Raw genomic sequence first — 57,671 nt, 5'->3', positions numbered from 1 at the left:
ACAGATTTTATTTTCCATCGCAGTTTGTTGTTCTGCTGTCATGGTCAAAGCGATCGCACGCCATGCGTTATTGCTATTCAGCTCGGTACGGCATTGATTATCCACCGCCACTTTAAAAATATTCGCACCAATATTTACTGCTGTACCCGTTGTCGATGTATTTCCTGAAGTTGAAGTGCCAGTCGTTGTCGTACAAGCCGCTAAGCTCATTGATAATGCTACTACTGCAATGAAGGCCTTTTTCATCTCTATTTCCTTAATTTGTCATGAAATTTTTAAAAACAATTTCAAAATGTTTTTACGCTAGCAATTATGCCGACTTTTTAGTCATGGCATTTTTACGAATTGTAATCATCACCAATTGTACTGCCGCAGGCGTAACACCCGGAATACGACCCGCTTGAGCTAAGGTTTCAGGACGTACCGTATTGAGCTTTTGCGTGATCTCACGAGATAGACCTGACACGATGTCATAATCAAAATCACTTGGAATTTGCGTTTCTTCCAAGCGTTTCATCTGCGCCACATCTTCATGCTGACGATTGATATAACCTTGATATTTCACGGCAATTTCGATCTGATCACCAACTTGTGCAGACACTTCTGAATCTGTAAGCTCGGCAATTTGGGCAAAGTTAATATTTGGACGTTTCAGCAAATCTATCGCAGAACATTCTTTAGATAAATCTGCACCTGTCATTTCGACAAATTTCTTCCCCATTGGATTGTTTGGCGCAGCCCATAGATGTTGTAAACGTGCTGTTTCACTTTCTACAGCTTCCATTTTTTCACAGTAGGCATTCCAACGTGCATCATCAACTAAGCCAAGCTCACGACCAATTGGTGTGAGGCGTTGATCAGCATTATCTTCACGGAGCATCAAGCGATATTCAGCACGTGAAGTAAACATACGGTACGGTTCCTTTGTACCCAATGTAATTAAGTCATCGACCAATACACCAATATAGGCTTCGTCACGTTTTGGTGTCCATTGTTCTTGATCCCATGCACGTCGTGCGGCGTTCAAACCTGCAAGTAGACCTTGTGCACCCGCCTCTTCATAACCTGTAGTGCCGTTGATCTGACCTGCAAAGTAAAGATTATTGATGGCTTTGGTTTCTAAGGTGAATTTTAAGGCTTGCGGATTGAAGTAATCATATTCGATAGCATAGCCTGGGCGCAGAATATGCGCATTTTCCATACCTTTGATCGAACGTACCAATTCAAATTGCACATCAAAAGGCAGTGAAGTCGAAATGCCATTTGGATACAACTCATGGGTATCCAAGCCTTCGGGCTCGATAAAGACTTGATGTGAATCTTTATCGGCAAAACGATGAATCTTATCTTCAATCGACGGACAGTAGCGAGGTCCAACCCCTTCAATCACCCCTGTGTACATCGGCGAGCGGTCTAAGCCAGTGCGAATAATGTCATGGGTTTTTTCATTGGTATGGGTGATATAGCAATTGACCTGTTCAGGGTGCATCGACACATCACCCATGAATGACATGGTCGGCGAAGGAAAATCACCCGGCTGTGCCGTCATCACTGAGAAATCAACTGAGCGTGCATCAATACGTGGTGGTGTACCTGTTTTTAAGCGACCAACGGGAAGATTTAATTCACGTAAACGATTAGCCAGCGCAATCGACGGCGGATCACCTGCACGACCACCGCTAGATTTTTCCAGTCCAATATGAATTACACCACCCAAGAATGTGCCTGTAGTCAGCACCACCGTTTTACATACAAAGCGCACGCCCATCTGCGTGACGACGCCTTTGACGGTATCGCCTTCAACAATCAGATCATCAGCGGCTTGTTGAAAGATATCAAGATTCGCTTGATTTTCTAGAGTATGACGAATGGCAGCTTTATAGCGCACACGATCGGCTTGCGCACGTGTTGCACGTACCGCAGCACCTTTACGAGAGTTTAAGATACGGAATTGAATGCCGCCTTTATCCGCCGCCAACGCCATTGCACCGCCAAGCGCATCAATCTCACGAACAAGGTGTGACTTGCCAATACCACCAATCGCTGGATTACAGCTCATCTGCCCCAAAGTTTCGATATTGTGCGTCAGCAACAAAGTCTGTCGCCCCATACGTGCCGCAGCAAGCGCCGCTTCAGTACCTGCGTGACCGCCACCGATAACAATGACATCGTAAACTTTAGGATAGTGCATGGCTAGAACATACCAAGAAAATAGGACGCAATATTATAACAAAAAAACCGAAGCAAAAAAATGCACAACCGACGTCTACTTTTCTCAACATTTTTGTGCGTTTCTTCACGAGCACATTACATATTTTGACAAACTGTTGCACGAAGCTTCATAAAAACCAATTAACAATGAAACGCTTAGCAGTAATATGGTTGAAGTAAATCAACTTTAAGATGATTTGGCAGTTTCACTGCATTAAAAAGAGGAAGTGAATAATGAATAATTTAATGAAAGCATTATCTGTATCAGCTTTGTGTATGTCAGCTTTTGGCGTCGTCCATGCAGCAGATGCACACGAGAAAAAACAAATTTCTGTCTGTAAGAGCAAATCTGAAGGTACACCTGTGACTTATGCTTACAAAGGTGTGATTTATAATGGTACATGTCAGCCTGCGGATGATGGTAAGTTAAAATTTCAACCACCAATGCCACCTGCGAACGCGCCTGCACCAGTGAGTACGCCATTACAAATGCAGGAAAATCAGTCTGCACCGCAACCAATCTCTGCACCACCTGTAGAAGTAGCGCCACCAATCCTGCAATCTGCACCGCCAGCAATGCCAGCTGTTGCACCACAAGCAACACCTGCTGATATGGAACAACCTGATGCCGAAGCAGTAGAAGATGTAGATGCACCAAACATCGAGTCTTAATTTGAAAAATTCTTCGGATAGAAAGCACAGCGCAATTGCTGTGCTTTTTTTATATGTGGTGCATAATCGTGTTCTATCAAAATTTCATTTTGCAAATTTAATGATTAAGCCAAGCGTTAGAACAGCTAGGCATTAGAACAGCTTGGCACTAGAACCACTCAAAAACGCTATACCCTGTTTGCACAATTGGTTAGAATACGCATGTAGCTATATTCTGATTTATCATGCCTAAGTCCAAACACCCAACACCGATCAAAAACCAACAACTCGAACAGAAAATTTTCCGTCATCGCATCTTTTTTGCTGTGGCTGTTGTGGCTTTCTTTTTTATGGTGTTGATGGCACGTTATGGCTATTTGCAATTACAACAGCATGAGCATTTTCAAACTGAATCCGACAATAACCGTATCCGTTTGCAAGCTCTTCCGCCTGCTCGTGGCTTTATTTACGATCGTAATGGGATTTTGCTCGCTGATAATTATCCAGTATTTTCTGCCGTGATTAGTCGTGCTGACATTGAAGATGTGGATGCAACGATCCGTCGCCTTACTCCTGTATTAAGCTTAAGCCCTGAAGATATTGAGCAATTTGGAAAACGTGCCAAAACAGCTCGCAAAACAGAAGTCTTAACACTCAAACTCAATCTGACCGAAACAGACATTGCCAAGTTTAGTGAGTTAAAACAAGAATTCCCCGGTGTGCGTATCGAAACCCAAATGACTCGCTACTATCCACATGGCGACTTGTTTGCACATGTGATTGGCTATGTTGGTCGCATTAACGATCGTGAACTAAAAAGCATCGACAAAGAGCTCTATGCAGGGACAAACTTAATCGGCAAAATCGGCGTAGAAAAATCTTATGAAGATTTGCTACACGGTTTACCCGGTCATGAGTCGGTCGAAGCTGATGCGCACAGCAATGTACTACGTCATCTCGGACGTACTGAAGCGACTCGTGGTAATGACTTATATCTGTCTTTGGATTATGGCTTGCAAATGGTTGCCGCTGAGCAGATGCTCGATAAACGTGGTGCAATCGTTGCGATGGATCCAAATACTGGGGAAATCCTCGCACTAGTGTCGAGCCCAAGCTTTAACCCAAATCTATTCGTGACTGGGATTAGCCATACAGATTACCGAGCGCTGAGCGACAATCCAGATCAACCGCTGTATAACCGTGCTGTGCAAGGTGTCTACCCACCCGGATCGACCATCAAACCGATGGCTGCGATGGGCGGATTACACTACAAAATCATTGATTGGAACACACGAATTTCTGATCCGGGATACTTCCATCTACCGGGTGATAGCCATCGCTTTCGTGACTGGAGAAAGTCAGGTCATGGCGTCGTAGATATCACCAAATCTATTGCGATCTCTTGTGACACTTTCTTCTACATCCTTGCCTATCAAATGGGTATCAATCGTATGCACGACTGGATGACCCAATTTGGCTTTGGCGCAAAGACAGGTATCGACCTGCCAAGTGAAAATTCAGGACTCTACCCTTCACCTGAGTGGAAAATGCGAACTCGTGGCAAAGCATGGTCACGTGGTGAAACTATCTCGGTAAGTATCGGACAAGGTGCATTTACCGCTTCACCACTACAGCTTGCGATGGCAACGGCAATCACCGCAAACTACGGACAGCATGTCAAACCGCATGTGTTGCGTGAAACCAAAGGTGAAAAAGTCCTGGAAATACACAATGGTACCAATGGCAAAATTAACTTTAGTGGTACACGCGAAGACTGGGAAAAAATGCACCATGCGATGGAAGCAGTGATCCAAAGTGGTACTGGTCGTGGTATCAAAAGCTATAACTACAGCATCGCAGGGAAAACTGGAACAGCTCAAGTTGTCAGTATTGCACAAGGTAAAAGCTACAATGAAGCCGCTTTAAAAGAGCGTCAACGTGATCACGGACTCTTCGTCGGCTTCGCACCTGCGGATGATCCAAAAATCGCTGTAGCAGTAGTATGGGAAAATGGTAAACACGGTGGTTCAGCAGCACAGCTTGCTCGTCCGTTGATGGATTATTGGCTTTTAAAACGTGAGAAAGAGCCGATTATTCCTGCTAATGTCCATATTAATGCTGGACTGATGACTGCAGGTATCAAACCAGGTGAGCTACCAACCGATAGTACACAAGAGAATACAAACACAGTAGTGGCTCAATCGGCGGGCACTTCCAACGCGACGCAACCGATACCTCGTACCATCACGGCACACTAGATAAAAGATTAGATGAAAATTCAGATGAAAAATCAGCTTCGTATCATTGGTGGTGTACACAAGCGTCGTCAGCTCGCTTTTGCAAATATTGAGGGCTTACGTCCGACACCCGATCGTTTACGTGAAACATTATTCAACTGGTTAATGTGGGATATCGAAGGCGCAAATGTACTTGACCTCTGTGCTGGCTCTGGTGCGTTATCTTTTGAAGCATTATCACGTGGTGCAAAGTCTGTACACATGATCGAGCCAAACTTAGAACAAGTAAAATTTCTAAAGCAGAATCTTACTTTACTCAATATCGAGAATGCCAAAGTCTATGCTTCAACGGCGCAACAGGCTTTAGCAAAAATCAATGAATCATTTGATGTGTTGTTTCTTGATCCGCCCTATTCCCTAGATCTTTGGGAAGAACTCTCACAACTTGCAAATGAAAAGCTGAATGAAAATGCTTTGATCTATGTAGAGGCAGATCGACCGCTTGAAAATTTAAATCTACCAAAGACTTGGCAACAGATTAAAGATAGTAAGATGGGGATTATCTATGCAGGTTTGTATCGGAAGTCTGAGAATTGATTCCGCCTAATACTAAACTAAATGCAGGGATTACTCACAGAAATACAGCTTCAAAATGTTAAAACGATTTAAAATCTAAACCACCTCATAGCTTATACACATATAATTTTCACACCATTTAATTAAGGCATTTAAGGTTTCACGCACATCAGCCATAGTTACACTTTGAATATTTACACCTTTCAGCTCATTCTCAGGATACTCAAAAAAATGATTTTTATGGATATACCATAAAAAATACTCTCTGATCATTTCTGATTATTCGTTTCACATAATCATAAAATGTTTCTTCAAAAGTAATCATAAAATTATCACCTGTATCGATAGATCTTTTTAGATTCTCGAAAAAGTCTTCTTCATTTAAGATTTTTCGAAAATAATAAGAAACTATTAATAAAGATATTAGGCTATTTTTAAAGCTTGGCATGTATGTTGAAGAATCCAAAGTAACGATAATTTTTTCATTTACAAATATTCTTAAAGGTACTAGTTTTCCATGTATTTCATTTGATGCAATTTCAAAATAAAGTTTTTATTTCCGAGATTGATGATACTTCCTCCTTACCTCTATTCAATCTCGTAGATCACATTACTCCTCTTGCGTTACTCGCAAGACTTCTTCCACCGTGGTCTTCCCTGCCAATACTTTTTGCAAACCATCTTGACGGATCGACTGCGCTTGCTTTCGAGCATATTGCTCAAGCTCAAACTCAGGCGCATTACCATGAATCAAACGGCGCATTTGCTCATCGACAGGTACGACCTCATAGATCGCTGTACGCCCTGTAAATCCTGACTGATTACATTGATCACAACCGACTGGATGCGGAAGTTTCAACTCGCTATCGGTAGTTACACCTGAGAATAGCTGACGTTCAAACTCATCGGCAGGCGCCCAAGTCACGCATTGCGAACATAAAGTACGCACCAAACGCTGTGCCACCACACCGATTAACGAGCTAGACAATAGAAATGGCTCAATGCCCATATCTTTCAATCGAGTGACCGCACCGATCGCTGTATTGGTATGTAGTGTGGAAAGGACTAAGTGACCTGTGAGTGATGCTTGCACGGCAATTTCAGCCGTTTCTAAATCACGAATCTCACCGACCATCACCACATCAGGATCTTGGCGGAGCATCGCTTTCAGCGCACGTGCAAAGGTCATGTCAACCTTTGTATTCACCTGAGTTTGTCCAATCCCTTCAAGCTGATATTCGATCGGGTCTTCGGCAGTGAGGATATTTCGAGTATTGTCATTCAAGTCTGAAAGTGCTGCGTATAAAGTCGTGGTTTTCCCCGAACCTGTAGGACCAGTGACCAGGATAATGCCATGTGGACGATGCACCAAATAGCTCAGACGTTCATAGTCGCTTGGCATCAAGCCCAGATGGGTCATATTCAAACGCCCTGCTTGCTTGTCCAAAAGACGCATCACCACACGCTCACCATGTGACGATGGCAAAGTCGATACACGCACATCGACTTCACGCCCTGCAAGACGTAGCGAGATACGACCATCTTGCGGAACACGTTTTTCTGCAATATCCAGTTTTGCCATGACTTTAATACGAGAAACAAGTAACGGTGCAAGCTCACGCCGTGGCTGGACGATTTCACGAAGTTGTCCATCAACACGCAAACGCACGGAGAGACGTTTTTCAAAGACTTCAATGTGAATATCCGACGCATTAACACGAATCGCTTCGGACAATAAGGCATTAATCAAGCGAATGATTGGCGCATCATCTTCTTGATCCATCAAATCTTCTGTTTCAGGCACTTGATCGGCTAGGCTGAGCAAATCAGGATGATCTTCTAAACCTGCTGCGACTTGTTGCGATTCGCCAGTATCGCCTGCGAATGCGGCACTGAGCATTTTTTGGAAATCTTGTGCGGTGACGATCTGATGTGTAGCCGATTGCCCTAAATAGCGACGGGCTTCTTGCAACGCCTCTATCGGCGTATTTTGGCAACGGATAATCTGCGCATGATCACCATCATATTTCAACAACACACCATGTCGTTTGGCAAAGCTATAGGGTATTTGTATTTGTCTTAGCATCTTGCTCGTCTCAAAATTTCTATTTTTCAAAAATCATATGAATACAAACAGCAGTTTACTTCAAGTATGATATAAGATGAAAGGCTATCCTTGATATTGTGACAAGTTTGTACAATCAATCTTTGTGTAATTTGAATAGCATTGTGAATGTAACTATTTTGATATGACTGAAGACGCAGAAAATACTGCTCTCTATCCTGAGTCGAAGACATGGTGGGGAGAATATAAATTCCAACTCAATCAATCGCATGCGTGGCGACTTGGACCACTGTATTTTCGTCTATTTCGCCGTGAAAAAGATTGGCTTGTGGAATATCATCGCCTGCACAAACATACCGAAATGCGAAAAGATTGGGTAAGGCTAGACGAAGAAACGCAACTACCTCAACCAAGTAAGTTTGAGCGTTTTATGTTTAATCGCAGTAAGGAAAAATTCTTTCTGATGCCTCGCCTTGCCGATCGTGGCGTGGTGATTAAACCTGTTCAGCCGATCCACATTCCTGCGGGACAGCGTGCAACTTTATTTATCAGTACACCATTATGGCTGGCAGGTATTGTTGAAAATCAAAAAGCGCCGATTTTCGATTTCCCTGTTTTTCAAACCAAAGACACTTGGTTCGGGATGAACTATCAAGAAGGTCAAATGTGCTACGCCACGCAAGTTGACGGTACGACCAATCTCGCAGAAATGAGCATTAATCCATTTCGTGCCGTGACACCAATTCACTTCTATAATGATAGTCATCAACAGATGCGTCTTGAACGAATTAATGTTCCTGCACCATCGCTTCCTCTGCTCTATAGTGAAAGTACAGGACGGCTATGGACTTCGGAAATCAAAGTCTATCAAAATGAAGTGGATAAACCGCCACGCATTCGCATCGAATCACGTACACCGCCAATGGCTGAACAAGTTTCATTTATTCAACCTGCACGTTCAGATAGTGCAAGCTTTATTAGCAATATGTTTGAATCCATGTTTTAACAGCCAAGATCTGTATGGCTTTGCTAAACTTTAGAAACAGAATTTGGGAATAAGAGAATTTAGGAATTTTGCATGGCAGAACTTCAAATCGTCGAAGAACTTAATAATACGCTCAAAGGCTTTCTCTCTGGGCTGAGTTCAGATCGCTTCCAAGATATGATTTTTGCCTTGATCTTTATCGTACTCGGTTTTTTTGTCGCACGTATCATTAGTAATGGCTTTACTGCAACTATTGGTAAGCGATTGAATCAACATCAAAAATTGATTTGGCGACGTGGGATTTTCTATTTTATTTTCTTGCTATTTATGATCGCAAGCTTGCGTGAAGCAGGCTTTAAACTGAGCGTATTCTTGGGTGCAGCGGGGATTTTAACGGTTGCATTGGGTTTCGCCTCACAGACTTCTGCGTCGAACTTGATTAGTGGTTTATTCTTGATCGGTGAAGGTTCGTTCGAGGTTGGCGATACCATTCAAGTGACCATGATTCGTGGTCATACTATCGAAGGTCAAGTGATCTCAATTGATTTACTTTCGGTCAAACTCCTGACTTTGGATAATATTTTTATTCGTTTGCCGAATGAGCAACTCATTAGAACACCTGTATTTAACTTATCAAAATTCCCTATTCGACGGATTCCGATCACTTTATTTATCAACTTCCATGAGGATATCGTCAAAGTCCGCCAAGTGTTGATAGATGTTGCCGATGCTTACTCGTTGGTACTGGATGAACCACGTCCGCAAGTCGCAGTAACTGCATTTCGTGAATCGACCATTGAACTATTGTTTACGGTTTGGACGAAACAACAGTATTACATCCAAGTGCATGATGAGATTCAGGAACGTGTCCGTAACGGCTTTATTGACAATAATATCGAGATTCCAATCCCGAAAATGGGTTTAATTGAGCCGACGCTTAGTGGCAATAGAGATGAAATCGACGGTAATGATGCTGATGTCGTGGCTCGTAATGATTTGAATCATCCTCGTTTGACGAAACAGACGAAGATTGAGCCTGAGCAGTAAAAGCAAAAGATACAAGCACTACCAGAAAATAGCGAAGATGATCGTAGGCAAGCGGTGGTGGAAATTTTCCGTGTTGAAAATGGAAAAATTGTCGAGTATTGGGACGTCATCAAAGATGTATCTGAACCCCCTGCCAATGACAATACGATGTTTTAACCCACAATATTTTAACTCGACAAATATTGAGTGTTAAGTAGGGTACTGTATTGTTTACGGTCCTTTATTCACTTTTAGCCCTGCACCTGTCAGATAAAACTGTCCACCCGCCACATAATGCAAGGTCTTTAATTCGTTCGGCGCTTCATCAAAGTGCCAATGTCCATCTTTAAAAATACGATCGTCTGCCCAAGCAGCCACCACGTCACCAATAAATAAGTCATGCACTTGTTGATTATGTGGCTCGGCAATGAGTTTACACACCAACCATCCCGCACAACCTTCAACCAATGGGATCGGATAATCATTTTGATAAAAAAGCTTCACACCATATCTTTGTAATTTGTCAGGAAAATCGTGCATGCTGTCTGTACCTACATCAACGACCATCTGTGCTTGATGTGCGATAGGCACTTGTAAGGCAAACCATTCACTTTGCTCAACCAGTGCACGTGTAAATGTAGACTTATCAAGCACTACGGTAACTTTAGCTGGAGAAAATTCCAAAGCGCACGCCCAAGATGCTGCCATCACATTCTCAACGTCACCATGTTTGGCAGAAACCAATACAGTCGCACCATGATTTAATAAGCGATACGATTTCTCCAAACTCACGGCTTGTATTGCCATGCAAATACTCCTATTTCACTTCATATACGACTTTAAATACGGAAAATTAGAAACACCATCACTCCCCCAACCGCTTATTGGTCGGTGGCAACGGTGAAAAATAGCCAATCACTAGCATGATCAAACCACTACCAATAAAGGAAATAATCCGAGTCAAAGTCTGACTTTGCGACAGATCAAGGAAGATCAATTTAAAGATCACCAAACCGAGCACCGCAATACCGAGCATCCAGATATAGCGCCATGACTGACGACTGGCAAGCGTAGTCAGAATCAACGCAATCAACGTCCACAGAATGGTTAAACTCGCCTGCACCGTGCCATTTTGCCATGCACCATCGAGCCAATATGGCAAACCTGCATAATGCGTGAGCACACGAAGTAGCAAACTGCTCACCAATATTATCCCTGTACCTAGCAACACACTTGCAGAGGCGAACTGCCATGCACGTGATGCGCTCAGCAAATACGGTTTTAAAGCAAAAGTCAGTATCACAAATACAATAATACTCACCAAATCAATTGGATTAAGTACTGGAACAAACGGTAGCGACCAAGCACCATCTTTGGCAAAGCTCACAGTAACGAGCCAATACCACAGCACTGCTATCACTGCGAAATTGCCTACCCACAGACTTTGCCAGTGATGCCATTTTTTTACAAAATAGCTCAGTACAAAGGTAATGATCGGTAGCACTGCAAGCATCGCCACGTAGCTATTTTCATTGGCAAAAGCACCGCCCAGTATCGCCAACATCAACACAGCGACAGCGGTATAAATCTGTACAGTAGCATTTAAGAAATGTGAATTTGAGGATTCTGACGATGTAATACTTTTATTTTTAAAGACAGTATCACGAATTAACATCGCAAAAATAATAAGACACAATATTGCCGAGCCCATCAATGCGTACCATTCATAGCCTCCGTGATAGGTCATTGCAAGATAAGATTTTCCTTCGAGCTCATATCCGACATTGCCAATGAGGGTTTCAAACGCCGTAATCGCCAAGACGATAAAAGCACTGATTTTCCATAGAAAATGTGTTTGAGATTTGGCAAAAAAACCATACCCAAGATAAAGTACAAATGTCCAAAGCAATAACGGCAAGCTAATCCACTCAAGATCAAGTCCGTAGAACTCATCCATCGCATAAAAATAATTTACAGGTGCAAGGATCAAGGACAAAAGCAACAATGTCATGCCACAGATACTTGCCAAAGCAGTTGGATTTGAAGTATCAGTTTGATGATCCGTTTCCGCTTTAGGATGCAATAATAAATACGTTGCAATCGCATAGCTCGCCATCAACAAGCATCCTGCAAACAGCGCACTTTGATTATTAAATAGCACCACATACAAAGTCGCCACGCCACTCGCCAGTAACAGCGCCACACCGAAATATCGTGCATTGACGATCGCATAGCGCCAACCAAGCCACAGCATGACCAAACCATGAATTGCCCAACCGACACTACTCCAATAGGCATCAAAAGCAAACGGTAAAATCAACGCCAAAAATACAAAACCTAAGCCATAAAAACACTGGGTTAAGATCAATAATTGCTTGGCTTTTTGATGCAAGATATAGGCTAAAACCAAATAGACACTTGCCAAGACTGCACTGGCAATCGACAGCGCATAACCATCTGATGACACCAAGCCTGCATAAAGGCTAAATGCCATAAATGGCGTAGCGAAAATCAGCGAGGTATCTATATAGGGAATGTCTTTGAACTGGGTTTTTAGGGCGACAATGTGTTGGCTATAGCGAATTGAGATAAATAGATAGATCGCAAAAATTGCCCATACCCAACAAGCAATCTGGAATGCCTGCGTATCTTCGGCTTTGCTCCAAATGGCAAAACCACCCAAACCAAAGGTGATTAGTAAGCCTAGAGTATTGAGAATCCGCCACGGTTTAAAGTAGGCGATGATCGCCAATGCAAGGTTTAACACAAAGAAATATGCCATCAGCGCAGGAATATTATTACTGCCTGTATTGAGAATAAACGGCGCAATAAATCCACTGCCTAAAGCGATAAATGCCAAAATCAACGCATTTTGTCGTATTGCAAGCCATAAGGTCGTGGCGAGTATGGCGATCAATGCGACATAGGATAATGTGACGGATTGAATCACACCCAGATGGAAACTGGAAAATAATACGAGAAATAAAACGCCAAGTCCTAGACCTTGTAAGCTAATCGCATAATCAAAACGACGTTGACGCAAGAAGTAACCAAGTCCTGTCAACGCAATAGCACATGCACCAATCCCTGCCATTTTCGCAGATATGGTCAATTGCCAATACTCACTGGCGAAGCGCAATAACAACACCACGCCAATCAACAAAATCACCACGGCGATACGCACGATACTGTTGCCACCTTTAAACCAATTCAATGTAGCATCCCACATTGACGTCATGGTTTTCAGTTCATCGTGTTTAAGCGTATTTGACGGTGAAACCTTTTCAGATGGATTTGATAAATGATCACTATGCAAATCTTCAGTCGTTTGCGTAGTGTTGGCATTCATCCATGCTGGCGTTGAATCCGATGTCGCAGAATCAGTAGTAGATAATTCGGTCGAAATATTTTCAGTATTCTGATTTTTTAAATCGCTGTGCCCAACAATACTTTCATTTTGAAAGGACGGCGAAACCTGCTCAGGAAAACTATTTGTTTCTGCGACGACTTCTTTACTTTCTTCTATGCTTGCATCTCGTTGCACATCGACTTGAATTGCTGAATTTGAACCGTGAATTTGACCTTGTGATAGGCGATCGACTTGCTGTTGAAGTTGAAAGGTACTTTGCTGTAATTGTTTGATTTGCATATTTTGATTTTCATAGGCATTACAAGCAAGAATCACACTCCCAAGTAGTGCCAACCACCATAAAATATCCGCCTCGCCGCCAAAGACCAACTGCCCTAGAAAAAGAATCGCAAAAATAATCAGTAATATTCTCGCCCAAATGGCATCAGGAAAACGAAATAGCGAAGTCGTCTGCGCATGCTGTGTGTGCAAGGCGTCGTTGCTTTTATTAAAATGATTTGGCGTATTTGGATTCGTCATTTATTCAATATTTTCATGTTCTATTAAAAAACAATTTAGCATGTCTTTTTGTTGATGTAACTGATTTATAACAAAGCGTAAAGCTTGATTTGTTATTGCGCACATCACATTGCAGTAAATCAGCTTTGCGGTACACTATAACCAGTCTTTAAAATATCAATGGAATCACACATGCCACCTTTTGTTTTGGTCGATGGGTCTTATTTCTTATTTCGTGCTTTTCACGCCCTACCACCCTTGACCACTTCTCAAGGTTTGCACACCAATGCGGTGCGTGGCGCGAGTTCAGCAATTCAAAAACTGATGCGCCGTATCCAACCAACGCATATGGCGGTGATTTTTGATACCCCTGAGCCGACATTTCGACATAAATTATCTCCGATCTATAAAGGTGACCGCCCTGCGATGCCTGACGAACTCGGCGAGCAAATTCCCTATCTGCAGGACTTGATTCGTGCGCTGGGCATTCCGCTGTATAGTTTGGCGGGCGTTGAAGCCGATGACATTATTGGTACATTGACGCAACGTGCGCTTGCCGAAGGTCATCAAGTGCTGATTTCTACTGGCGATAAGGACATGGCACAACTGGTCAATCCCAACGTCACCTTAGAAGACAGTTTTAAAGAACGTCAGCTCGACGAAGCAGGTGTATTTGAAAAATTCGGTGTGCATCCGCATCAGATCATTGATTATCTGACATTAATGGGTGACGCATCCGATGGCATCAAAGGTGTGCCAGGCGTGGGTGCAAAAACGGCGGCGAAACTACTGAATGAATTTGGCTCATTGGACGGTATTATTGCCAATGTCGATCAGATCAAAGGCAAAGTCAGCCAAAATATCAAAGACAATCTTGACAATATCAAACTCGATCACCAATTGGCGACCATTATCACTGGACTAGATTTAACACTCACTTGGGATGATCTGAAACTCAGCAATCCGAATGTCAACGAACTGCGCCGACTTTATACTGAGCTTGAATTTCGTACTCAGTTACAATCGTTAAATCACCCGAATAATCCCGATAATGAGAAAAATCAGCAAGCCAATCAAAGCAAAAAGACTGAATCAAAGTCTAAAAACAATGAAAATGCTAATAATGATATAGAAAGCAACGCTCAACTCAGCAGTGGAGATGATCAACTCGGTCAAGCAAATTATCATACGGTACTCTCTCAAGCCGATTGGGATAACTTATTCCAGCGTTTTGAACATGCCCAACAATTCGCCATTGACACCGAAACCACTAGCTTAGACTATCGCATTGCAGAAATGGTTGGTTTATCTGTGGCATTCGACAGCAAAGATGCTTATTACGTGCCATTCACTCATGATTATGAGGGTGCGCCTGAACAGCTCAATCGTGAAACGGTATTAGCACAACTCAAACCAATCTTGGAAAATCCAAGCGTGGCGAAAATTGGGCATCACTTAAAATATGATGCGCATATCTTTGCCAATCAAGGCATCCAACTACAAGGTTGGGGCTTTGACACCATGCTCGGCTCGTATGTACTCAATCCAACAGCAACTCGTCATAATATGGACGATGTGGCGAGGTTGTATTTAAGTCATCTGACCACGACTTATGAGCAAGTCGCAGGCAAAGGGGTTAAGCAACTGACCTTTAACCAAATTGATTTAAATGTCGCTGCGCCATACGCCTGTGAAGATGCGCATGTCACCTATCGCCTATTTGAAGTGCTAAAAGCGAAACTTGCTGAACAACCTGAACTTTTGGCACTGCTTGAACGTGTCGAGCTACCAACGGCACAAGTGCTGTGCAATATGGAATCTCGTGGTATTCAGCTTGATCCAGACTTTTTGACCAATTTAAGTCAAGAGTTTGAAAAAGACATGCAAAGCTACGAATCACAAGCCATTGAAATCGCAGGAGAGCAATTTAACATCGCTTCACCAAAACAAGTCGGCGAGATTTTATTTGATAAATTGGGCTTAAAAGGCGGTAAAAAAACCGCTTCGGGACAATACAGCACTGGTGAAGCCGTACTAGAAAAAATTGATCATCCAATCACGCAAATCATTTTGGATTATCGTACCCTTGCTAAACTGAAAAGTACTTACACCGATCGTTTGGTCGAACAAGCAGATCCTAAAACTCAACGTGTCCACACCAGTTATCATCAAGCCGTCACCACGACTGGTCGTCTATCTTCAACTGATCCTAATCTACAAAACATTCCGATTCGTGGTGAGATTGGTCGTCAGATTCGTAAAGCCTTCGTTGCACCGCAAGGTCGTGTGATTCTCGCTGCTGATTATTCACAAATCGAACTGCGTTTGATGGCTCATTTCTGTGAAGATGAGGCATTGGTCAAAGCCTTTAACGAAGGACAAGACATTCACCAAGCCACCGCTTCAGAAGTGCTAAATATTCCACTGGATGAAGTGACTTCTGATCAACGTCGTCAAGCCAAAGCCGTCAACTTCGGGCTACTCTACGGCATGTCAGAGTTCGGTTTAATTCGCCAGCTTGGTTTTACCCGTGAAGAATCACAAAACTATATCAAACAATATTTTCAGCGTTATCCAGGTATTTACGAATATATGCAACGTACCCGTCAGCTTGCGCAAGAACAAGGTTTTGTCGAAACCTTACTAGGTCGCCGACTGTATACACCTGATATTCATGCTCGCAATATGATGGTACGAAAAGCCGCTGAACGTGCGGCGATCAATGCGCCATTACAAGGTAGTGCTGCGGATATTATCAAACTGGCGATGATTGCCATTGAAAAGAAACTGAATCAAAGTCGTGCATTGTTGTTACTGCAAGTCCACGATGAATTAGTGTTTGAAGTCGATGAAGATTATGTTTCTAAGGCAACAACATTGATCAAAGACACCATGCAAGATGTATTCACGCTGAATGTGCCATTGGTCGTTGAGGTGGGTAAAGGCAACAATTGGGATGAAGCGCATTAAGCGTTTCATTCTCAATGTAATTCGTTTTTAGAATAAATTGGTTGGCTATAATTATCGCTAAGCTATGATTGTTGTGGATTTACCACAACATCCTGACTTTTAGATACTTTTAAACGAAGTGTTTGCCATGTTGTTCTTTCTTCAGGAAAACTGTGTTGTTGTTTGAACGCATTTAGCTCACGTTGTAATTTTTCAATTTGTTGTTGCTGTGCTTCGATAATCGACAGTTGATGCTCAAGAATATCTTTATATTTGCCGATCACTTTTTGTTGTAACGCATGGGTTATTTTCATCACATATCCTGTGTATTTAATTAACCTAAACACAGAATAATTAGAAGATATTTCAACCACATGAAAAGCTTAAGTCAGTTTGATGACAAATCTATTGACCATTAAAATCCACGCTTTACACCGCTAGCACGCACAGCCATGTCGATCATCAACAGGCATATCTTTCAGTAAATTTTCTAAGGCATGATTGCGTATACCATAAAATGCTTTTAAATCTGCAATTTGCTGTAGCACTTTTTGATTTGGCTGATTTTCCGCATTGCGCTTTTTGGTCGCCAAAATCATTTTATTTTTACTGGTATGCTCCAAAGATACAAACTCAAGTACTTTGGTTTCATAGCCATAGGCTTGTAGAAATAAAGCTCGAATGGTATCAGTGAGCATTTCCGCCTGTTGTCCCATATGCACGCCATAGCCAAGCATCGGTGATAGCACACTTGGCGATTGCATTTGTGGGCGCAACTCTTTGTGACAACACGGTGCGCACATGATCACTTTCGTATCCAAGCGAATTCCTGTATGAATGGCAAAATCCGTTGCGATATCACAAGCATGTAGCGCAATCATCACATCCGTTTGCTCTGGCTGATAACTACGCACATCGCCTTGAAAGAATTGTAAGTGTTGAAAATCACTTTGCGTGGCGACATTTTGGCAAAAATCCACCAACTCCTGACGTAGCTCCACCCCTGTCACTTGAGGCGCAAACTGATGGGCTTGTAAATAATCATACACGGCACAGGTCAGATAACCTTTGCCTGAACCGAAATCAACGACGTGTAAATTTTGATTTTCAGTAAATCCTGCTTGATTGACTGCACCTGCGAAAATCTCCACAAATTTATTAATCTGCTTCCACTTCCTCGACATACTCGGAATGATCTGATGCTTTTGATCGGTCACTCCAAGCAACTGTAAAAACTGACGATCTTGTTCAATCCAACGCTGTTTTTGGCGATTATGTTGTTGCGCTGTATTTATATTTTCCTGCTGATTTGATGCGGTATGTTTTGTAGTTTTAATTTGTGTCTGTGTTAATTGCCACTGTTGTTTTTTGAGTTTGAGTTGAAATTCAGCTTGATCCGTAAATAAATTACTCTGCTTAAATTGCATTAACCAATCTGAGCTTAGTGACTCAAATTCTTGCCATGTATAATTTTTAGCGATGTCTTTAGTTTGATAGCGATACACGACTTGCAGTTGCAATTCATCTTTGAGTGTAATTGGACGAATCATTAGTTTTTGCAGATTTGCTTCCTCACCTTGATACTGACTAAATATCAAACGTTGCAAAGTATTCGACTGCCAAGCCTGTTGAATATGCTGAAAAAATTCAAATGCTTGCCCTTGCAAACGAATCGCCGACATAATAAACCCAAACTAAAAATTGAAATGCTATTTTAACTGATTCATGCCTTTAACGCATCTTCGCTGATCTTTGAAAAGATGTTTTGAAAAATTGTCTTATATCAAGCTGATTGTCTGATTTGCAGTTTTAAAGTGCGATCGAGTAAAAATTGTCATGTCAATTTAAAAATACAAATGTATATTAATTGCATTATTTCGCACATTCCAATTCCTATGCCTAACAATTTAGACAGTTTAAATCACCAATCTATCAGCACTCAGGATATCGTCGATGAAATACTTGACTATCATCCACATGAAGAACGTCTGAATGCACTTACACATGGTTTAGCGGCTTTTGCCGCAATGATTGCTACGGTACTACTGTGTATAGAAGCCTATGCCCTATCGCTCGGTGCAGGATTTACCATGTTGGTCTATGGGCTTAGCATGGTGTTGCTATTTTCCGCTTCGACCTTGTATCACGGTGCCACGACTATGGAGCGTCGTGCATGGTTAAAGAAGTTAGATCACACGGCGATTTATTACCTCATCGCAGGAACGTATACGCCTTTCCTTGCTTTATATATTCCCACACCGAAAGCGAAAATTTTATTGGTGGCATTATGGTCGATCGCTTTTTTAGGCACCTTGTTTAAGCTGTATTTTATCGAACGATTTAAAGCATTGTCGCTGATTGCATATCTTGCAATGGGTTGGCTTGCGGTTTTTGTGATTGATGATATGCGTACTTATCTTAGTACATTGTCATTACAACTACTCATTCTTGGCGGAATATTTTATACCGTTGGTACGATTTTCTATGCCATGAAAAAATATACCTACACCCATGTCATTTGGCACTTGTTTGTGATGCTTGGGGCGCTTGCGCATTTCTTTGCAGTTTGGGTCATGTTGTAAAGCACATTCAAAAATCAGCTACCTGGCAAATTTCTGCGTTGATCCTTGCTCGCAATCCTCATGTACCAAATTGTACCATGCGGTTGCTGTGCGAGGTGCGCCTAGAAATTTACACTACTCGCTAAATTTTTCGAAATTCGCTAAAAAATATCAAGAATATTCTAAAAATTTGGCTTTGATCAGTTTTTGCTTTGTAATTCGTTTTCAAGTGGTTAAACTGTCTGACTTCAAGCGACATACAGCTTTAACACTGTTTAAATTCAGCACGATATGATTAAACATTTATGCTTCATTATGAAAATCAATCATCGCTGAAATGAGAAAAACTAGGATCAACCATGCAATCGACTGCAATGCAACCGACTAATTCCAAAGCTCGGGTACTTACCGCCAGTATGGTCGGAACAACCATTGAGTTTTATGATTTTTATATCTATGCCACAGCGGCAGTCATTGTATTTCCTCATTTGTTCTTCCCATCAAGTAATCCGCAAACTGCTGTGTTGCAGTCTTTAGCAACCTTTGCGATTGCATTCTTAGCACGTCCACTCGGTTCAGCATTGTTTGGACATTTCGGTGATCGTATCGGACGAAAAACCACGCTAGTTGCTGCGCTATTGACTATGGGTCTATCCACCATTGCCATTGGTTTATTGCCGACTTATCAAGACATTGGTATTACCGCAGCGATCTTGCTTGCAATCTGCCGTTTGGGACAAGGGATTGGGCTTGGTGGCGAATGGAGTGGTGCAGTGCTGCTTGCAACGGAAAATGCACCTGAAGGCAAACGTGCTTGGTACGGTATGTTTCCACAGCTTGGCGCACCATTCGGTTTGATTTTGGCAAATGGGTTCTTTATTTTCTTAGGTTCAGTGCTTACCGATGAACAGTTCTTGGCTTGGGGTTGGCGTATTCCATTCTTAGCCAGTGCGATTTTAGTCATCGTCGGTTTATATATTCGTTTGAAACTGCATGAAACACCTGCATTCCAACGTGTTTTGGATAAGCAAGAAGAAAAAAGCGTCCCAGTCGCAGCAGTCTTTAAAAATAATCTGCCTCAACTGATTCTCGGGACTTTAGCAGCGATCTGTACTTTCGTGGTGTTTTACTTAACGACGGTATTTTCATTAAGTTGGGGAACTAAAGCACTCGGTTATCCACGTGAGCAGTTCTTGCTCTTAGTGACTTTAGCGACTTTTGCCTTTGCAGCATTTATTCCTCTCGCTGCGATTTTGGCGGAGAAGTTTGGACGTAAAGCGACCTCTATCGTCGTGTGCATTATTTGCATCATTTTTGGTTTCTTCTTTGCAGATTTATTGGTTGCCAATAACGTCGGTTCTGTGTTTGCTTTCCTATGTCTTGGCTTGGCGATCATGGGCTTGACGTATGGACCAATCGGTACGGTTCTATCAGAGCTATTCCCAACTTCTGTGCGTTATACAGGATCCGCACTGACCTTTAATATGGCGGGTATTTTGGGTGCATCTTTTGCACCGTTAATTGCCACTTATCTTGCAACGACTTATGGTTTACACGCTGTAGGCTATTATCTTGCAGGTGCAGCAACGATCTCGTTAATTGCTTTCCTTTGTATGAAAGAAAGTAAAAATATTGATGTGAATCAGCAAATCTAATAGATTCAAAAAACTTTTCTTACAAGCAAAGTAATAAGCTTATGATTTTTAAAAAGATGGCTATGGATTAGCCATCTTTTTTATGCTTACAATTTTTTATCATAAAAACAGCTTGTCGATTTATTTTAAGAATTTTTCTTATTTTTCTTTATTTTGGCTAAATTTTTGCTATTTTTTGCCCTAGAGTTGCTGACAAAAGCTAAGGTTTTGCGTTATTTTGTTGCGCTCTTTTTAAAAAGTATTTTGGGGGGATCAGTTGTTGATCCTGATACATCGCGATCCTTGGCTTTAAATCATAAGAAGTCATCACTCAAGGGGATAACGACATTGTCTAATATTGCTGGTACACAATCGGCTGTGAAGCTACAAAAAACGCTAGGACTCTGGCACGTCATTATTATCGGCTTGGCATATATCCAACCGATGACTTTATTTGATACTTTTGGTTTGGTGTCTGACGAAAGTAATTTCCACGTTCCAACATCTTATTTGATTGCCCTCGTTGCGATTTTATTAACCTCGATTAGCTATGGTCATATGATCCGTCGCTACCCTTCTTCGGGTTCGGCGTATACCTATGCACAAAAGTCGATCCATCCAAATGTCGGCTTTATGGTCGGTTGGTCTTCTTGGCTCGACTACTTGCTTTCACCGATGGTCAATATCATTCTTGCCGTGATTTATCTAGAAGCCCTCTTCCCAAGTATTAACCATTGGGTTTGGGTGGTTGTACTGACAGCATTTATGACTGGGGTCAACTTACGTGGTGCACGTTTCGTCGCGAATTTTAATAGCTTGATCGTATTTGTACAGTTGCTTGTCATCGGTATCTTTACCTATCTGATTTATACCAAGTTGCAACTTGGTTCGAATGTCGAAGGACCTATTACCGCTGAAACACGCTATCAACTGTGGAGCTTGGAGCCATTTTGGAATGAGCTGACCTCTGTTGGTGCATTGATCACAGGTGCGACTTTACTGTGCTTCTCATTCACAGGTTTTGACTCTTTAAGCTCACTTGCTGAAGAAACTAAAGATACTGAAAAGACTTTGCCTAAAGCGATATTCTTAACAGCATTGATTGCTGGGGTAATTTTTGTTATCAGTACCTACTTTATGCAAATCTACTTCCCGAATGATCCTGCAAAATACTTTGCTGATATCGAAGCGACTCAGCCTGATATTTTACTCCTGGTCGGTGGTTCGCTGTTTCAATCTTATGTCTTAGCATTTGCAATCATTACGGTTATGGCATCAGGGATTTCTGCGCACGCAGGTGTATCTCGCTTGATGTACGTGATGGGTCGTGACGGCATTATTAATAAGAAAATCTTTGGTCATATCAGTCCAAAGAGCTTCACACCATCTTATAACATCTTGATCGTTGGCGCTGTCGCATTGACTGCGGGCTTTATGAGCTTGGATTTTGTGATTTCATTGATTAGCTTTGGTGCACTGACTGCATTTAGCTTTGTGAATTTGTCAGTCATTTCACGCTATGCGCTACGTGACCGTCGTACCAAGTCATTCAAAGAAATTTTGAACTTTGTCATCATTCCAGTGCTTGGCTTTATCAGTATTGCTGCGCTATGGATTGAAACAGATGAAACATCATTGAAAGCAGGTCTGACTTGGGCTGCTGTCGGTGTGTTCTATCTTGCGTATAAAACAGGTGGATTCACACGCCCTGCACCGCACTACAATGAGTTTGATGACCATAAATAAATGGTAATGAACTCATTATAAGTCATGGTTCGTGATCTAAGTGCATTCGATACGCTTGGATCATAGATAATTCGCATTGAAGAATCTAAACTGACAATCTAAATTGAAGAATCTAAGTTGTAAAAAAGCACCTATAAAGGTGCTTTTTATCGTCTTAAACTTTTGCTAAGTTTAGCTAATCAAACCTTCATCACGCATAGCGATCTGTACCGATTGGCGTTGGAAGACTACGCTACGAAGATCGTTAATTTCCTTAAATTTTGACAAGTCATGTCCGATTGATTTCGACCAGTTGGTCAAAACGAATAGATACGCATCAGCAGGACCGAAGTTGTCATCGACTAAATAATCGGTATCAACTTCCGCAAGATAATCTTCAACAAATTGCAATAGACGATCAATCTCGGCATAGCCACGTGCTTTTTCTTCATCGTTTAACTCACGACCGAAGAATACCGCATAGGCATCATGTACTTCTGAATTGAGAAAACCTAACCACTCAAGCACCTTAGCACGACCAAGACCCGATGGTGGAATCAAATCCTGACGTGGATCATGCTGTGCAAGGAATGGTAAAACCGCTACAGTCTCAGTCAGCACTAAGCCTGGATTGATTTCCAGTGCAGGTACATAGCCTTTGGGATTAATGGCGTAATAATCCTGACCTTTTTCAGTGGTATGTGTCTTTATATCAACACGTTCTAAATCAAAATCGACGTTTATTTCATTCAAAATAATATGTGCAGCCAATGAGCAAGCGCCTGGCGTGTAATACAACTTCATTGTTTTTCCCTGTGATAACCTATGACTATTTGTAGAGGGTTCTGCCCCAACTTTCAAGTACTAAAGTTTATCATCTTGCTACAACTTATGTATGACTTAAAAAACTTCTACTATTTTTTGAACTTTTCCCAATAAATTCTCTTAAAATCACTCATTCGATGCAAGGCTAACCGTACGACCTGTTTCGCTGTCAAAAACTTCCACATTAATCCATACGCGACCACGCACATTATTTAATTCGTAAGATTCTGTGTTCTTGTTAAACATGACTTCATAATATTGATTTTGCGCCCATATTTCATTTTCATTACCCGCCCAACGATAACTATAAGATTCATTCCCAAAATTACGCGTAAAATAATCTTGTTGTTGCCCAAGCTCACGCATAAATGCTTCCGGATATAACAATGCTAATATATTGATCATTTGATAACCAGGAGTTTCACTTAGGCTTTGATCTTGTTGAATAATGAATACTTTATTTTCAGCAACGGCTTCATTGAGGACGAGAGAATTTTTACTGGCTGCTTCTGCGAGTTCATCATCAGAAACAGGCTGTACCGCTAGAGTTGATTGCGAAGTGATAATCGCCATCCCTGCAAGCATCGGCAGCAGTTGCTTAAACCATTGTTTCATGTGACATCCCCTTCAGCATTTGTTGTTTTTTCATCATCATTGATGACATTTTATGCAATAAACTTAACAAGTTTGTCATTGAGGTGCAATCGAATCTATCACCACTTGTCGAAAATACAGCGAAAAATGGATTATTTTTATATTTTGAGAATTTTTAGTGCTTTTTAATTAAGCAAAATAAAACCATTGATAACGACCAATGGTTTTATTACTACAGAGAGATTAACGATTGAACTGGGAGTAGTCGTCGTCGTTAAAATTTGGGCTAAAATCATCATCTAAATGCTGAAGATGCTCATGCATCGCACGCTCGTGTTGAATTCGTTGATAGATTTCTTCACGATGTACTGAAACTTCTTTCGGTGCATTGACACCAATACGCACTTGATTACCTTTCACACCCAGTACTGTTACACTCACTTGATCGCCGATCATGAGTGTTTCACCTACACGACGTGTCAAAATTAGCATTATTGCCTCCTTGCTAATATGCGTGAAACTGATGAATTTCAAATCTAAATACAAGGCAAAGAAAAACTTCTTTTCGCACAACCGCTTTTATTTGTTTGCATATAAATCGAAAGGACTAATATAACAGAGCCACTATAGAAGTATAGTGGCACATTGTCGGGCAAACTGAAATTTAATTCGCGTTTGCCCTGAGATTTGTCGCTAAGTGCTTATTTTTTAAGCACGTGCGCTACTTTCACCGTGTTCACGATCTAAGCCAAAAGCAGTATGCAATGCACGAACTGCAAGTTCTAGGTATTTTTCATCAATGATTACTGAGATTTTGATTTCAGAAGTTGAGATCATCAAAATATTGATGCCTTCATCTGCAAGCGCAGTAAACATTTTGCTCGCCACACCTGCGTGAGAGCGCATACCGACACCAACGATTGATACTTTCACGATATCATCACGTGTTGATACTTCACGTGCACCGATCTTCTGTGCAGTATCTTCCAAAATCTTTTTGGCTTTTGCCATTTCTGTGCGATTCACAGTAAAGGTGAAATCAGTCGTGCCGTCTTCTTCGACGTTTTGGATAATCATATCCACTTCAACGTTGGCATCACCTACAGGAGAAAGGATTTTTGACGCAATGCCCGGCTCATCAGGTACACCAAGAATAGTTAATTTTGCTTCATCACGGTTGAAAGCAATACCAGAGATAATAGGTTGTTCCATAGTGTCTTCCGATTCTGTTGTAATGAGTGTACCGACAGTTTGTTTAAAATGATCATCAAATGCGCCGTCATCGTCGTTATCAAAACTTGATAAAACACGTAGCGGCACTTGATATTTTCCTGCAAACTCGACTGAACGAATTTGTAATACTTTTGAGCCAAGTGAAGCCATTTCGAGCATTTCTTCAAAAGAAATACGATCTACTTTCTTCGCCTTCGGTGCGACACGTGGATCAGTGGTATAGACACCATCTACATCGGTATAGATTTGGCATTCGTCCGCTTTGAGTGCAGCAGCCAGTGCAACACCAGAGGTATCCGAACCACCGCGTCCTAATGTCGTGGTATTTCCTTCCGCATCAAAGCCTTGGAAGCCTGCAACAACGATCACACGACCTGCATTTAAGTGTTCAGTCATGACATCGGTATCAATCGCCTCAATACGTGCTTTGTTATACGCATGGTCAGTACGAATACCAACTTGACGACCTGTCAATGATTTGGCTTCTGTACCAATCGAGTTGAGCGCCATTGCCAACATTGCAATGGTGACTTGCTCACCCGTTGATACCATTTGATCAAGCTCACGTGGATCAGGCGTTTCAGTAATTGCCTTTGCCAAAGCCAATAAGCGGTTGGTTTCACCACTCATCGCCGATACAACGACAACCACTTGATGACCATGATCATGCCAACGCTTTACACGACGAGCCACATTCAAGATGCGCTCAGGTGTACCCATTGACGTACCACCATATTTTTGAACGATTAAAGCCATAGAATTATTCCAAATTCACCCAAAATACTTAAAACCCAAACACTTATAACCTAAATACTTACAATCTAAACTCTTCATTTTTTCATTAAAAACCAGAGCTTAGTACAACTTTTCAACAATAATAAATATCAATAGCCATCTATTATTGTGCAGATAACCAAGTATTTAGCCCAGAAACCACTACATCTAATTGATCATTCATCGGCGCACCGCCTTGAGCCAAATCAGGTTTACCACCACCTTTACCACCAAGTTCATTGGCAAGATGTTTGATAATATCCCCTGCTTTGATTGCGCCTTGATGTACTTGGGCAACTGAAGCAAGCAAACTGACTTTATCCGACTCTGTGCCAACAAGGACAATCACTGCATCATCCAATTTTGATTTGACACTATCATGTAGATGACGCAAAGATTTGGCATCGACATTGTTGACTTGTGCAATCAAGGTCTTACAACCTGCGATCTCTTGTACATTTGACAAAAGTTCGGTCGCTTGGAAGTTTGCCAATTTTTGATTGAGTTGCTCGATTTGCTTTTGCAATTGCGCCGCATGATCAGCAGTGGCACGGACTTTTTCTAGCGTTTGATCTTTTTGCGCTTTGAGCAAGCCGTTGATCTGTGCAATGGTGCTTTCAGCATGTTGTACGGTTTCAATCGCTTTACTACCTGTGACCGCTTCGATACGACGTACACCCGCTGCGATACCACCTTCCGACACGATTTTAAATAAACCAATATCACCAGTACGTTTGACGTGGATACCACCGCACAGTTCGATAGAGAAATTACGCTCATCACTTACTGTACCCATCGTAAGTACACGCACTTCATCGCCGTACTTCTCACCAAAGAGCATCATTGCGCCTTTGGACTTCGCCGTTTCGATGTCAAGCACTTCTGTCAATACAGGTGTATTGGCAATCACTTCACGATTCACCAAACGCTCGATTTCTTGAAGTTGTGCAAATGTCACAGGCTGATCATTGGCAAAGTCAAAACGCAAAATATCACTGGCAACCAATGAGCCTTTTTGCTGTACATGCGTGCCTAAGATTTGGCGTAAAGCAGCGTGTAATAAATGCGTTGCAGAGTGATTTTTTGCCGTATTCGCTCGAATATCCGCTTTGACGATCGCTTCAACTTTTTGTGATGCTTTGAACTGACCAACGGTGACAATCCCTTGATGCACGAATGCACCGCCAGACTTCTTGGTGTCTTGGACTTCAAAAATACCTGTTTCATTTTTGAATATCCCTGTATCACCGATCTGACCACCGCTTTCTGCGTAGAATGGTGTTTGATTGAGTACGATGAGGGCTTCATCGCCTTCAACTACTTCATCGACTTGCTCGCCGTCTTTATAGATAGCAACAATCTGACCTTGACCTTGAGTTGCGTCGTAGCCGTCAAACTGGGTATCGCCTTCGACTTTGACGATCGAATTGTAATCGACATTGAATTTTCCTGCATCACGAGCACGTTGGCGCTGTGCAGCCATTTCCACTTCAAAGCCTGCTTCGTCAATGGAGAGTTCACGTTCACGTGCAATATCAGCGGTCAAATCCGTTGGGAAGCCATAAGTGTCATACAGTTTAAAGACGGTTTCACCTGCAATGACTTTGCCTTGTAGATTTGCCAACTCACCTTCAAGCAATTTCAAACCTTGTTCCAAAGTCTTGGCAAATTGTTCTTCTTCTTTGATCAATGCCGCTTCGATACGTGCTTTATTGGCTTCAAGCTCAGGATAGGCTTGCCCCATCACATCGATCAGCGGTTGCAACATTTTGTAGAAGAATGTACCTGTTGCGCCGAGTTTGTTACCATGACGCACCGCACGGCGGATGATACGACGAAGTACATAACCACGCCCTTCATTCGATGGATTCACACCATCTGCGATCAAGAAACAACACGAACGAGCATGATCGGCAACAACACGAAGCGACGGCTGACCTTCATCTTGAATACCAATAATGTCCGCAGCAGACTTTAATAGATGTTGGAATAGGTCGATTTCATAGTTGGAATTGACATGTTGTAAGACCGCAGAAATTCGCTCCAAGCCCATGCCTGTGTCAACTGACGGCGCAGGCAGTGGATGCAACACGCCGTCCGCAGTACGGTTAAATTGCATAAAGACGTTATTCCAAATCTCGATAAAACGGTCGCCATCTTCTTCAGGCGTACCTGGTAAACCACCCCAAATATGGTCGCCATGGTCATAGAAAATCTCAGAACACGGACCACAAGGACCTGTATCGCCCATCGCCCAGAAGTTGTCTGATTCGTATTTTGCGCCTTTATCGCCAATACGGATAATGCGATCTGCGCTTAGTCCAACGTCTTTATTCCAAATCTCAAAAGCTTCATCATCGGTATGATAGATCGTTGCGTATAGACGATCTTTAGGTAGTGCTAAAGTTACGGTTAAAAATTCCCATGCAAAGAGAATGGCATCTTTCTTAAAATAATCGCCAAAGGAAAAGTTACCCAACATTTCAAAGAAAGTATGGTGACGAGCGGTGTAGCCGACGTTATCTAAATCGTTATGTTTACCGCCTGCACGGACACACTTTTGTGAACTGGTTGCACGCACGTAGTCACGCTTTTCGAGTCCCAAAAAGCAGTCTTTAAACTGGTTCATGCCTGCATTGGTAAACAGCAAAGTTGGGTCGTCACTTGGCACCAGTGAACTTGAGGCGACACGAGTATGCCCTTTTGATTCGAAATAACTTAAAAACGCTTCACGAATATCAGCGGCGGTCATCAAACGTGTACTCACTACAAGTCACTCCATACATTGGGCATTACAAAAAAATTAGTTCATCGACGATGCGAATTTCACGCTAAAAATGAAAATACATAGACGAATGCGTAAAAGCGCTAAATTATAACGAAGTTTTGGGTCAAGACCAATGTTTTTACATGAGTTCAACGATGTTTTGGGAATGATTGCTTAGTGGTATATTTTATGAGAAATGGAGAGAAGTCTATTGTGAAGTAAACCGGACTTTTTCTTAGCGATAAGATGCTCGTGATTTTTTAACTTTAACATTTTTCAAGCCTAGAGAATTCAGTGCCATAGATACGCCAGAAAGCAATGATTCATTTTTAGGCCCTAAGATAACTTGTTTAACAGGGTTATTGTCATAGTAAAAATCAATATCTATAAAAGCGGTTGGAACACTTCCATTCATTCGATAGTGAAGTTGATAATCTCGACAGTCAGTACCATTGGCAGTACCTCCACCAAATTTATACACTAGATTATCCATGTCCGATGAATCCAAAACCGCTATGTGCATCAATCGAACCTCTAACTCTTCTTTGAATGCTGGATTTTTAAAGCTAGATAAGGAAATTGCAAACTCTTTACAAGTTAGATAAAAATCCTCTTTATCTTCAGTTGTATTTTCTTTTTCGACTTCATAAATAGCTTTAACGAAATGTTCGACTATACTCTTTTGTTCTTTCCTATCATAACAGACAGGAATGATTCGAATAGGCATTTTTAACAGCTCATTAGCTGAAAAACCGATGCTATATCCCGCAGCATCATTGGCATAAGCACGCCATTGACTTAATACATCACCATCTTTGGAAAGACAACAAGCCAATCTCAAAAAATTATAACTGGACTCACTTATAATTTTATCAACTTCATCAATGAAACTTTCCTCAACTTCTTTTCTTTCCATTAATTCATTGACAACTTCTATCCAAATCGCATAACCCCAGTGATTTTCCATATGATCATTCATACAAAATAAATCAGAAAATCTTAATTTTTTACCATTACAAATTGATAAAAAAGTATCTGGGGAACAGTAATGATAAAAAAGCATATCATCTGGATAGGACTCTCTGTGCCCCATAAAATCTTTAAATTCAATAGTCATAATATAAGCAATTATTTTAGAGGTCAGACAAGTTCAAATCATGATCTATATTATATACTCATATTGATTTGCATTCCAAACACCAATATACGATACAACCTCTCTGCCTATAACAATTATATTCGCCCTTATCTCATTCAAATTTAAACCAACACCACCGAGTGTACTTGCTCGATCTCAACATCGAAACAAACTGCTTCATCTAAAAGACAATTCACTTCCCACATTTCTAAGTTTTGCTTTAACATAGCACTTCTCTTTTGTGTCGCCTGATTTCAGTTTCAGCTTTTTATTTGAGGTATTTCATGCAACGTATCGCCATCAATGGTTTTGGTCGTATCGGTCGAAATGTGCTACGTGCGTGGTTTGAGCATCCACAAGGCTATGATTTTCAGATCGTGGCGATCAATGATATTGCCGATGCAGAAACGCTACTACACTTACTGAAATACGACACCACACACGGACGTTTTGCAGGACAAGTAGAGCTCGTTGAAGAGAATACTCAGCGCATCCTCAAAGTATCTACTGCACAGAAGTCTTTAGAGATTCAACTATTACAATGCGCCGACCCAATCCAGTTAAATTGGCAAGATTTAGCGATTGATGTGGTACTGGAGTGTACAGGATTGTTTCGTTCACGTACTGATGCAGGAAAACACATTCAAGCAGGTGCAAAACGTGTGATTATTGGTGCTGCACCATTTGATAGCGTTGATGCTGCGGTGGTTTATGGCGTCAATCATCAAGACATCAAAGCGACAGATCAAATCATTTCCAGTGTGTCTTGTACTACGCAAGCCCTCGTGCCGTTGGTGAAGATCATGGACGATGCTTTTGGTATTGATACTGCATTGATGACCGAGATTCATGCGGTGACTGCCGATCAATCGGTACTTGATCATGCTCATCGTGATTTACGCCGTGCTAGAGCATCAGGGCAAAATATCATACCGACGACTTCCAGTGCGCTTGGTGCACTCAAGCAAGTCATGCCACATATGGAACATCGTATTGATGGCTATTCGATCCGTGTACCGACCATCAATGTCGCTGCGATTGATTTAACTTTTGTGGCGAAAAGTAAGTTAGATACTCAAGCGGTAAATCAGACTTTAATGGACGCTTCAAAAACACAATTTCATGAGATCATGCAAACCACCGACGAATATCTTGTGTCGAGTGATTTTAATCATTCGCCATATTCTTTAATTGTCGATCTAACTCAAACGATGGTGGTCGGTCGTCAGGTGAAAGTCTTTGCGTGGTATGACAATGAATGGGGTTATGCAAACCGCTTATTAGACCTTTGTGCGGTGCTTTGAAGGGAAGCTCTAAAAGCTAATGCCAGTCAGTTAAGTATTTTTAATCCTCCCCAACCCTCCTTTCAAAGGAGGGAGTATTTCGACATTCAATACAGTGTTGAATTCAATGGTGTTCCCCTCTTTTTCAAAGAGGGGTTAGGGGAGATTTATCAATCAGTAATAATGAAATTATGCTTAACTGATCAGCATTAAGCTCTAAAAGCACATTTTAAAAGTGATTAAGCCACAAAATCAGTCAAAATAATCTGTCGTCGGCGGTGCAATATTTTGCAGACCTTGCTTGAGTATATCTGACCATTCTTTGCGTATCTCTTGGAAATACGCATCATTTTCTGTGACTCGTTTTCCTTTTGGCAATTTTAAACTATTTGCAGGGTAAACCATCACGTCTAATGGCATTCCAACTGATACATTTGATCGAATCGTGGAATCAAATGAAATCAGCGAACAACGTAAGGCTTGGTCTAATGGCGTGTAGTAGCTCAGCGCACGATCCATGATTGGTTTGCCATATTTGATTTCCCCAATTTGAAAATATGGCGTATCCAATGTCGCACGGATAAAATTGCCTTGCGGATAGATATTGTAGAGCTCCATCTCCTGCCCTGCGATCTGCCCACCGAGCAGAATGCTACAGCCATACATTGCTTCTTGTTCAGGACTTTCAGATACATTTTTGAGCACACGACGTAAGCTTGCACCGATCAATTCTGCGGCTTCAAACATACTGCCAACCGTATTGAGATTTGGTTCGATTTGTGCTGCGATCTGATGTTGCAATCGTGTCACGACAGATTGCGTGGTGGCAAGATTTCCTGCGGTTTGTACCACCATAAAACGCTCACCTTCAATACCGAAACGAAATAGCTTGGTAAATGAAGAAATATGATCAACCCCCGCATTGGTGCGAGTATCACTGATAAAAACCAAGCCTTCCTTGAGAAGCAGTGCAACGCAGTAGGTCATTTCACATCTATTCCTAATTCAAAAATTTACTCAGTCAAAGCGAATCAACACGCCAAGACCTGAACAAAGGTTTCCATACTTTCTTCCGCACCCTGCTCACGTACACCTCGAATTGGTGCAACATCGGCATAATCACGCCCGACCGCAAGCTGTACATGACACTGTGGCGTGAATAGTTGATTGCTCACATCATAACAATGCCAATAGCCATCAATATACACTTCCGCCCACGCATGGCTTGCAAGATGTTGACCTTGCTCGACAAAGAGATAGCCTGAAACATAGCGTGCAGGATAGCCCAAATAACGTGCCATAGCGACAAAAACTTGCGCATGATCTTGGCAAACACCTCGCCCTTGTTCAAAGGCTTCCGATGCCGTCGTTTCTACCGAAGTCTGCCCTGCGGTGTAAGGTATTTTTTCAAGTAAGGCTTCTGCAAGATCAATCAAATGCGCATTTTTGGTATCGACGCTGTGCATATGTGCAAATTGAATCATCTCAGAGCTACACTGCGTTTGCTTGGTGGTCTGCATATAGATCAGCGGATTGATTCGATCATCTTTGGCATATTTCGCATTTGGGTCAATCTCAACCATGCCCTGCGCCATGATCATCAATTGTTGATATTCAAATCGCTGTGAACAGGTTAACCATTGGTTGCCAAAGCCATCAAGTTGTTGGATTTTTTCACCGGGTACGCTGATCCCCCAATGCAGAATTTTTTGGTGATCGGTATCTTGCGGAATCATGCGCAAATATTGCATGGCACTTTTTACAGGCGTTTCGTAGCTATATAAAGTTTGATGGTTGATTAACAGTTTCATTCACACACCTCAAACTTAGCACTAATATCATCATTAATGTTGTACAAGCTACTCATGCTTTGATCTTGTAGGAATGCCGACCACGTTCGTTCACATGAGCCCCAACCATTCTCATCGAGTATCGATAGTATAGACGCAACATTTTCCGTTTGATTTTCGCTTACTTGCTCTAGGCGACATTGCTGATCTAAAACTTCCATCTCACGACCTAAGCTATAAAACAAGAACACTTGCTCTTCTTCTGCCTCAAGCACTTCTGCACATGCGCCAACCACAGCACAAACCGATTCGGACTTGTCATCTTTGAGTTTGGTCAATTGATTCAGCTCGGAATAGGCATGTGGTGTCAACACTGCACGAAGTTGCTGGATATTGTTTTGCACATTGTAAAACTGCGTCGAAATAGAAAATGGCTGTTCAGGGTCGAGATAGATCGCATTCAAGCTATTTGCATCCCATGCAGGTAGGCAAAATGCGTTTGCAAATTTCACCGCTTCTTGATCATTTTCGAATGGGAGCATCTGACAGGCAAATTGTATCCGTGACAAATAGCGTCCCAACCAATAAATACTTTGTGCAGCTGAACTGAGTAATAACATGTTATTTCTCCTGATCTTTACGATGCTTTTATCTAAGCTTAATATCTATGTATGCTTAATACCGTAGCTTTATATCTATAAAGATGATTTAAAGTTAAAGTTTTAAATATCAATCACCCACGTATCTTTAATACCACCGCCTTGCGAAGAGTTCACAACCAATGAGCCTTCTTTTAACGCCACACGTGTCAAACCACCTGCGACGATACGCATCTCTTGCGGAGAGCTGAGTACAAATGGACGCAGATCAATATGACGATCAACAAAACCTTGCTCACCCATGATCGGTGAAACTGACAAGGATAAAGTCGGCTGTGCAATATACAGATGCGGACGGAATTTCAACTTTTGACGGAACTCTTCGATCTGCTCTGCTTCAGCTTGAGGACCAATCAACATACCGTAGCCACCTGAGCCTTGCGCTTCTTTGACCACCAATTTTTCAAGATTGGCGAGTACATAGTCCAAGTCATCCGCCTTACGACATTGATACGTCGGCACATTTTTTAAAATCGGTTGCTCGTTGAGATAGTAGCGAATCATGTCATCAACATAGGGATAGATCGACTTATCATCGGCAACACCTGTACCCGGTGCATTGGCGATCACCACAGTGCGGTTACGATAGGCAGACATCAGCCCTGCTACGCCAAGTACGCTATCTGCTCGGAATGCCAACGGATCAAGGAAATCATCATCTAAACGACGATAGATCACATCGACCTGCTTACGCCCTTTCACCGACTTTAGAAAGACTTTGCCATTTTCCACAAACAAATCTTTCGCACCAACTAACGGCACATCCATCTCACGTGCTAAGAACGCATGTTCATAGAAAGCACTGTTAAAATGTCCTGGAGTCAGCACCACGATCAACGGATGATCCACATCGGTACTTTCAAGCAAAGTCTGCTTGAGTAGTTGCGGATAATGCTCAATGCCTTGCAAACGGTATTGACTACAAATCTCAGACATTAGCTTTTCACTGATTTTGCGACTTTCGAGCATGTAAGATACACCTGATGGTGTCCGTAAATTGTCCTCTAGGACAAAGAAGTCACCGACATCATCACGGATAATATCCACACCACTAATATGCGAATAAATCTGTCCTTTCACTTCAAAATTCAGCATCCACGGCTGATACGCCTCATGTTGTAGCACTTGCTCAGCAGGAATAATGCCTTCTTTTAAAATCTCTTGACCGTGGTATATATCGTGCAGAAACGCATTCAAAGCTTTGACACGTTGCTTACAACCATCGGACACGATATCCCACTGCTTCTTGGCAATGATTCGTGGTACAAGGTCTAGCGGAATCGTCCGCTCTGTACCTTGCGAATCGTTATATACGGTAAAAGTAATACCTTGATAGACAAAATGTTCTTTCGCTTGATGATTCAGCGATTCAATTTCTGCCAAAGATTTATTGGCGAGCCATTGTTGGATTTGCGCAAATTCTTCACGAATTGAGCCATCGCTATGGCGCATTTCATTGAAAAATTGACAGCGATTCTCACCGATAGAATTGGTCTGATTCGGATCTGCTTGCTGTACAGTGTTGGGCGATGCTGTGGTCACGGATTTTTCCATCGTATCGAGCATATTCACCCCCTTCTTGGTTCATGGCTTTACTAATTGCCTGTTATATTCAATTAAGCAAATTGAATGCCATATTCATCACGCAAGTATTAAAAGTTATTAAACCAACCTCTGCCCGACATAATATGCGTAAGAATTATCTGATTCGTGGAAGCGTCTGTCGCACTGTTCGAGGGCAAAGCAACATTAGCAAAAATGAAGTTTTTTTAGGTATTGGATAATTTTTTGTATATGACCGAGTTTGCGATGAGCCGTATACGGCGCAAGATGCTTAGCCCTTGCGTGGCTATGCCACTCATCCCGAAAGCCTTGCGAGATAATATCTCTCAGGTCGAACCGAAGGTTAATCCTGACATATGCTCATACACTACAAGACCTTGCCTAAAATGTTTTGCTCTTTAACGCTATTCACAACATAATTCTCCGAACTCAGTTTAAATTAACATATTCATTGCTTTAATTTTAAAATTGAAAATCAATGACCAAGATTTTTTACATGAAGTTTCAATGAGATAAATTGTTACATTGACCTTAGAGAAGCTTTTATGCACAATCTCAATCATCTGCATAAATTGATATAATACAGACACAGCGCATGACGACCCCATCGAAAAATAGCAAAGTTGAACACCTCAAAAAAGAAACAGGGAACAGCCTACATCGCCAATGGCAGATTTTATCTCGCCTACCCAATGGCAAATGGATCGGTACACGTGAGCTTCAAGAGCAGCTACAACGTGAAGGCATCGACATTAGCCTGCGCACCATTCAACGTGATCTCAATCAAATCGCAGAACGCTTCCCAATTGAAAATAATGGTGCGACTCCACAAGGTTGGCGTTGGAAATCCGACGCACCAATTCAGAGCATTCCACATATGAATAGCTCGCAAGCTGTGACCTTTATGATGGTTGAGGAACACCTCAAACACTTATTACCACCAAGTCTATTGGCTGAAATAAATCCGTGGTTTGATTTGGCTCGAAAAAGCCTGTCTTCGCATCAAAACAATGTACGTCAATGGATCAATCGTGTACGGATCATTCCTGCGACACAGCCACTCATTCCGCCTTTGGTTGATCGCAAATCACAAACAGCCGTCTATGAAGCCTTACTACAAGATCGTCAACTGGAATGTATCTATGTGAAGCGAAATGCGCAAAAAGAAGAAAAGACTTATATATTGAATCCGCTTGCTCTAGTTCAACGTGGTGCGATTATTTATCTCGTGTGTACTCGTCAGGATAAGTCTGATGTACAAACTTTTGCCCTGCATCGTTTTAAATCAGCGACAGTTTTAGATAGCCGAGCGTTGCACCCTGTTGGATTTGATATTGATCAATTTATTGATATAGGTACGCTTGGCTTCCGTGTCAATCTTGAGCTTCCAACCGAAGAAGTCCAACTCAAACTGCACATGCATCAATACGATGCCATGACCTTTATGGAATCAAAATTATCCAAAGATCAACAAATCACCGTCCTTGAAAATGACATGAAGTGCATTAGTGCCACCGTACCATTTAACCTACAACTGGTATGGTGGCTACGTGGTTTCGGGCAAAAAATCACACACATAGAACCGCAAGAGGTTGCTGATTTGGTTTGGGAAAAATAACGTTTGCACATTTAAATTGCTTAAATTACAAGCAAAGCAAACATTTCATTTAAAATTTCGAACTATGCCCCTTGTATTTTTTTAAAAATGCTTCACTAATGAATTATGACAAAATAATTTGTCACTCATTAGGAGTGCATATGACTGATATCGTTAAAGACCAAGTGATCGTTCAGGAACAAGACATTCCTGCAACTTTACCCTTACTCGCATTGCGTGATGTCGTGGTATACCCACACATGCAAATTGCGCTATTTGTTGGTCGTGAAAAATCAATTAATGCGGTTGAAATCGCTCGCAATAATGACAATTTGGTGTTTGTAGTTGCTCAAAAAGACTCACTCACCGAAGACATTGACCATAACAACCTGTATCAATACGGTACGGTGGCGCGTATCGTGCAAGTGGTCAATCATGAAAATGATGACAATTGCATCAAAGTGTTGATTGAAGGCTTACATCGTTCAAAATTAGAAACCATCATCGAAGGTGATGAGTATCTACAAGCTGAACATACGATTAGCCCGATGCACAATCCGCTCAATGAAGAAACGCAAACAACACGTCTGCAAGAGCTGAATGCACTATTTGCACAATACGCAGAAGCAAAATTGCGTAATGCCCGTGAGCTGATCACTGCGGCTGAAAAGATCACTGATCTTGCACAGTTGATGTTCTTCGTGGCAACTCGTGTCCCGCTGAGCATTGAAGTCAAACAAAAATTCTTGGAAATTGATGACTTTGAAGCGCATCTACAAGAGTTGATGACCTATTTGCTTCAACAGTCGGAAGAGCAAGAGATCGAACAAGGTCTACACGACAGCGTCAAACGTCAGATGGAAAAAAATCAACGTGAATACTTCCTCAATGAAAAGATGAAGGTCATTCAACGTGAGCTATCTGATATGAACGGTGGCGGTGAAGATGATGTTGCCGAGATCGAAAAACGCCTTGCCGAAGCTGATTTGCCTGAGCATGTGCGTAAAAAAGCTGAAAGTGAATTCCGTAAGCTCAAAGGCATGCAACCTGCATCCTCTGAATCCGCGGTGGTGCGTAACTATCTGGAAGTGATCCTAGATACACCGTGGAACAGAGCCAGTAAAGTCAGCATCAACTTGAATAAAGCACAGCAAATTCTCGATGAAGATCATTATGGCTTGGACGATGTCAAAGACCGTATTGTGGAATATCTTGCAGTACAGTCACGGGTGAAAAAATTACGTGGACCAATCCTCTGCTTAGTCGGTCCTCCAGGTGTCGGTAAAACTTCACTGGGTGAATCGATCGCCAAAGCGACTGGACGTGAGTTCATCCGTATGGCGCTCGGTGGTGTACGTGATGAAGCGGAAATTCGTGGTCACCGTCGTACCTATATCGGTGCGATGCCTGGTAAAATCGTGCAGTCTTTAAATAAAGTCGGCGTGAAGAATCCATTATTCTTACTCGATGAAATCGACAAGATGGCACAGGACTACCGTGGCGACCCTGCGTCTGCATTGCTTGAGGTGCTCGACCCATCACAGAACAACAAGTTTAATGACCATTATCTCGATTTGGACTTAGATTTGTCAGAAGTGATGTTCATCTGTACAGCCAATAGCATGAATATTCCTGAGGCACTGCTCGACCGTATGGAAGTGATCCGCTTGCCGGGTTATACCGAGGAAGAGAAAGTCAATATCGCAGATCGTTATCTTGTACCAAAAGCGATCAAAGACAATGGCTTACGTGCAAAAGAACTGTCTGTGCATGAAGCAGCAATTCGTGACATCGTACGCCACTATACCCGTGAAGCAGGTGTGCGTAGTCTTGAGCGTGAAGTATTGAAGATCGCCCGTAAAGTCGTGAAGCAAGCGGTGGCGAACAAAACCAAAAACTTGCAGATCGACGTGACCCAAGAGAACTTGCCTGAGTACTTAGGCGTACACAAGTTCGATTACGGTATCGCAGAAACAGAAGCGCAGATCGGTCGTGTCAATGGTTTGGCGTGGACTTCGGTTGGTGGTGAGCTATTGACCATCGAAGTGGCTGCGGTGAAAGGTAAAGGTAAATTCATCACCACAGGTTCACTCGGTGATGTGATGAAAGAGTCGATTACAGCTGCCATGACCGTAGTGCGTACACGTGCTGATGAGCTCGGTATCGAGTCTTCTCGCTTTGAGGAAACCGATGTGCATGTGCATTTGCCTGAGGGTGCGACACCGAAAGATGGGCCGTCGGCGGGTCTTGCACTGACCACAGCATTGGTATCTGCATTTACTGGGATTCCAATCCGTGCTGACATTGCAATGACAGGTGAAACTTCACTTCGTGGTCATGCCCTACGCATCGGTGGTCTGAAAGAGAAACTCCTTGCGGCACATCGTGGTGGCATCAAGCAGGTGTTTATCCCTGAAGATAATGTCCGTGACTTAAAAGAAGTCCCAGACAATGTCAAAGCAGGTTTAGACATCAAAGCAGTGAAAAGCATTGATGACATCTTGCCACTGGCATTGACTGAGAAGCCGAAGCCACTACCGAAAACACCAATTGTTAAAGCGGTGGATGAAGGTAAAGCCGCACGTCATTAAGCTGCTGATGTCAAAACAGATAAACCCTACGCTACGGCGTGGGGTTTACTTTTATGACGTTTAAATTCATATTTTTATAGATAATAACCTTGATAAAGCATTTCTTATGTATCTAAAAAATATCAAATTATGGAATTTTAGAAAATATGGTTCTGATACAGCAATTGATCTTGTTCAGCCAAATTTGAATTTGAACTTTGTTCAAGGATTAAATGTATTAATTGGTGAAAATGATTCGGGAAAAACAGCAATTATTGATGCGATAAAGCTCGTTTTAAAAACACATAGCTATGAATACTTAAAAGTTGAAGATAGAGATTTTTATAAGGACTCAACAAGATTTAGGATCGAACTAGAGTTTCATGATCTCACAGATGAGGAAGCAAAAAATTTTATAGAATGGCTAGGATGGACAGAAAATGGAGAAAAAGTTACGCCCTATTTAAAGCTAAACTATGATGTAACACGTACCGATAAAAAGGTTTTACCATCTGATATTAAGGCAGGTACAGATTCAGATGGCTCTCAACTATCTGCTGAAGCAAGAGATTATCTCAAAACCACCTATCTCAAACCTCTTCGTGATGCTGAAAATGAACTCATCGCAAAAAAGAACTCTCGACTTTCTCAAATTCTACTTGCTGACCCCGCATTCAAAGATAAAAATAAAGACCATGAACTCGTTAAAATGTTTGAAGCATTGAATGAGAACCTAACAAAATATTTTAAAGGGGAAGAAATTCAATATACAGCCAAAGATGGCAACCCTATCAAAGATAAATATGAAGCTGGGAAAATCATTAAAGACAAAATTGATGGCTACATTCAAGCATTCTACGGCGAAGGAATGTCCACAGAATTTAATGTGTCTGCAACAGAGTTAAAGGGTATTTTAGAAAAATTTTCCTTATTCCTTGAATCTCAACGCAATGTTGGCTTAGGCACTTTAAACCGCTTATTCATGGCGACGGAACTTCTTCATTTGAATAAAGAAAATTGGTTTGGTTTACGATTAGGCTTGGTTGAGGAATTAGAAGCGCATTTACATCCTCAAGCCCAAATGCAAGTTATTGAAGCACTAATGAAGCAAGATAAAATTCAGCTTATATTGAGTACGCACAGCCCGAATCTAGCATCGAAAGTCAAACTAGAACATCTTATACTTTGTCACAACAACACTGCCTTTCCTCTAGGTCAAGACTATACACAGTTAGACCAAAAACAATACGTTTTCCTTGAAAAATTCCTTGATACTACTAAGTCGAATCTATTTTTTGCAAAAGGCGTAATCTTTGTGGAAGGTTGGGCAGAAGAAATTTTAATCCCTAGCTTTGCAAAAGCGATCGGAATAGATTTAACCGCAAAAGGCATTTCTGTTGTAAACATTGGCAATGTTGGTTTTCCACACTACGTTAATATTTTCCTCAGAAAATCCCCACCTCATATGACTATTCCAATTGCCGTGATCACTGACTCAGATATACGAACATATGAAAAAGTGAAAACTAAAGTAAAAAGTAAAGATGGCGAAAAAGAAGAAGAGGAAGTTCAGATTAATTATCAAAAAAGAGACGTCACAACTGTTGAAAAAGAAACTGCTGAAAAGCTTACTGAAATCAAAAGCAGAGCAATTGAAAATGTTCAATATTTTCCTGCACCACAATGGACACTCGAATGGTGTTTATTTAAGTCAACTAAACTATCTAAATTATTTCAAGCAGAGACAACGGTAATACATCCAACAATATTTTCTCGCACTGATTTTGAATTAAATCTTGCCACACAACTCATTAAGAAAGGACTCGGCAAAACTGAAATCGCATATCAACTTGCTCATGCACTCGATGATGAAATGAATCAGGATATTAGCAAACAAACTTTAAAACTTGCTAACGCTGATAAAGATGACGCAATCTATTACTTAATCGAGGCGATTAAATATGTTGCCAACCATTAAAATATCAGAAGCTGACATCCATTACGCCGAACGACTTTTATTACCGGTTGATAAAACCTTTGATGATGAACGTCGGGCATTCATACGCAACCTGTCTACAATTGATTTACAAGCTGTTCCTGGCAGTGGAAAAACCACAGCACTATTAGCAAAACTATTGATTTTAGAGAAAAAACTTCCACTCCCTGATGGTTCAGGAATATTGGTACTTTCACATACTAATGCTGCGATTAATGAAATCAAAGACAAGATACAACAGCATTGCCCAAAGCTATTTCGTTATCCAAACTTTATCGGCACCATTCAAAGTTTTGTGAATGAGTTTTTAGCTAGCCCATATTGTGCTTTAACAATCAAGAAAAAACCTTTACTTGTTGAAAACGAAAAGTATTTTAGCTATATCTCATTTAATCTATCTTATAAAACAAAAACTGCCTTGCAAAATAGAAACATCAATTATTTTGAATTTTTGAGTGAATCTTTTTTGAATGCAGAAAGCAAATTTCAACACTTTTGGAATGGTGAAGAAAAAACCATTAACCGAATTGGTAGTCACACTGCAACATATTCTGAGCTATACAACTTAAAACATAAATTATTAGTGGAGGGAATTCTTTGTTTTAATGACTGTTATGCTTTAGCGAAAAAATACATAAATAAGTACCCTGCTGTAATCGAAATCATGAATCAAAGGTTCAAATTTGTATTTGTTGATGAAATGCAAGACATGGCTACTCATCAGCATGATTTGATTGAAAAATTATTTTATGTCGATGGGCAAGGTCGCTCTGTTCTGCAACGTATTGGTGATATTAATCAGTCAATTTATAGTGCTAGCAATGAAAAAATAGATGACGTTTGGAAGTATCGGGAACATACGCTTTCTTTGATGAATAGTCTTCGCCTAAGCCCTGAAATAGCTGACCTTGTGAAAAATTTTGCGTTATATCCTGATCATTGCACAAATATAAAAGGATTATATCCTTGCGACCTGAAGCCTCATTTGATCCTGTATGGTGATAACGAACATCAAGATGTTATCCCATATTTCACTACTTTAGTGACAAAATATCGTGATGAAGGCGAACTCAACATTGATCCTGATAAATCAGGTCAAGTTAAAATCATTGCTTGGAGTACGGAATGGGATGATGGACATAATGATGGCAAAATTCGCTTAGTAGACTACTATCCCCTATTTAAAAAGAACGAATCTAAACCGAAAACAGACTATGATTGCTTAAAGAGCTATTTTCATTTTTATGATAAAAAAGCAAACTTACTTGCGCCAATCCGCAACAATATTTTAAATGCGCTACTCAAAATCCTTCGATTTGAAAATATTCAAATAGATGGCGAGGCTGTATATTCAAGTTATAAATTATTAAAGTATCTTAAACAAGATTCACCAACTGATTACGATCAGCTCAATTTAAAAATTTATCAATGTGCTCTAAAAACTGTACAAGGTAAAACCACCGATGCTTTATCTGATCTTCAGGGATATATCCCAACATTCGTAACTTACTTCGACAAAACACACTCTTTATCTCCAACCTGTATGAATTTTATTAATGGCAATACAACAAAAATTGAAACACCTGCTCAAGAAAATACAAAATCTTCAAATATTGTTGAAATAGATAACCTACAAATCGAAGTAACAAATGTTCATGCTGTAAAAGGGCAAACACACTGTGCAACCCTTTATGTTGAGTCATTTTTCAGTAGAGGTTATGGAAACTACGAGTCTGAGCGACTGAGAAATCAATTTTTAGGAACTCAAACCATTCCCGAAACCCTTGAAATACAAAATACTAGCCATGACAAGATTATACGGTCAGCTAAAATGGCTTATGTCGGATTTTCTAGAGCAACACAATTGCTTTGTATAGCTATTCACAAAGATAGATTTAATACCCATCTAAGTAATATTGACCGTAACTTGTGGGAAGTTCATGAAGTTCCCAAAAAAGAAAATTCATGACACAAGCAATTTAATCCGCTTTTCCACCTGCTCTATATAAAAAGCATCTTCGGTAAAGCGATACATCAAGATCGCCCCTTCATAGTCCGCCACACTCTGCTTCGCAAGACGTCGTGCTTCCGCCTCATCATACTTTTCAGCGAACAGCGGATACATGGCATTTTCCCAATCTTGGAAAAAAACACGAATCAAGGGCTTAGCTTCAGGTAACGTGTGTAAAGACTCAATCGAAATAATCGCCATCAAACAACCCACTTCACCAATGGAAAAATATTGCACTGCTTTGCTGTGCATGGTGGCGAAGCGATCTGCAACACTCAGGCTTTCATCATTCGCAATCGGATTTAAATAGCCAATCAACTGCTGATGAATCTCTTGCAAAATATCCATCAACAACTGCTCTTTATTATTGTAGTAATAATAAAATGCACCTTTCGTCAGCCCACAAGACGCTGCCAACATCTGCATACTGGTGCCTGCATAGCCATGTTGCTTAAACTGCTTGGCACAGTGGCTGATAATTTCACTACGACTCAGTTTATTTGGACGCATGATTTTCCTATCCGAAGGACATTTTCTTAAATAGTTTTGAAATTAAAAATACTGCTGAAACTGACCCATCACATGATCCCAAATCTGCTCAGCACCTTGACGAAAATAGCCCATATGTCCAATCTGCTTTAAGCCAAATTGTTGCGGTGTAATATCATCATTGGTCAGCTGTGCATTTTTATAATGCACATGCAAAGCATCTCGTGAGATTGGCATCGCCCATTCATCATCGATCGATGTCACAGCGATGATCGGCGTGTTCACTTTGGCATATTGCGCATGCAGATATTGCATATCAGGATCGTCAAAGAAGTAGTTTGGATATTTGCACCACTGCTTCCACTGCTGATACACGCCTAAAGGCAAATCTGCGCCCATCTTCAGCTTGCTCCACGGCACATAGCCATAGCGTAGCGCCATCGCAGGAAATACCACATTCCAAATAATCGACACTTTAAAGGCTTCAACTTTCGGCATATAACCTTTCCAACCCACGCCACTGCCAAAGGTCATACACGCCGTGAGTTTCTGCGAATTATTCACCAAGCCAAGCGCCTGCCCGCCATAAGAATGACCGATGAGAAAAGTCTTGATGCTATCTTTTGCAGCGTCTTTGGCAACCTGATCAATCACACCTGACAAGTCCAACTGTCCCCAGTCGAGATAATCCATCTCAAAGCCTTTTAAATTTTTCGGTGCAGACTGCGCAATACCACGATAATCAAAGGTAAACACTTGAAAACCTCGTTCCGCCATATACAGCGCAAAGCGACGATAAAACGCCTGTGGCACACCTGTCGCATTGGCAATAATCATGTTGGCAATAATCTGTGATTTTGGACGATAGCGAACACCCGATAACGCATAATTGTCTAAGGCTTGAAAGGTCAACGACTGCTGATCAACCGCTTGTAGGGAGAATTGTGTTTGCGCATTCATCGTATTTCTCTAAATAAAGAAAATGGTTTTGACCAAAATTTCAAATCATTCAAATTGAAAATGAATAAATTGAAAGCAACTATTTGCCCTGAAACTTGGGTGGACGTTTTTGCATCATTGCCATCACACCCTCCATCGCATCTTGCGAAGCAAACAATGCAGGTAGATAACTATTCATCCGATCAAAGGCGTATTGCTGTCCATGCAATTGCGCTTCGGTAGCCGCTGCAATTAAGGCTTTGACTCCAAGCGGTGCAGCTACACTGATCTCTTGCGCCATCTCGATCGCACGTTCAAGTTGCGTTCCATCTTTGGCAATTTCAGAAATTAGATTCAGATCAAGTGCGGTTTGACTATCGAACTTTTTACCAGTCAGTAAATACGGCATGGCTTTTTGCCAACCTGCAGCCTGTACAAAGCGCACCGTCGCTCCGCCAAACGGCATGATGCCACGCTGTACTTCCATCTGAGCGAATTCGGTCTGCTCACTGGCAATGACCACATCGGCATTCAACATCAACTCAATGCCTGCGGTATAGCAATAGCCATGTACCGCAACGACCATTGGCTTGGTCCGTTGTTTGCCTTTGATTCCCCACGGATTGATGGTTTCTGCGTCAAAATTGAACACACCATCTTTAATTTTTGGCTGCAGCTCCATCAGGTCTAGCCCAGCAGTAAAGTGCTTACCATGTGCAAAGATCACCACACAGCGTAAATTATCATCGGCTTCATAGACGGTTAATTCATTAGCTAAGGCATGAATCAGATGATTATCAAAGGCATTATATTTCTCTGCACGATCAAGTCCGAGCAATAAAATATGATCGTGGATAATTTCACGGCTCACTTTGCCTTGATGATTTTGTTCTGCACTCATTATACTTTTCCAATATTATAAACTGATAACTACCTTTTTAAACGATCGTTCAATAACTGTCAAATGATTTTTATGATGTTGAGTTAAGTCATCCAGTTTTGAAGAGGTAAAATCAAAAACCATCAGACTTTAGTCTAAATTTCGCCAAATTAATAACCGTTTGGAATAAATAAAGTAATTTATTTTTATAAATTTATTGTACAATCCGCCTCTTTGTTATTTTTTGAAGGCTACTACCAATGCGAACAAAAAAAATCGCCCTCTTGCTACTTATCCAGTCGGCAATCATCGGTACTGCTGTTGCAAGCGAACAATCTGAGTCAAAAGGCTTTGTTGAAGATGCAGACGGCTCTATCTTATTCCGTACTGGCTTTATCCATCGTGATAAGAAAAGTGGGCCAAAAGATCAAAGTTCATATGCACAAACTGCAATTGTGAATTTGGACTCAGGCTACACCAAAGGCATCGTTGGGTTCGGTGTTGGCGCTGTAGGCGATTTTTCTGTTGGACTTGGTGAAAATAACAACTCTAACAACAACATGGTGCCACGTAACAATCAAGGCGAACCATACGATCACTGGACACGTGGTGGTGGGAATGTCAAAGCACGTTTTTCAAATACTACTGTACGTTATGGTACACAAGTTTTAGATTTGCCTGTTCTTGCAAGTAACACAGCACGTCTAGTCCCTGAGTATTTCACAGGGACATTGATCAATAGCCGTGAAATTGACAATGTCGAATTGATCGCTGGTAAGTTCACCAAAAACCAATTTTCAGATCAAATCTCTACCGATGAAAACGAACTCGATCGTGCAACGGTTTGGGGTGTGAAATATCAACTGAATGATCAAACCAAATTGGCGTATTACGGTGTGGATAACAAAGATCGTTTAGAACGTCATTATGCCAATGCTAATTATACCTACCCAGTTGCGAAAGGTACGTGGACATTCGACTTCAGTGGTTATCATACTGATTGGGATCAAGAAGCCAATGGCAACTTATATTCATATTCAGGCAACCCTGATGATGAATATCAAAACTCGATTTGGGGTGTTTCTACGACCTATAACACTGGTCCACACAACATCATGTTGGCTTACCAACAGAATATAGGTAATGTCGGTTACGACTACAACTTAGGTAAAGGTGTCGCAGATGGCGGTCAAAGCATCTATGTACCAAACTCGTATTTGTCAGACTTTATCGGTAATGATGAAAAGTCGGTGCATTTGCAATACAACTACAACTTCGCCAACTTCGGCTTAAAAGGTCTGAACTGGACAAATGCAGCTGTATATGGTTGGGATATTGATGTCGCAGACGGTGCAGACCGCACTCAACTCGTCAGTGATAACTCTGAAGAATACGAATTCTTTAGCCAAGTGAAATACACTGTACAAAGTGGTTTTGCCAAAGATGCAAGTTTACGTGTTCGTCACTCATACTACCGTGCAGATGACGAATATGATGCAACTTACATTGGTGACACCAATGAATGGCGTTTATTCTTAGACATTCCTGTGAATCTTTTCTAAGTAACTACATTCAAAACATAAAAAAACCGACGCTTTATTAAGCGTCGGTTTTTTTATTGCTGAGTAAATATCTATAAAAATAGAAGTTTAATGAAAACCACCAATCACAGCAAAAGACACACTGGTCATCACAACATCAATAATAATCAATGCCAAAATCGCCAATAAAGGTGACAAATCAATCATTCCCATATTCGGCATGATCTTACGAAATGGAGCAAACAATGGCTCCGCAAGCTCTTGAATCGCTTCGGTAAATGGCCCACTCTTTTGGGTAAAAAGTGTCACCCAACTCATAATGATTGCAGCAAAAATCAAATAACGACAAAACGTCACTACACCATCTGTCACTGCCATCAATGTGCCAAGTAACAAACTATCTGCACCTGATGCAAGATTTTTGTAATGCACCTCAAAGATCGTAATCCCCAAGCCCATATTGCTCAGCACAGATACTTTCACCAAGTACAAAATGATCAGCAAAATAAGCGCTGCTAAGTTAATTCGACCTTTCGCAGGCTTTGGAAGTGAGCGATTCAACACATCAACAAACTTAGTCGCCTTGATCGTCGATTGCACCACAGGATTAAAGAAGTTAATCCCTGCAAGTTGCATCAAGAAACGTAAGAACACCAATAAAATCACTACATTGAGCAAGACGTTAAGCAATAGCGCCAAAGTATTTCTCTCAAAATATTAAAAAATCGACCTAATTTATTTGGTATTGAGCTTTTCTGCAAGCTCTTCGGCCAAAGTTGCACTACGTTTTTCTGCTGCCGCCAGTGCAGCTTGGATATGTTGACTCACTTGATGGTGATCAAATGTTTCTATCGCAGCTTGCGTCGTACCATTTGGCGAGGTGACATTACGACGTAGTTGTGCAGGCGTATTTTCACTGGTGATCGCCATTTGCGCCGCACCCAGTGCCGTTTGCAAGGTCAATGCTGTCGCTGTTTTTTCATCTAACCCAAGATTTTTACCACCTTGAATCATCGCTTCCATCATATAGAAGAAATATGCAGGACCCGAACCTGATACCGCTGTCACTGCATCAATCTTTTTCTCGTTATCCACCCAAATCGTCAAACCTGTCGCAGCCATGATCTGCGATGCAACATCACGATCCGCTTGCCCGATATGATCAGGTGCATACAAACCATGTGCCCCACTCTGTACCAATGCAGGCGTATTTGGCATCACACGGATAATTCGATCATAACCACCAAGTAGAGATTTAAATATGCCAATCGTTGCACCAGCAGCGATAGAAATCACCAATTGATTGGTCATCAAATCTGCCAAAGGGCTTAAAACTTCTGCAAGCATCTGAGGCTTCACAGCAACAACAACGACATCTGCATTGGCAATCGCTTCGGCATTATTGTCCGTGACATTGATATCTTGCTGACGCAAAACCTCTTGAATCTCAGGCACAGGATCAGACACCGTAATGCGTGTTGCAGGCAGACCTCGTGCGATCATCCCACTGATCAACGCCTGTGCCATATTGCCACCACCAATAAACGTAATATTCTGATCCATTGTTACATTGACCTCGATGCTTTAACTTTTAAATTAATATTCAAATTGTCAGTTGCTCTTTTGCGCACTACTCATCAGGTGAAAATTCACCCTCAAGCATTGGCAACCAACCATTTGGTTCGACAAACCCACTGTCTGCCAACCAAAATCCCAACGGTGTAAACACACCCAACGGCGTATTATGGTACATCAATATTTGAATTTGATGACGAAACCACGGTGCGATTTTGGCTTCTTGTAACATTTTCTTTAATAATCGGTGATCTTTTCGTCCATAAAGCCGAATTTTTTCACCACCTTTCCGTGGTTTCAACATTAAAGTCTGATTCAATAAATCAAAATTAAGTCCAATGCGCTCACCCTGAACACGATCTATTTGGAAATTATGCCCTACCAATGTAATGACATTGTTCAAAGAGATTTGAATTTCAGATGGATCAATTGACTGCTGTAAGCTTTGCCACGCTGCTGTTGTATAACGATACAACGCATTTTCATAACGCAGAAAATAAGCTTGCGACCAATGCAACATGCTACTGGCATCTTGCCGTGCATCAATCACCTCATCATTTAATCGCTCCACCATCGCCAATGGTGGACGATAATTTTCATCAGCTTGCATCCAAGCCGATAAAAGTTGTCGCTGACGTGGCTTAGATAATGTTTTTAAATTGCAAATATTTAAACGCCCCGCATCATCGACACAGTATTGAATATCTTGAGCTAAAACTTCCTGCAAAATTTGATTGGCATCTTGCATCAAGATTGCAGTTCTCGACAAACTATCCTGCGCATGAGGAATACGCTGCTCAATCAATGGTAATAATTGTTGCCGATACCACACTCGATCAAACTCATCATCAAGATTCATTGGATCATTGACATATTCAAAACCCAACTGCGAAGCCCATTGCTGAATCTGTTTTTTTGACAATGATAAAAGCGGTCGCCAAATAAAATATTTTTTAAAATCAGATAAATTTGAGTTTTTAATGGTTCGAGCTTGCCATTCCTGCATCACAGACAAACCTCGCACCCCTGCACCTTGAAATAGGCGCATTAGCAAAGTTTCGGCTTGATCTTGTTGATGATGTCCGAGGATTAGTACATCATTTTCTTGTAGTTCATTTTCAAAAGCGTGATAACGTGCTTTGCGTGCTTCCGCTTCAAGATTCCCCTGAGACACATCCACTTGAATCACTTTGCAAGGTACAGCCAGTTTTGCACAATGCTGTAAAACCAAGTTTGACCATTTTACACTATCGGCTTGAAGCTGATGGTCAATAGAGATGACTTTGAATCGACAATGATTCAATTGTTCTGAAGTCAAATCAGCAAATAAATAAAGCAGTAGCATAGAATCCATACCACCGCTACATGCGAGAACAATTGAAGTGTCTTGTGAGGTTTGATCGAGTGTTTGCGTTTGAGCGATTAAACGTTGGCGAAATTGTTGCTGCCAAACTTCATCAAACGTTGGTAGCGTGCTTCGCATCGTTCATCTGCATCCATTTGCATTAATCGGTCGAGTTGGATTTTGAGTTGTTCTTGTAGTGCGTGCATCACTTTGATTGGATTAAGATGCGCACCCTCACCCTCGTCAATCACCGTTTCAACGATTCCAAGCTGATGCAACCGATCTGCGGTCAATGCCAACGCTTGGCTGGCTTGCTCTGCTTTCTCAGCAGTTTTCCACAGAATTGAGGCACAGCCTTCAGGTGAAATCACCGAATAAATACTGTGTGAAAGCATCATCACATGATCGGCAACACCAATCGCAAGCGCACCACCTGAGCCACCTTCACCAAGTACCGTGGCAATCACAGGGACTTTTAATGCAGAGAGTTGTGCTAAATTTTTTGCAATCGCTTCGGCTTGCCCACGCTCCTCTGCACCAACACCGGGATAAGCACCCATTGTGTCAATAAAGGTAAGGACAGGTAAGTTAAAGCGTTCAGCCATTTCAAAAAGGCGTTGTGACTTGCGATAACCTTCAGGATTACACATACCGAAGTTGTGTTGTAGACGCTCACGAGTACTACGTCCGCGATGCTGACCAACCACGATCACAGGCTGACCGTAGAAACGTGCAATTCCACCCACCAAAGCACCATCATCACCGAAGACACGATCACCATGTAAAGTATCAAAATCGGTGAAGATCTCACTGGCATAGTCCAAAAACTGTGGGCGTTCTGCATGACGTGCGATCTGCACAGTTTGCCATGTTGGAGATATTTTTGCCTTACTGTTCATGCGATGCACTCTTTCCTTCGGTTATATCTCTAAGTCGATTTTAGAAATATCAAATTGAATCATCATTTGAATAATTTAAAACCGTACTCAGGCTAGTTCACCATTTTAAACTTCTTGAATATCTTGATCGGAATCAATGAGCAACTCAACATGCCAATGTTTAAACTGGGCTTGCTCATCTTGCAACTCTGCGATCAATAAAGGCCATTGTTTCACATCACCAGAAATCGTCAATTGCCAAGTCTGCTCATTTTTTACCTTTAAATGAAAGGCAGGCAAATCCGCATCACTACGACTATGATTGAGCAAAACTGCCAAGCGAAGCAATAAACATAGATATGCCAAACGCTCAGAACCGACCTTTTTCACATCATGCAAGGCATCTTGCCGAAGCTTACGACGATGATGCGAAACGAGGTGGGACAAATGATTTTGGTCGATTTGTGAAAAGCCGGGAATATCCGAATGCTGTAGTAGATATGCGCCATGACGATGATAGCCACCATGACTAATCGCCAAGCCAATCTCATGTAAATAGGCCGCACGACGTAGTAGATCACCATCTTCCACAGATAAATCTAAAACTTCTGCCGATTGATCGAAGAGTTGTTGCGCTGTTTCTACCACACGTTCTGCTTGCTTTTGATCTGCGCCATAGCGACCCATCATCGCCTGTACACTGCGATCACGAATATCCTCATGACGGAAGCGTCCAAGCAAATCGTACATCACACCTTCACGCAGTGCGCCGTCAGAAAATGCCAATTTTTCAATTTTTAAGACATCAAACACAGCATACAAAATCGCCAATCCAGCTGGCAAAACCTGACGTCGATCATCTCGTAAGCCATCAAAATCAATTTTTGAGACATGATCAACTTTTAATAATTTTTCTTTGAGCTTATGCAAACCTTCACGAGTGACATTATCTTGCTCATCGCTCAGATTCATATTGACCATGATCTGACGACACGCTTTGATCGTACCGCTAGAGCCGACGACAGTGTCCCAACCTGTTTTCATGTAGGTATTGGCGATTGCACTGAGCTCTTTACGTGCAGCAACGACTGCTTTATCAAATGCTTTTTGACTAATATCACCATCAGGGAAATACGCTTTAGTATAAGCCACACAGCCCATTTGCAATGATTCAGTATTCAAAGGCTCAAACTTTTCACCAATAATAAACTCAGTCGAACCACCACCAATATCAATCACCAAACGACGCCCGCCATTTGCCATGGTATGTGACACGCCAAGATATATCAGCCGTGCTTCTTCACGCCCGGCAATGATCTCGATTGGTTTGGGTAAGATTTCCGCTGCTTTTTGCATAAATTCGTCGCCATTCTCAGCTTGACGAAGTGCGTTGGTCGCAACAATACGCATGCGATTGCGAGGGACTGCGCTTAAACGCCCTACAAACCGTGAAAGACAAGCCAAACCACGCTGTTGCGCAGCCTCACTCAAATAATTATTCTCATCCAACCCTGCTGCAAGTTGCACTTTCTCTGACATTGATGCAACTTTTTTCACTTCGCCGTGATCAACACGTGCTATTGCCAAGTGAAAACTATTTGACCCCATATCAATTGCAGCAAGCAATTCATCATCAATCAAAAAATCTGACATTCTCAAAAAAGATCCCGAAATCTCACCTCCATAGCCTAATCGACAACGCATCTTTTTAAAAGAATAATTGTCGAAAAATATCGCCAATACCGCCTGAAATTTGACGTATCAAACTGCATAAAACGCAAGATTAGATAGAAATATCGCCAATTACGATGATCAGCATTAAAACTATCTATGACTGATTCGGCTGAAAAACTTGAAAAAAAATCGAATGCCATCATAATTCCCTTAAGCCAAGTTGCATCACTGCCCATCTTGATCAATAACATCCGATCAAAAAAGTAGGTGCACTTGATATCGAATCAAATGAATAACTGGAGCCATCCATGTCAGACAAAATTATTAATACATCTGATGAGCAATTTAAATCAGACGTTTTAGATAGCGACACCCCTGTACTCGTAGACTTTTGGGCTGCTTGGTGTGCGCCATGTAAAGCCATTGCACCAGTACTTGAAGATTTGGCTGGCGAATATGATGGCAAACTCAAAATTGCTAAGGTCGATGTAACTACTGCAGAAGATACTGCAGTGAAATACAACATCCGTAATATCCCAGCTCTTTTGATTTTCAAAAATGGTGAAGTGATTGCACAACAAGTTGGTGCAGCACCAAAATCAAAATTGGTTGAATTTATCAATAGCAACATCTAAATCTAGCAACATCTAAATCTAAAGTATTCATTCGAGAGCACGCTCTTTGAATTATCAACTAAGATTTAGCGGTCATAAGATTTAGTAACTAAGTTAGATATACGTCAGCAAAATACAGATGGTAAGAAAATTGCGATTTTCTTACCATTTTTCTTAAAAGCTTAAAACGTACAAATGATGATGATCTAAAATTTTTCCTACACAGTAGGCAGAACTATTTTAGAGGAGTTATCAAAAAGCATGCTGTAAAAGCATAGATTCTGTAAGATTTTCAATTGACAAAGCAATTAGACTCTCTTATAGTCCTATATCAATTAAGTCACCTCCAATTCATGACATTTGTCAGGTGATTTGATGAACAATAAGATCGCCACTCGGCTTATCAAATCTCGCTTTTAGCCTCAATAATTATTTTGAATGCATCTGTGCAGGTATTTTGCTATTCGCAATACAGCATCTTTGCAAAGCGACGTGCGAACTTATCATCCCCGCTTTTTCTATCTTATTTTTTTATCGCAGCCTAAAGCACTGAATATCCTCGTATGAACTTAACTGAACTAAAGAAAAAACCAATCGGCGAATTGATCAAAATTGCTGAATTTATGGGCCTTGAAGGTATGGCTCGTAATCGCAAACAAGACATCATTTTTGCGATATTAAAACGTCACGCCATGAACGGCGAAGAAATTTTTGGTGATGGTGTTTTAGAAATTTTATCTGATGGTTTCGGCTTTTTGCGCTCTGCAGCAGGTTCTTATCTTGCAGGCCCTGATGACATCTATATCAGCCCATCACAGATTCGTCGCTTTAACTTACGTACAGGCGACACCATTACGGGCACGATTCGCCCACCCAAAGAAAGCGAACGCTACTTTGCACTATTAAAAGTGAATCAAATCAACTTTGATACACCTGAAAATTCACGCAATAAAATCCTATTTGAGAACCTCACACCACTATTCCCGACTGAGCAATTGGTCATGGAATTGGGTAATGGTTCGACTGAAGATTTGACTGCACGTGTGGTTGACTTGATCGCACCAATTGGTAAAGGACAACGCTCTATCATCGTTGCACCGCCAAAAGCAGGTAAAACCATGTTGCTACAAAATATCGCACAGTCGATTGTTCGCAACAACCCTGAAGTTTTCCTGATCGTACTTCTCATTGACGAACGTCCTGAGGAAGTCACCGAAATGGAACGTACTGTTCGTGGTGAAGTTATCGCGTCAACATTTGATGAAGCGCCTGCACGTCACGTACAAGTTGCAGAGATGGTGATTGAAAAAGCCAAACGTCTTGTTGAACACAAAAAAGATGTCGTGATCTTACTCGACTCGATCACTCGTCTAGCTCGTGCCTACAACACAGTGATTCCATCTTCAGGTAAAGTCTTAACTGGTGGTGTGGATGCACATGCACTCGAACGTCCAAAACGCTTCTTCGGTGCAGCACGTAATATTGAAGAAGGTGGCTCACTCACCATTATCTCGACTGCATTGATCGAAACTGGCAGTAAGATGGACGATGTCATCTACGAAGAATTCAAAGGTACAGGTAACCAAGAAGTCACGCTTGACCGTCGTATCGCTGAAAAACGTGTCTTCCCTGCAATGAACATCAAGAAATCAGGTACTCGTCGTGAAGAGCGTCTGATGGATGAAGATAAACTACGTAAGGTGTGGATTTTACGTAAACTACTTCACCCAATGGATGAGCTTGCTGCAATGGAATTCTTACTAGATCGCATGAAAGAAGCAAAAACTAATGATGATTTCTTCGATCAAATGAAACGTAAGCAATAATTTCGCTCAATTCAGCTTAATTAAAACGTCAAATTTCACAAAATTTGGCGTTTTTTTATACAATTTAGTTTTGGTTGACAAACATTACACTTTTTTACACTCGTTTACGCCATTTTTTTGAGCAAATTCAATTTTTTGATAGTTTAAATTTATTTATTAAATATCAACAATATAAATTAAAATTAAAATGCTTTAATTTTGTCATAATTGCCAAATCTACTTAATTTCGCATTCTCAATTTGTTTTTTTCATCAATCACTACAATTTTCCCAGTAGAAAATAAATTTGCGTGGTGATAGCATAACAACCAAGCTGAATGACTTGTTAGCAAAACGTCCAATGCGAGGGATAGTTAACAAATTGTTCTTAACTTTAATCTCAACTTTATAGAGAGAGATGCCATGTTATTCAAAAATATCGCTATTGCAACTGCTATCGCTGCTTCTTTAACTTTCGTTGGTTGTGCTAAGAAAGCTGACGAAGCTGCTGCTGACGCTAACGCTGCTGCTGCTGACGCTACTGTTGCTGCAACTGAAGCTGAAGCTGCTGCTGACGCTGCTGCTGCTACTACTGAAGGCGCTGACGCTGCTGTAGATCAAGCTACTGACGCTGCTGCTGTTGCTTCTGACGCTGCTGTTGATGCTGCTGACGCTGCTACTGATGCTGCTGCTGTTGCTACTGACGCTGCTGCTGAAGCTGTTGCTACTGAAGAAGCTGCTAACTAATCAGTTTACTGATCAAGTGAAAAAGAGAGCCATTGGCTCTCTTTTTTTTGTCTGTAATTTCTTCAAAAATATTTTTCACATTTTTATAGCCAGTTTTTCTCATAAATTTCCCTCCCCACCTCAAGACAACAACTATTTTGGTGCAATTTCAAAAATATTCCTATTATTATAAAAAGTTGGTGCGTTTTTTGCTTTATTTTAGCTCACATAATGCATGTTTATAGATTGGGCTCTATTCACATGATACTTTTTAACCAATTTGGTGCAGATTAAAACTTATTCCGTTATAGAGTTTATTTTTTGCACCATAGTTGAGCAAAATATGCAAAATGTAGATCTTTTCTTCTTACTCATGGGCGCTGTATTGGTCTTAGCCATGCATGCTGGATTTGCCTTTTTAGAACTAGGAACGGTTCGCCATAAAAATCAGGTCAATGCGCTCAGTAAAATCCTAACAGACTTCGCTATTTCGTCGATTGCTTATCTTTTTGTTGGCTACTATATCGCTTATGGGTTGCACTTTTTCCATACAGCGACAGCGCTTACCGAAGATCATGGTTTCAATTTGATGCGCTGTTTTTTCTTACTAACCTTCGCTGCTGCGATCCCTGCGATTGTTTCAGGCGGTATCGCTGAACGTGCAAAAATGCGTTCTCAAGCGATCGCGACTTTGCTACTCGTTGCGCTCGTTTATCCATTCTTTGAAGGGATTGTATGGAACGGTAACTTTGGTCTACAAGATTGGTTAACGCAAAACTTTGGTGCAAGCTTCCATGATTTTGCGGGTTCAATCGTTGTTCATGCAATGGGTGGTTGGATTGCATTTATTGCAGTGATCCTGCTTGGTGCACGTTCTGGACGTTATAAAAAAGACGGGCGGATTGCTGCTCATCCGCCATCGTCTATTCCTTTTCTTGCCTTAGGTTCTTGGATTTTGATCGTTGGTTGGTTTGGCTTCAACGTGATGAGTGCGCAACGTGTCGAAGCAATCTCAGGCTTGGTTGCGATCAACTCATTGATGGCGATGGTCGGTGGTACGCTAAGTGCAAACTTTGTTGGACGAAATGACCCTGGTTTCTTGCACAATGGCCCTTTAGCAGGCTTAGTTGCGATCTGCGCAGGCTCTGATGTGGTGCACCCTGTTGGGGCTTTAATCATTGGTATTATTGCAGGTGCGGTATTCGTTAAACTGTTCACATATACACAAAACAAACTCAAAGTAGATGATGTGCTTGGTGTATGGCCTCTGCATGGTGTTTGCGGTTTATTTGGTGGACTTGCTGTCGGTGTATTGGGGCAAGAGTACTTTGGTGGGCTAGGTGGCGTAAGTATGATGTCACAGCTCATCGGCTCTACGCTTGCAGTTTTGTTTGCTTTAGTTGGCGGATTTATTGTCTATGGTGGTCTAAAGCTGATCATGGGCTTACGACTTTCTGAAGAAGATGAATTTCGTGGTGCAGACTTGTCGATTCATAAGATTTCTGCCAACTCTGAAGATGCAATGTTCTAAGCCAATATCATCAATATTTGCTTGATTTAACTTTAAGCGAATACTTGCTACGGTGCTTGTCTTTTACTTTTAACTTGTTTAAGATGAGCGCCGATTCAAGGCTTTAATATGTGTAAAATACGCAATTTAAAACAGTGTTTCAGGGCCTATAGCTCAGTTGGTTAGAGCAGCGGACTCATAATCCGTTGGTCGACAGTTCAAGTCTGTCTGGGCCCACCATTTATTTATATTTTTATAAGAAAAAATTTCTGCTTTTATTTTTTCATAGCAAACTTCCCTGTTTACCCTTTTCTTTTCTCTTAATTACTTTGGGTCTAGATAACTTTACCACAAATCAAAAGGTGCTAAAGTTACGCTATGACTGGGTTAAACAAGTATTGTAAGCAT

General features: G+C 41.4%; 44 protein-coding genes and 1 tRNA gene (1 of these 45 running past the window's edge). 20 read left to right on the top strand and 25 right to left on the bottom strand.

Annotation, left to right across the window (positions count from 1 at the left end; genetic code table 11):
• Together MKI79_RS08980 and mnmG are read right to left on the bottom strand one after the other, a co-directional pair.
• Positions 1-246 carry the 5' portion of a hypothetical protein gene (locus MKI79_RS08980; RefSeq protein ID WP_241572344.1) on the bottom strand. The gene continues 147 nt to the left of window position 1, outside the view, so the window shows 246 of its 393 coding nt (coding positions 1-246); it begins with the start codon at positions 244-246; its stop codon lies beyond the left edge, outside the window.
• Between the two features lie 64 nt (positions 247-310).
• A complete protein-coding gene (gene mnmG / locus MKI79_RS08975; protein WP_241572341.1) occupies positions 311-2,191 on the bottom strand; it encodes a tRNA uridine-5-carboxymethylaminomethyl(34) synthesis enzyme MnmG in 1,881 nt (626 codons plus the stop codon).
• A gap of 254 nt (positions 2,192-2,445) precedes the next feature.
• Between mnmG and MKI79_RS08970 the strand changes: the two genes are divergently transcribed.
• The 3 genes from MKI79_RS08970 to rsmD all read left to right on the top strand — a co-directional run bounded on the left by MKI79_RS08970 (position 2,446) and on the right by rsmD (position 5,696).
• Entirely contained in the window at positions 2,446-2,883 is a 438-nt protein-coding gene (locus MKI79_RS08970; RefSeq protein ID WP_241572338.1) for a hypothetical protein, read from the top strand.
• Positions 2,884-3,107: 224 nt separating this feature from the next.
• Positions 3,108-5,120: a penicillin-binding protein 2 gene (mrdA, locus tag MKI79_RS08965; RefSeq protein WP_241572335.1), complete on the top strand. Its 2,013-nt coding sequence runs from the start codon at positions 3,108-3,110 to the stop codon at positions 5,118-5,120.
• Positions 5,121-5,144: 24 nt separating this feature from the next.
• On the top strand, positions 5,145-5,696 hold the full coding sequence (gene rsmD / locus MKI79_RS08960; RefSeq protein WP_241572331.1) for a 16S rRNA (guanine(966)-N(2))-methyltransferase RsmD: 552 nt from the start codon (positions 5,145-5,147) through the stop codon (positions 5,694-5,696).
• 589 nt (positions 5,697-6,285) lie between these two features.
• On the opposite strand, the gene gspE is transcribed toward rsmD, so the two are convergent.
• The gene (gene gspE, locus MKI79_RS08955) at positions 6,286-7,761 is read right to left on the bottom strand and encodes a type II secretion system ATPase GspE (protein ID WP_241572328.1); all 1,476 of its coding nucleotides are present in this window, start codon (positions 7,759-7,761) and stop codon (positions 6,286-6,288) included.
• A 163-nt stretch (positions 7,762-7,924) separates the two neighbouring features.
• Between gspE and MKI79_RS08950 the strand changes: the two genes are divergently transcribed.
• Together MKI79_RS08950 and MKI79_RS08945 are read left to right on the top strand one after the other, a co-directional pair.
• Positions 7,925-8,746 (top strand): hypothetical protein, encoded by an 822-nt coding sequence (locus tag MKI79_RS08950; protein ID WP_241572325.1) that lies wholly within the window; start codon positions 7,925-7,927, stop codon positions 8,744-8,746.
• 72 nt (positions 8,747-8,818) lie between these two features.
• On the top strand, positions 8,819-9,772 hold the full coding sequence (locus MKI79_RS08945; RefSeq protein ID WP_241572323.1) for a mechanosensitive ion channel family protein: 954 nt from the start codon (positions 8,819-8,821) through the stop codon (positions 9,770-9,772).
• 210 nt (positions 9,773-9,982) lie between these two features.
• Here MKI79_RS08945 and MKI79_RS08940 read toward each other — a convergent pair whose 3' ends face one another.
• Both MKI79_RS08940 and MKI79_RS08935 read right to left on the bottom strand, forming a co-directional pair.
• Positions 9,983-10,558 carry a flavin reductase family protein gene (locus MKI79_RS08940; RefSeq protein ID WP_241572320.1) on the bottom strand — a complete coding sequence of 192 codons (576 nt, stop codon included), beginning with the start codon at positions 10,556-10,558 and terminating at the stop codon, positions 9,983-9,985.
• A gap of 58 nt (positions 10,559-10,616) precedes the next feature.
• Positions 10,617-13,640 carry a DUF2339 domain-containing protein gene (locus MKI79_RS08935; RefSeq protein ID WP_241572317.1) on the bottom strand — a complete coding sequence of 1,008 codons (3,024 nt, stop codon included), beginning with the start codon at positions 13,638-13,640 and terminating at the stop codon, positions 10,617-10,619.
• Between the two features lie 171 nt (positions 13,641-13,811).
• Here MKI79_RS08935 and polA point away from each other — a divergent pair, with 171 nt between their 5' ends.
• On the top strand, positions 13,812-16,589 hold the full coding sequence (gene polA, locus MKI79_RS08930) for a DNA polymerase I (protein ID WP_241572314.1): 2,778 nt from the start codon (positions 13,812-13,814) through the stop codon (positions 16,587-16,589).
• 62 nt (positions 16,590-16,651) lie between these two features.
• Here the strand turns inward: polA and MKI79_RS08925 are convergent, their stop codons facing one another.
• Together MKI79_RS08925 and MKI79_RS08920 are read right to left on the bottom strand one after the other, a co-directional pair.
• Positions 16,652-16,882 carry a hypothetical protein gene (locus MKI79_RS08925; protein WP_241572311.1) on the bottom strand — a complete coding sequence of 77 codons (231 nt, stop codon included), beginning with the start codon at positions 16,880-16,882 and terminating at the stop codon, positions 16,652-16,654.
• Between the two features lie 123 nt (positions 16,883-17,005).
• On the bottom strand, positions 17,006-18,250 hold the full coding sequence (locus MKI79_RS08920) for a class I SAM-dependent methyltransferase (protein WP_241572308.1): 1,245 nt from the start codon (positions 18,248-18,250) through the stop codon (positions 17,006-17,008).
• A gap of 213 nt (positions 18,251-18,463) precedes the next feature.
• On the opposite strand from MKI79_RS08920, the gene trhA reads away from it, so the two are divergent.
• From trhA to MKI79_RS08905, 3 genes are all read left to right on the top strand, one after another.
• The gene (gene trhA, locus MKI79_RS08915; RefSeq protein ID WP_241572306.1) at positions 18,464-19,150 is read left to right on the top strand and encodes a PAQR family membrane homeostasis protein TrhA; all 687 of its coding nucleotides are present in this window, start codon (positions 18,464-18,466) and stop codon (positions 19,148-19,150) included.
• Positions 19,151-19,488: 338 nt separating this feature from the next.
• Complete coding sequence (locus MKI79_RS08910) at positions 19,489-20,784, top strand: MFS transporter (RefSeq protein WP_241572303.1); 1,296 nt, start codon at positions 19,489-19,491, stop codon at positions 20,782-20,784.
• Between the two features lie 327 nt (positions 20,785-21,111).
• Positions 21,112-22,509 carry an APC family permease gene (locus MKI79_RS08905; RefSeq protein WP_241572301.1) on the top strand — a complete coding sequence of 466 codons (1,398 nt, stop codon included), beginning with the start codon at positions 21,112-21,114 and terminating at the stop codon, positions 22,507-22,509.
• Positions 22,510-22,680: 171 nt separating this feature from the next.
• Here the strand turns inward: MKI79_RS08905 and MKI79_RS08900 are convergent, their stop codons facing one another.
• The 6 genes from MKI79_RS08900 to MKI79_RS08875 all read right to left on the bottom strand — a co-directional run bounded on the left by MKI79_RS08900 (position 22,681) and on the right by MKI79_RS08875 (position 29,798).
• Positions 22,681-23,292 (bottom strand): glutathione binding-like protein, encoded by a 612-nt coding sequence (locus MKI79_RS08900; protein ID WP_241572297.1) that lies wholly within the window; start codon positions 23,290-23,292, stop codon positions 22,681-22,683.
• Between the two features lie 147 nt (positions 23,293-23,439).
• On the bottom strand, positions 23,440-23,928 hold the full coding sequence (locus tag MKI79_RS08895; protein WP_241572295.1) for a hypothetical protein: 489 nt from the start codon (positions 23,926-23,928) through the stop codon (positions 23,440-23,442).
• A 222-nt stretch (positions 23,929-24,150) separates the two neighbouring features.
• The gene (gene csrA / locus MKI79_RS08890; RefSeq protein ID WP_241572293.1) at positions 24,151-24,399 is read right to left on the bottom strand and encodes a carbon storage regulator CsrA; all 249 of its coding nucleotides are present in this window, start codon (positions 24,397-24,399) and stop codon (positions 24,151-24,153) included.
• A 216-nt stretch (positions 24,400-24,615) separates the two neighbouring features.
• On the bottom strand, positions 24,616-25,896 hold the full coding sequence (locus MKI79_RS08885) for an aspartate kinase (protein ID WP_241572290.1): 1,281 nt from the start codon (positions 25,894-25,896) through the stop codon (positions 24,616-24,618).
• A gap of 142 nt (positions 25,897-26,038) precedes the next feature.
• Positions 26,039-28,681: an alanine--tRNA ligase gene (alaS, locus tag MKI79_RS08880; RefSeq protein ID WP_241572287.1), complete on the bottom strand. Its 2,643-nt coding sequence runs from the start codon at positions 28,679-28,681 to the stop codon at positions 26,039-26,041.
• Positions 28,682-28,916: 235 nt separating this feature from the next.
• Positions 28,917-29,798: a DUF2971 domain-containing protein gene (locus tag MKI79_RS08875; RefSeq protein WP_241572285.1), complete on the bottom strand. Its 882-nt coding sequence runs from the start codon at positions 29,796-29,798 to the stop codon at positions 28,917-28,919.
• Between the two features lie 305 nt (positions 29,799-30,103).
• On the opposite strand from MKI79_RS08875, the gene MKI79_RS08870 reads away from it, so the two are divergent.
• Positions 30,104-31,123, top strand: coding sequence for a type I glyceraldehyde-3-phosphate dehydrogenase (locus tag MKI79_RS08870; RefSeq protein WP_241572281.1), 1,020 nt, complete (start codon positions 30,104-30,106; stop codon positions 31,121-31,123).
• A gap of 231 nt (positions 31,124-31,354) precedes the next feature.
• Here MKI79_RS08870 and MKI79_RS08865 read toward each other — a convergent pair whose 3' ends face one another.
• The 4 genes from MKI79_RS08865 to MKI79_RS08850 form a co-directional block, all read right to left on the bottom strand.
• A complete protein-coding gene (locus MKI79_RS08865; RefSeq protein WP_241572279.1) occupies positions 31,355-32,089 on the bottom strand; it encodes a peptidase in 735 nt (244 codons plus the stop codon).
• 44 nt (positions 32,090-32,133) lie between these two features.
• On the bottom strand, positions 32,134-32,913 hold the full coding sequence (locus tag MKI79_RS08860; RefSeq protein ID WP_241572276.1) for a transglutaminase family protein: 780 nt from the start codon (positions 32,911-32,913) through the stop codon (positions 32,134-32,136).
• Positions 32,910-33,512 (bottom strand): alpha-E domain-containing protein, encoded by a 603-nt coding sequence (locus MKI79_RS08855; RefSeq protein ID WP_241572273.1) that lies wholly within the window; start codon positions 33,510-33,512, stop codon positions 32,910-32,912. Before MKI79_RS08855 ends, MKI79_RS08860 begins: the two co-directional genes overlap by 4 nt.
• Before the next feature lie 102 nt (positions 33,513-33,614).
• Positions 33,615-35,117 (bottom strand): circularly permuted type 2 ATP-grasp protein, encoded by a 1,503-nt coding sequence (locus tag MKI79_RS08850; protein WP_407651612.1) that lies wholly within the window; start codon positions 35,115-35,117, stop codon positions 33,615-33,617.
• A gap of 592 nt (positions 35,118-35,709) precedes the next feature.
• Here MKI79_RS08850 and MKI79_RS08845 point away from each other — a divergent pair.
• From MKI79_RS08845 to MKI79_RS08830, 4 genes are all read left to right on the top strand, one after another.
• Positions 35,710-36,732, top strand: a complete 1,023-nt coding sequence (locus MKI79_RS08845) for a helix-turn-helix transcriptional regulator (protein ID WP_241572270.1) — start codon at positions 35,710-35,712, stop codon at positions 36,730-36,732.
• Between the two features lie 140 nt (positions 36,733-36,872).
• On the top strand, positions 36,873-39,302 hold the full coding sequence (gene lon / locus MKI79_RS08840; RefSeq protein ID WP_241572267.1) for an endopeptidase La: 2,430 nt from the start codon (positions 36,873-36,875) through the stop codon (positions 39,300-39,302).
• Between the two features lie 106 nt (positions 39,303-39,408).
• Entirely contained in the window at positions 39,409-41,259 is a 1,851-nt protein-coding gene (locus tag MKI79_RS08835; RefSeq protein ID WP_241572264.1) for an ATP-dependent nuclease, read from the top strand.
• Complete coding sequence (locus MKI79_RS08830) at positions 41,243-43,246, top strand: UvrD-helicase domain-containing protein (RefSeq protein WP_241572262.1); 2,004 nt, start codon at positions 41,243-41,245, stop codon at positions 43,244-43,246. The genes MKI79_RS08835 and MKI79_RS08830 overlap by 17 nt, the downstream gene beginning before the upstream one ends.
• Here the strand turns inward: MKI79_RS08830 and MKI79_RS08825 are convergent.
• The 3 genes from MKI79_RS08825 to MKI79_RS08815 form a co-directional block, all read right to left on the bottom strand.
• Positions 43,241-43,798, bottom strand: a complete 558-nt coding sequence (locus tag MKI79_RS08825) for a TetR/AcrR family transcriptional regulator (RefSeq protein WP_241572259.1) — start codon at positions 43,796-43,798, stop codon at positions 43,241-43,243. The genes MKI79_RS08830 and MKI79_RS08825 overlap by 6 nt on opposite strands.
• A 42-nt stretch (positions 43,799-43,840) precedes the next feature.
• Positions 43,841-44,737, bottom strand: a complete 897-nt coding sequence (locus MKI79_RS08820; protein ID WP_241572257.1) for an alpha/beta hydrolase family protein — start codon at positions 44,735-44,737, stop codon at positions 43,841-43,843.
• A gap of 79 nt (positions 44,738-44,816) precedes the next feature.
• Complete coding sequence (locus MKI79_RS08815) at positions 44,817-45,617, bottom strand: crotonase/enoyl-CoA hydratase family protein (RefSeq protein WP_241572254.1); 801 nt, start codon at positions 45,615-45,617, stop codon at positions 44,817-44,819.
• A 239-nt stretch (positions 45,618-45,856) separates the two neighbouring features.
• On the opposite strand from MKI79_RS08815, the gene MKI79_RS08810 reads away from it, so the two are divergent.
• Entirely contained in the window at positions 45,857-47,158 is a 1,302-nt protein-coding gene (locus MKI79_RS08810) for an OprD family outer membrane porin (protein ID WP_241572252.1), read from the top strand.
• 87 nt (positions 47,159-47,245) lie between these two features.
• Here MKI79_RS08810 and MKI79_RS08805 read toward each other — a convergent pair whose 3' ends face one another.
• From MKI79_RS08805 to ppx, 5 genes are all read right to left on the bottom strand, one after another.
• Entirely contained in the window at positions 47,246-47,836 is a 591-nt protein-coding gene (locus MKI79_RS08805) for a YggT family protein (protein ID WP_241572248.1), read from the bottom strand.
• 36 nt (positions 47,837-47,872) lie between these two features.
• Positions 47,873-48,700 carry a pyrroline-5-carboxylate reductase gene (gene proC / locus MKI79_RS08800; protein WP_241572244.1) on the bottom strand — a complete coding sequence of 276 codons (828 nt, stop codon included), beginning with the start codon at positions 48,698-48,700 and terminating at the stop codon, positions 47,873-47,875.
• A 67-nt stretch (positions 48,701-48,767) separates the two neighbouring features.
• The gene (gene tilS, locus MKI79_RS08795) at positions 48,768-50,195 is read right to left on the bottom strand and encodes a tRNA lysidine(34) synthetase TilS (RefSeq protein WP_241572242.1); all 1,428 of its coding nucleotides are present in this window, start codon (positions 50,193-50,195) and stop codon (positions 48,768-48,770) included.
• The gene (locus MKI79_RS08790; RefSeq protein WP_241572239.1) at positions 50,135-50,956 is read right to left on the bottom strand and encodes an acetyl-CoA carboxylase carboxyltransferase subunit alpha; all 822 of its coding nucleotides are present in this window, start codon (positions 50,954-50,956) and stop codon (positions 50,135-50,137) included. The genes tilS and MKI79_RS08790 overlap by 61 nt, the downstream gene beginning before the upstream one ends.
• 105 nt (positions 50,957-51,061) lie before the next feature.
• Positions 51,062-52,588 (bottom strand): exopolyphosphatase, encoded by a 1,527-nt coding sequence (ppx, locus tag MKI79_RS08785; RefSeq protein WP_241572237.1) that lies wholly within the window; start codon positions 52,586-52,588, stop codon positions 51,062-51,064.
• A 329-nt stretch (positions 52,589-52,917) separates the two neighbouring features.
• Between ppx and trxA the strand changes: the two genes are divergently transcribed.
• The 5 genes from trxA to MKI79_RS08760 all read left to right on the top strand — a co-directional run bounded on the left by trxA (position 52,918) and on the right by MKI79_RS08760 (position 57,503).
• On the top strand, positions 52,918-53,244 hold the full coding sequence (trxA, locus tag MKI79_RS08780; RefSeq protein ID WP_241572235.1) for a thioredoxin: 327 nt from the start codon (positions 52,918-52,920) through the stop codon (positions 53,242-53,244).
• A gap of 542 nt (positions 53,245-53,786) precedes the next feature.
• Positions 53,787-55,049, top strand: a complete 1,263-nt coding sequence (gene rho / locus MKI79_RS08775) for a transcription termination factor Rho (RefSeq protein WP_241572233.1) — start codon at positions 53,787-53,789, stop codon at positions 55,047-55,049.
• A gap of 401 nt (positions 55,050-55,450) precedes the next feature.
• Positions 55,451-55,774 (top strand): hypothetical protein, encoded by a 324-nt coding sequence (locus tag MKI79_RS08770; RefSeq protein ID WP_241572232.1) that lies wholly within the window; start codon positions 55,451-55,453, stop codon positions 55,772-55,774.
• A 322-nt stretch (positions 55,775-56,096) separates the two neighbouring features.
• A complete protein-coding gene (locus MKI79_RS08765) occupies positions 56,097-57,284 on the top strand; it encodes an ammonium transporter (RefSeq protein WP_241572230.1) in 1,188 nt (395 codons plus the stop codon).
• Positions 57,285-57,426: 142 nt separating this feature from the next.
• Positions 57,427-57,503 (top strand) — tRNA-Ile (locus MKI79_RS08760).
• Positions 57,504-57,671 lie beyond the last annotated feature (168 nt).

It is taken from the genome of Acinetobacter sedimenti (assembly GCF_022601685.1).
GTDB lineage: Bacteria > Pseudomonadota > Gammaproteobacteria > Pseudomonadales > Moraxellaceae > Acinetobacter > Acinetobacter sedimenti.
The sequence above is the reverse complement of the archived record's forward strand: the minus strand, read 5'-3'. Positions and strand labels throughout refer to the sequence as shown.

Bases quoted from the DNA above. Each gene is read 5' to 3' on its own strand.
- MKI79_RS08940 (WP_241572320.1), bottom strand. From the start codon at position 10,558: ATGGCAATACAAGCCGTGAGTTTGGAGAAATCGTATCGCTTATTAAAT.
- MKI79_RS08935 (WP_241572317.1), bottom strand. From the start codon at position 13,640: ATGACGAATCCAAATACGCCAAATCATTTTAATAAAAGCAACGACGCC.
- lon (WP_241572267.1), top strand. From the start codon at position 36,873: ATGACTGATATCGTTAAAGACCAAGTGATCGTTCAGGAACAAGACATT.
- MKI79_RS08950 (WP_241572325.1), top strand. From the start codon at position 7,925: ATGACTGAAGACGCAGAAAATACTGCTCTCTATCCTGAGTCGAAGACA.
- MKI79_RS08900 (WP_241572297.1), bottom strand. From the start codon at position 23,292: ATGAAGTTGTATTACACGCCAGGCGCTTGCTCATTGGCTGCACATATT.
- gspE (WP_241572328.1), bottom strand. From the start codon at position 7,761: ATGCTAAGACAAATACAAATACCCTATAGCTTTGCCAAACGACATGGT.
- MKI79_RS08845 (WP_241572270.1), top strand. From the start codon at position 35,710: ATGACGACCCCATCGAAAAATAGCAAAGTTGAACACCTCAAAAAAGAA.
- trhA (WP_241572306.1), top strand. From the start codon at position 18,464: ATGCCTAACAATTTAGACAGTTTAAATCACCAATCTATCAGCACTCAG.
- csrA (WP_241572293.1), bottom strand. From the start codon at position 24,399: ATGCTAATTTTGACACGTCGTGTAGGTGAAACACTCATGATCGGCGAT.
- MKI79_RS08970 (WP_241572338.1), top strand. From the start codon at position 2,446: ATGAATAATTTAATGAAAGCATTATCTGTATCAGCTTTGTGTATGTCA.
- MKI79_RS08870 (WP_241572281.1), top strand. From the start codon at position 30,104: ATGCAACGTATCGCCATCAATGGTTTTGGTCGTATCGGTCGAAATGTG.
- MKI79_RS08810 (WP_241572252.1), top strand. From the start codon at position 45,857: ATGCGAACAAAAAAAATCGCCCTCTTGCTACTTATCCAGTCGGCAATC.
- MKI79_RS08825 (WP_241572259.1), bottom strand. From the start codon at position 43,798: ATGCGTCCAAATAAACTGAGTCGTAGTGAAATTATCAGCCACTGTGCC.
- MKI79_RS08815 (WP_241572254.1), bottom strand. From the start codon at position 45,617: ATGAGTGCAGAACAAAATCATCAAGGCAAAGTGAGCCGTGAAATTATC.
- MKI79_RS08910 (WP_241572303.1), top strand. From the start codon at position 19,489: ATGCAATCGACTGCAATGCAACCGACTAATTCCAAAGCTCGGGTACTT.
- proC (WP_241572244.1), bottom strand. From the start codon at position 48,700: ATGGATCAGAATATTACGTTTATTGGTGGTGGCAATATGGCACAGGCG.
- MKI79_RS08770 (WP_241572232.1), top strand. From the start codon at position 55,451: ATGTTATTCAAAAATATCGCTATTGCAACTGCTATCGCTGCTTCTTTA.
- MKI79_RS08835 (WP_241572264.1), top strand. From the start codon at position 39,409: ATGTATCTAAAAAATATCAAATTATGGAATTTTAGAAAATATGGTTCT.
- MKI79_RS08830 (WP_241572262.1), top strand. From the start codon at position 41,243: ATGTTGCCAACCATTAAAATATCAGAAGCTGACATCCATTACGCCGAA.
- MKI79_RS08920 (WP_241572308.1), bottom strand. From the start codon at position 18,250: ATGTCGGCGATTCGTTTGCAAGGGCAAGCATTTGAATTTTTTCAGCAT.
- MKI79_RS08885 (WP_241572290.1), bottom strand. From the start codon at position 25,896: ATGGCTTTAATCGTTCAAAAATATGGTGGTACGTCAATGGGTACACCT.
- MKI79_RS08765 (WP_241572230.1), top strand. From the start codon at position 56,097: ATGCAAAATGTAGATCTTTTCTTCTTACTCATGGGCGCTGTATTGGTC.
- MKI79_RS08865 (WP_241572279.1), bottom strand. From the start codon at position 32,089: ATGACCTACTGCGTTGCACTGCTTCTCAAGGAAGGCTTGGTTTTTATC.
- MKI79_RS08790 (WP_241572239.1), bottom strand. From the start codon at position 50,956: ATGAACAGTAAGGCAAAAATATCTCCAACATGGCAAACTGTGCAGATC.
- MKI79_RS08945 (WP_241572323.1), top strand. From the start codon at position 8,819: ATGGCAGAACTTCAAATCGTCGAAGAACTTAATAATACGCTCAAAGGC.
- ppx (WP_241572237.1), bottom strand. From the start codon at position 52,588: ATGTCAGATTTTTTGATTGATGATGAATTGCTTGCTGCAATTGATATG.
- rho (WP_241572233.1), top strand. From the start codon at position 53,787: ATGAACTTAACTGAACTAAAGAAAAAACCAATCGGCGAATTGATCAAA.
- tilS (WP_241572242.1), bottom strand. From the start codon at position 50,195: ATGCGAAGCACGCTACCAACGTTTGATGAAGTTTGGCAGCAACAATTT.
- mrdA (WP_241572335.1), top strand. From the start codon at position 3,108: ATGCCTAAGTCCAAACACCCAACACCGATCAAAAACCAACAACTCGAA.
- MKI79_RS08895 (WP_241572295.1), bottom strand. From the start codon at position 23,928: ATGAAACAATGGTTTAAGCAACTGCTGCCGATGCTTGCAGGGATGGCG.
- MKI79_RS08925 (WP_241572311.1), bottom strand. From the start codon at position 16,882: ATGAAAATAACCCATGCGTTACAACAAAAAGTGATCGGCAAATATAAA.
- MKI79_RS08820 (WP_241572257.1), bottom strand. From the start codon at position 44,737: ATGAATGCGCAAACACAATTCTCCCTACAAGCGGTTGATCAGCAGTCG.
- rsmD (WP_241572331.1), top strand. From the start codon at position 5,145: ATGAAAAATCAGCTTCGTATCATTGGTGGTGTACACAAGCGTCGTCAG.
- trxA (WP_241572235.1), top strand. From the start codon at position 52,918: ATGTCAGACAAAATTATTAATACATCTGATGAGCAATTTAAATCAGAC.
- MKI79_RS08875 (WP_241572285.1), bottom strand. From the start codon at position 29,798: ATGACTATTGAATTTAAAGATTTTATGGGGCACAGAGAGTCCTATCCA.
- MKI79_RS08860 (WP_241572276.1), bottom strand. From the start codon at position 32,913: ATGAAACTGTTAATCAACCATCAAACTTTATATAGCTACGAAACGCCT.
- MKI79_RS08850 (WP_407651612.1), bottom strand. From the start codon at position 35,117: ATGCTCGATACGATGGAAAAATCCGTGACCACAGCATCGCCCAACACT.
- MKI79_RS08855 (WP_241572273.1), bottom strand. From the start codon at position 33,512: ATGTTATTACTCAGTTCAGCTGCACAAAGTATTTATTGGTTGGGACGC.
- polA (WP_241572314.1), top strand. From the start codon at position 13,812: ATGCCACCTTTTGTTTTGGTCGATGGGTCTTATTTCTTATTTCGTGCT.
- mnmG (WP_241572341.1), bottom strand. From the start codon at position 2,191: ATGCACTATCCTAAAGTTTACGATGTCATTGTTATCGGTGGCGGTCAC.